At 65.9% G+C, this 54,551-nt stretch carries 56 protein-coding genes and 1 pseudogene (2 of these 57 cut by a window edge); 16 read left to right on the top strand and 41 right to left on the bottom strand.

Annotation, left to right across the window (positions count from 1 at the left end):
- From atpA to ACT6QU_RS09660, 5 genes are all read left to right on the top strand, one after another.
- Nucleotides 1-570: the final stretch of a F0F1 ATP synthase subunit alpha gene (atpA, locus tag ACT6QU_RS09680; RefSeq protein WP_444563592.1), read on the top strand. The gene continues 960 nt to the left of window position 1, outside the view; 570 of the gene's 1,530 nt are visible here — the last part of the coding sequence; the start codon falls outside the window, past its left edge; it ends in the stop codon at nucleotides 568-570.
- 30 nt (nucleotides 571-600) lie between these two features.
- Complete coding sequence (locus ACT6QU_RS09675) at nucleotides 601-1,488, top strand: F0F1 ATP synthase subunit gamma (protein WP_444563593.1); 888 nt, start codon at nucleotides 601-603, stop codon at nucleotides 1,486-1,488.
- A gap of 47 nt (nucleotides 1,489-1,535) precedes the next feature.
- Nucleotides 1,536-2,999: a F0F1 ATP synthase subunit beta gene (atpD, locus tag ACT6QU_RS09670; protein WP_444563594.1), complete on the top strand. Its 1,464-nt coding sequence runs from the start codon at nucleotides 1,536-1,538 to the stop codon at nucleotides 2,997-2,999.
- A 116-nt stretch (nucleotides 3,000-3,115) separates the two neighbouring features.
- Nucleotides 3,116-3,514 (top strand): F0F1 ATP synthase subunit epsilon, encoded by a 399-nt coding sequence (locus tag ACT6QU_RS09665; RefSeq protein WP_444563595.1) that lies wholly within the window; start codon nucleotides 3,116-3,118, stop codon nucleotides 3,512-3,514.
- A 209-nt stretch (nucleotides 3,515-3,723) separates the two neighbouring features.
- On the top strand, nucleotides 3,724-5,025 hold the full coding sequence (locus ACT6QU_RS09660) for a spinster family MFS transporter (protein ID WP_444563596.1): 1,302 nt from the start codon (nucleotides 3,724-3,726) through the stop codon (nucleotides 5,023-5,025).
- Nucleotides 5,026-5,031: 6 nt separating this feature from the next.
- Here ACT6QU_RS09660 and ACT6QU_RS09655 read toward each other — a convergent pair whose 3' ends face one another.
- From ACT6QU_RS09655 to ACT6QU_RS09640, 4 genes are all read right to left on the bottom strand, one after another.
- A complete protein-coding gene (locus ACT6QU_RS09655) occupies nucleotides 5,032-6,219 on the bottom strand; it encodes an AI-2E family transporter (RefSeq protein ID WP_024587186.1) in 1,188 nt (395 codons plus the stop codon).
- Nucleotides 6,220-6,298: 79 nt separating this feature from the next.
- Complete coding sequence (locus ACT6QU_RS09650; protein WP_444563597.1) at nucleotides 6,299-6,685, bottom strand: DUF1850 domain-containing protein; 387 nt, start codon at nucleotides 6,683-6,685, stop codon at nucleotides 6,299-6,301.
- The gene (locus ACT6QU_RS09645) at nucleotides 6,682-8,784 is read right to left on the bottom strand and encodes a TRAP transporter permease (RefSeq protein ID WP_444563688.1); all 2,103 of its coding nucleotides are present in this window, start codon (nucleotides 8,782-8,784) and stop codon (nucleotides 6,682-6,684) included. Before ACT6QU_RS09645 ends, ACT6QU_RS09650 begins: the two co-directional genes overlap by 4 nt.
- 177 nt (nucleotides 8,785-8,961) lie before the next feature.
- The gene (locus tag ACT6QU_RS09640) at nucleotides 8,962-9,924 is read right to left on the bottom strand and encodes a TAXI family TRAP transporter solute-binding subunit (RefSeq protein ID WP_024587183.1); all 963 of its coding nucleotides are present in this window, start codon (nucleotides 9,922-9,924) and stop codon (nucleotides 8,962-8,964) included.
- Nucleotides 9,925-10,127: 203 nt separating this feature from the next.
- On the opposite strand from ACT6QU_RS09640, the gene ACT6QU_RS09635 reads away from it, so the two are divergent.
- Together ACT6QU_RS09635 and ACT6QU_RS09630 are read left to right on the top strand one after the other, a co-directional pair.
- Nucleotides 10,128-11,084, top strand: coding sequence for an alpha/beta fold hydrolase (locus ACT6QU_RS09635; RefSeq protein ID WP_444563598.1), 957 nt, complete (start codon nucleotides 10,128-10,130; stop codon nucleotides 11,082-11,084).
- A 74-nt stretch (nucleotides 11,085-11,158) separates the two neighbouring features.
- Nucleotides 11,159-12,781 carry an ABC-F family ATP-binding cassette domain-containing protein gene (locus tag ACT6QU_RS09630; RefSeq protein WP_444563599.1) on the top strand — a complete coding sequence of 541 codons (1,623 nt, stop codon included), beginning with the start codon at nucleotides 11,159-11,161 and terminating at the stop codon, nucleotides 12,779-12,781.
- Here the strand turns inward: ACT6QU_RS09630 and ACT6QU_RS09625 are convergent.
- The 15 genes from ACT6QU_RS09625 to ACT6QU_RS09555 form a co-directional block, all read right to left on the bottom strand.
- Nucleotides 12,778-13,992 (bottom strand): LysR family transcriptional regulator, encoded by a 1,215-nt coding sequence (locus ACT6QU_RS09625; RefSeq protein WP_444563600.1) that lies wholly within the window; start codon nucleotides 13,990-13,992, stop codon nucleotides 12,778-12,780. The two genes, ACT6QU_RS09630 and ACT6QU_RS09625, sit on opposite strands and share 4 nt — an antisense overlap.
- A gap of 41 nt (nucleotides 13,993-14,033) precedes the next feature.
- Nucleotides 14,034-15,092 carry a 4-oxalomesaconate tautomerase gene (locus ACT6QU_RS09620; RefSeq protein ID WP_444563601.1) on the bottom strand — a complete coding sequence of 353 codons (1,059 nt, stop codon included), beginning with the start codon at nucleotides 15,090-15,092 and terminating at the stop codon, nucleotides 14,034-14,036.
- Nucleotides 15,089-15,814, bottom strand: coding sequence for a PIG-L deacetylase family protein (locus tag ACT6QU_RS09615; RefSeq protein ID WP_444563602.1), 726 nt, complete (start codon nucleotides 15,812-15,814; stop codon nucleotides 15,089-15,091). The genes ACT6QU_RS09620 and ACT6QU_RS09615 overlap by 4 nt, the downstream gene beginning before the upstream one ends.
- On the bottom strand, nucleotides 15,811-16,779 hold the full coding sequence (locus ACT6QU_RS09610; protein WP_444563689.1) for a catechol 2,3-dioxygenase: 969 nt from the start codon (nucleotides 16,777-16,779) through the stop codon (nucleotides 15,811-15,813). The genes ACT6QU_RS09615 and ACT6QU_RS09610 overlap by 4 nt, the downstream gene beginning before the upstream one ends.
- A 2-nt stretch (nucleotides 16,780-16,781) precedes the next feature.
- Nucleotides 16,782-17,519, bottom strand: a complete 738-nt coding sequence (locus tag ACT6QU_RS09605) for an ABC transporter ATP-binding protein (protein ID WP_444563603.1) — start codon at nucleotides 17,517-17,519, stop codon at nucleotides 16,782-16,784.
- Nucleotides 17,512-18,276: an ABC transporter ATP-binding protein gene (locus ACT6QU_RS09600; protein ID WP_444563604.1), complete on the bottom strand. Its 765-nt coding sequence runs from the start codon at nucleotides 18,274-18,276 to the stop codon at nucleotides 17,512-17,514. The genes ACT6QU_RS09605 and ACT6QU_RS09600 overlap by 8 nt, the downstream gene beginning before the upstream one ends.
- On the bottom strand, nucleotides 18,276-19,262 hold the full coding sequence (locus ACT6QU_RS09595; RefSeq protein ID WP_444836672.1) for a branched-chain amino acid ABC transporter permease: 987 nt from the start codon (nucleotides 19,260-19,262) through the stop codon (nucleotides 18,276-18,278). Before ACT6QU_RS09595 ends, ACT6QU_RS09600 begins: the two co-directional genes overlap by 1 nt.
- Before the next feature lie 5 nt (nucleotides 19,263-19,267).
- A complete protein-coding gene (locus tag ACT6QU_RS09590) occupies nucleotides 19,268-20,128 on the bottom strand; it encodes a branched-chain amino acid ABC transporter permease (RefSeq protein WP_444563606.1) in 861 nt (286 codons plus the stop codon).
- Between the two features lie 28 nt (nucleotides 20,129-20,156).
- Entirely contained in the window at nucleotides 20,157-21,332 is a 1,176-nt protein-coding gene (locus tag ACT6QU_RS09585) for an ABC transporter substrate-binding protein (RefSeq protein ID WP_444563607.1), read from the bottom strand.
- Nucleotides 21,333-21,471: 139 nt separating this feature from the next.
- Nucleotides 21,472-22,872 carry a vanillate/3-O-methylgallate O-demethylase gene (ligM, locus tag ACT6QU_RS09580; protein ID WP_444563608.1) on the bottom strand — a complete coding sequence of 467 codons (1,401 nt, stop codon included), beginning with the start codon at nucleotides 22,870-22,872 and terminating at the stop codon, nucleotides 21,472-21,474.
- A 91-nt stretch (nucleotides 22,873-22,963) separates the two neighbouring features.
- On the bottom strand, nucleotides 22,964-24,235 hold the full coding sequence (locus tag ACT6QU_RS09575) for an FAD-dependent oxidoreductase (protein ID WP_444563609.1): 1,272 nt from the start codon (nucleotides 24,233-24,235) through the stop codon (nucleotides 22,964-22,966).
- 10 nt (nucleotides 24,236-24,245) lie between these two features.
- A complete protein-coding gene (locus ACT6QU_RS09570; protein ID WP_444563690.1) occupies nucleotides 24,246-25,085 on the bottom strand; it encodes an ABC transporter permease in 840 nt (279 codons plus the stop codon).
- A 4-nt stretch (nucleotides 25,086-25,089) separates the two neighbouring features.
- On the bottom strand, nucleotides 25,090-25,860 hold the full coding sequence (locus ACT6QU_RS09565) for an ABC transporter ATP-binding protein (protein WP_444563610.1): 771 nt from the start codon (nucleotides 25,858-25,860) through the stop codon (nucleotides 25,090-25,092).
- A gap of 84 nt (nucleotides 25,861-25,944) precedes the next feature.
- The gene (locus ACT6QU_RS09560; protein ID WP_444563611.1) at nucleotides 25,945-26,958 is read right to left on the bottom strand and encodes an ABC transporter substrate-binding protein; all 1,014 of its coding nucleotides are present in this window, start codon (nucleotides 26,956-26,958) and stop codon (nucleotides 25,945-25,947) included.
- Between the two features lie 53 nt (nucleotides 26,959-27,011).
- Complete coding sequence (locus ACT6QU_RS09555) at nucleotides 27,012-27,671, bottom strand: FCD domain-containing protein (protein WP_444563612.1); 660 nt, start codon at nucleotides 27,669-27,671, stop codon at nucleotides 27,012-27,014.
- Nucleotides 27,672-27,763: 92 nt separating this feature from the next.
- On the opposite strand from ACT6QU_RS09555, the gene ACT6QU_RS09550 reads away from it, so the two are divergent.
- Nucleotides 27,764-28,573: a shikimate dehydrogenase family protein gene (locus tag ACT6QU_RS09550; RefSeq protein ID WP_444563613.1), complete on the top strand. Its 810-nt coding sequence runs from the start codon at nucleotides 27,764-27,766 to the stop codon at nucleotides 28,571-28,573.
- Between the two features lies 1 nt (nucleotide 28,574).
- On the opposite strand, the gene phnN is transcribed toward ACT6QU_RS09550, so the two are convergent.
- The 13 genes from phnN to phnG all read right to left on the bottom strand — a co-directional run bounded on the left by phnN (nucleotide 28,575) and on the right by phnG (nucleotide 39,536).
- Nucleotides 28,575-29,144, bottom strand: a complete 570-nt coding sequence (phnN, locus tag ACT6QU_RS09545; protein WP_444563614.1) for a phosphonate metabolism protein/1,5-bisphosphokinase (PRPP-forming) PhnN — start codon at nucleotides 29,142-29,144, stop codon at nucleotides 28,575-28,577.
- Complete coding sequence (locus ACT6QU_RS09540; RefSeq protein ID WP_444563615.1) at nucleotides 29,141-30,280, bottom strand: alpha-D-ribose 1-methylphosphonate 5-triphosphate diphosphatase; 1,140 nt, start codon at nucleotides 30,278-30,280, stop codon at nucleotides 29,141-29,143. The genes phnN and ACT6QU_RS09540 overlap by 4 nt, the downstream gene beginning before the upstream one ends.
- 1 nt (nucleotide 30,281) lies before the next feature.
- Entirely contained in the window at nucleotides 30,282-30,971 is a 690-nt protein-coding gene (locus ACT6QU_RS09535; protein ID WP_444563616.1) for a DUF1045 domain-containing protein, read from the bottom strand.
- 67 nt (nucleotides 30,972-31,038) lie between these two features.
- On the bottom strand, nucleotides 31,039-31,896 hold the full coding sequence (phnE, locus tag ACT6QU_RS09530; RefSeq protein WP_444563617.1) for a phosphonate ABC transporter, permease protein PhnE: 858 nt from the start codon (nucleotides 31,894-31,896) through the stop codon (nucleotides 31,039-31,041).
- On the bottom strand, nucleotides 31,893-32,786 hold the full coding sequence (gene phnE / locus ACT6QU_RS09525; RefSeq protein ID WP_444563618.1) for a phosphonate ABC transporter, permease protein PhnE: 894 nt from the start codon (nucleotides 32,784-32,786) through the stop codon (nucleotides 31,893-31,895). The genes phnE (ACT6QU_RS09530) and phnE (ACT6QU_RS09525) overlap by 4 nt, the downstream gene beginning before the upstream one ends.
- Nucleotides 32,787-32,984: 198 nt before the next feature.
- Nucleotides 32,985-33,839, bottom strand: a complete 855-nt coding sequence (phnC, locus tag ACT6QU_RS09520) for a phosphonate ABC transporter ATP-binding protein (RefSeq protein ID WP_444563619.1) — start codon at nucleotides 33,837-33,839, stop codon at nucleotides 32,985-32,987.
- An 84-nt stretch (nucleotides 33,840-33,923) separates the two neighbouring features.
- The gene (gene phnD / locus ACT6QU_RS09515) at nucleotides 33,924-34,853 is read right to left on the bottom strand and encodes a phosphonate ABC transporter substrate-binding protein (RefSeq protein ID WP_444563620.1); all 930 of its coding nucleotides are present in this window, start codon (nucleotides 34,851-34,853) and stop codon (nucleotides 33,924-33,926) included.
- 146 nt (nucleotides 34,854-34,999) lie between these two features.
- Complete coding sequence (phnL, locus tag ACT6QU_RS09510; protein ID WP_444563621.1) at nucleotides 35,000-35,701, bottom strand: phosphonate C-P lyase system protein PhnL; 702 nt, start codon at nucleotides 35,699-35,701, stop codon at nucleotides 35,000-35,002.
- A gap of 65 nt (nucleotides 35,702-35,766) precedes the next feature.
- Nucleotides 35,767-36,540 (bottom strand): phosphonate C-P lyase system protein PhnK, encoded by a 774-nt coding sequence (phnK, locus tag ACT6QU_RS09505; protein ID WP_444563622.1) that lies wholly within the window; start codon nucleotides 36,538-36,540, stop codon nucleotides 35,767-35,769.
- Complete coding sequence (locus ACT6QU_RS09500; protein WP_444563623.1) at nucleotides 36,533-37,420, bottom strand: alpha-D-ribose 1-methylphosphonate 5-phosphate C-P-lyase PhnJ; 888 nt, start codon at nucleotides 37,418-37,420, stop codon at nucleotides 36,533-36,535. The genes phnK and ACT6QU_RS09500 overlap by 8 nt, the downstream gene beginning before the upstream one ends.
- Complete coding sequence (locus ACT6QU_RS09495) at nucleotides 37,417-38,505, bottom strand: carbon-phosphorus lyase complex subunit PhnI (protein WP_444563624.1); 1,089 nt, start codon at nucleotides 38,503-38,505, stop codon at nucleotides 37,417-37,419. Before ACT6QU_RS09495 ends, ACT6QU_RS09500 begins: the two co-directional genes overlap by 4 nt.
- 3 nt (nucleotides 38,506-38,508) lie before the next feature.
- The gene (gene phnH / locus ACT6QU_RS09490; protein ID WP_444563625.1) at nucleotides 38,509-39,120 is read right to left on the bottom strand and encodes a phosphonate C-P lyase system protein PhnH; all 612 of its coding nucleotides are present in this window, start codon (nucleotides 39,118-39,120) and stop codon (nucleotides 38,509-38,511) included.
- Nucleotides 39,120-39,536, bottom strand: a complete 417-nt coding sequence (gene phnG, locus ACT6QU_RS09485) for a phosphonate C-P lyase system protein PhnG (RefSeq protein ID WP_444563691.1) — start codon at nucleotides 39,534-39,536, stop codon at nucleotides 39,120-39,122. The genes phnH and phnG overlap by 1 nt, the downstream gene beginning before the upstream one ends.
- A 136-nt stretch (nucleotides 39,537-39,672) precedes the next feature.
- On the opposite strand from phnG, the gene phnF reads away from it, so the two are divergent.
- The 8 genes and pseudogenes from phnF to ACT6QU_RS09445 all read left to right on the top strand — a co-directional run bounded on the left by phnF (nucleotide 39,673) and on the right by ACT6QU_RS09445 (nucleotide 46,689).
- Nucleotides 39,673-40,401, top strand: coding sequence for a phosphonate metabolism transcriptional regulator PhnF (phnF, locus tag ACT6QU_RS09480; RefSeq protein WP_444563626.1), 729 nt, complete (start codon nucleotides 39,673-39,675; stop codon nucleotides 40,399-40,401).
- Between the two features lie 89 nt (nucleotides 40,402-40,490).
- Nucleotides 40,491-41,161, top strand: a pseudogene (locus ACT6QU_RS09475) (4-carboxy-4-hydroxy-2-oxoadipate aldolase/oxaloacetate decarboxylase).
- Nucleotides 41,162-41,295: 134 nt separating this feature from the next.
- Nucleotides 41,296-42,285, top strand: coding sequence for a TRAP transporter substrate-binding protein (locus tag ACT6QU_RS09470; RefSeq protein WP_444563627.1), 990 nt, complete (start codon nucleotides 41,296-41,298; stop codon nucleotides 42,283-42,285).
- Complete coding sequence (locus ACT6QU_RS09465; RefSeq protein WP_444563628.1) at nucleotides 42,282-42,692, top strand: cupin domain-containing protein; 411 nt, start codon at nucleotides 42,282-42,284, stop codon at nucleotides 42,690-42,692. Before ACT6QU_RS09470 ends, ACT6QU_RS09465 begins: the two co-directional genes overlap by 4 nt.
- The gene (locus tag ACT6QU_RS09460) at nucleotides 42,676-43,164 is read left to right on the top strand and encodes a TRAP transporter small permease (RefSeq protein WP_444563629.1); all 489 of its coding nucleotides are present in this window, start codon (nucleotides 42,676-42,678) and stop codon (nucleotides 43,162-43,164) included. The genes ACT6QU_RS09465 and ACT6QU_RS09460 overlap by 17 nt, the downstream gene beginning before the upstream one ends.
- 4 nt (nucleotides 43,165-43,168) lie before the next feature.
- Nucleotides 43,169-44,452 carry a TRAP transporter large permease gene (locus tag ACT6QU_RS09455; RefSeq protein WP_444563630.1) on the top strand — a complete coding sequence of 428 codons (1,284 nt, stop codon included), beginning with the start codon at nucleotides 43,169-43,171 and terminating at the stop codon, nucleotides 44,450-44,452.
- Nucleotides 44,453-44,495: 43 nt separating this feature from the next.
- On the top strand, nucleotides 44,496-45,743 hold the full coding sequence (locus ACT6QU_RS09450; RefSeq protein WP_444563631.1) for a Zn-dependent hydrolase: 1,248 nt from the start codon (nucleotides 44,496-44,498) through the stop codon (nucleotides 45,741-45,743).
- Between the two features lie 10 nt (nucleotides 45,744-45,753).
- Nucleotides 45,754-46,689 (top strand): ornithine cyclodeaminase family protein, encoded by a 936-nt coding sequence (locus ACT6QU_RS09445; protein WP_444563632.1) that lies wholly within the window; start codon nucleotides 45,754-45,756, stop codon nucleotides 46,687-46,689.
- Here ACT6QU_RS09445 and ACT6QU_RS09440 read toward each other — a convergent pair.
- From ACT6QU_RS09440 to nirB, 9 genes are all read right to left on the bottom strand, one after another.
- A complete protein-coding gene (locus tag ACT6QU_RS09440) occupies nucleotides 46,680-47,612 on the bottom strand; it encodes a LysR family transcriptional regulator (protein ID WP_444563633.1) in 933 nt (310 codons plus the stop codon). The two genes, ACT6QU_RS09445 and ACT6QU_RS09440, sit on opposite strands and share 10 nt — an antisense overlap.
- 129 nt (nucleotides 47,613-47,741) lie before the next feature.
- A complete protein-coding gene (locus ACT6QU_RS09435) occupies nucleotides 47,742-47,948 on the bottom strand; it encodes a hypothetical protein (protein ID WP_444563634.1) in 207 nt (68 codons plus the stop codon).
- A 46-nt stretch (nucleotides 47,949-47,994) separates the two neighbouring features.
- The gene (minE, locus tag ACT6QU_RS09430) at nucleotides 47,995-48,267 is read right to left on the bottom strand and encodes a cell division topological specificity factor MinE (protein WP_024587139.1); all 273 of its coding nucleotides are present in this window, start codon (nucleotides 48,265-48,267) and stop codon (nucleotides 47,995-47,997) included.
- Nucleotides 48,264-49,079: a septum site-determining protein MinD gene (minD, locus tag ACT6QU_RS09425; RefSeq protein ID WP_024587138.1), complete on the bottom strand. Its 816-nt coding sequence runs from the start codon at nucleotides 49,077-49,079 to the stop codon at nucleotides 48,264-48,266. The genes minE and minD overlap by 4 nt, the downstream gene beginning before the upstream one ends.
- Before the next feature lie 22 nt (nucleotides 49,080-49,101).
- A complete protein-coding gene (minC, locus tag ACT6QU_RS09420) occupies nucleotides 49,102-49,845 on the bottom strand; it encodes a septum site-determining protein MinC (protein ID WP_444563635.1) in 744 nt (247 codons plus the stop codon).
- Between the two features lie 204 nt (nucleotides 49,846-50,049).
- Nucleotides 50,050-51,510 carry a siroheme synthase CysG gene (gene cysG, locus ACT6QU_RS09415; RefSeq protein WP_444563636.1) on the bottom strand — a complete coding sequence of 487 codons (1,461 nt, stop codon included), beginning with the start codon at nucleotides 51,508-51,510 and terminating at the stop codon, nucleotides 50,050-50,052.
- Nucleotides 51,482-54,136 (bottom strand): nitrate reductase, encoded by a 2,655-nt coding sequence (locus tag ACT6QU_RS09410; RefSeq protein ID WP_444563637.1) that lies wholly within the window; start codon nucleotides 54,134-54,136, stop codon nucleotides 51,482-51,484. Before ACT6QU_RS09410 ends, cysG begins: the two co-directional genes overlap by 29 nt.
- Nucleotides 54,133-54,462, bottom strand: coding sequence for a nitrite reductase small subunit NirD (gene nirD, locus ACT6QU_RS09405; protein WP_444563638.1), 330 nt, complete (start codon nucleotides 54,460-54,462; stop codon nucleotides 54,133-54,135). The genes ACT6QU_RS09410 and nirD overlap by 4 nt, the downstream gene beginning before the upstream one ends.
- Before the next feature lie 4 nt (nucleotides 54,463-54,466).
- On the bottom strand, nucleotides 54,467-54,551 hold the 3' portion of the coding sequence (gene nirB, locus ACT6QU_RS09400) for a nitrite reductase large subunit NirB (protein WP_444563639.1). Its footprint extends 2,366 nt past the window's final position; the window shows 85 of its 2,451 coding nt (coding positions 2,367-2,451); the start codon falls outside the window, past its right edge; it ends in the stop codon at nucleotides 54,467-54,469.

Below are 54,551 nucleotides of genomic sequence, written 5' to 3'. Positions count from 1 at the left end.
TTGACCGCGCTGCCGGTCATCGAGACGCAGGCCAACGACGTCTCGGCCTACATCCCGACCAACGTGATCTCGATCACCGATGGCCAGATCTTTCTCGAGACCAACCTCTTCTTTCAGGGCATCCGCCCGGCCGTGAACGTCGGTCTGTCGGTGTCGCGCGTCGGTTCGGCCGCGCAGATCAAGGCGATGAAGCAGGTTGCCGGCTCGATCAAGGGCGAGCTCGCGCAGTATCGCGAGATGGCCGCCTTCGCGCAGTTCGGCTCCGACCTCGACGCCTCGACGCAGCGCCTGCTCAACCGCGGTGCGCGCCTGACCGAACTCCTGAAGCAGCCGCAGTTCTCGCCGCTGAAGACGGAAGAGCAGGTCGCGGTGATCTTCGCCGGCGTGCAGGGGTATCTCGACAAGATCGAGCTCGGCGATGTCGGCAAGTTCGAGCAGGGTCTGCTGTCGCACATGCGCTCGGAAGGCAAGGACGTGCTCGACCAGATCCGCAAGGAGAAGGCGCTGTCCGACGACCTGCGCGGCAAGCTCAAGGCGGAAATCGACAAGTTCGCCAAGTCGTTCGCCTGAGGCCTTTGACGAGAAAGCAGAGATTGCCGCATGGCTTCACTGAAAGACCTTCGTAACCGCATCGCCTCGGTCAAGGCGACGCAGAAGATCACCAAGGCGATGCAGATGGTCGCCGCGGCGAAGCTGCGTCGTGCGCAGGAAGCCGCCGAAGCCGCGCGCCCCTATTCTGAGCGCATGGCGACGGTTCTGGCGAACATCTCGGCTGCGGTCGACGGTGCGGATGCCCCGCCGCTGATGACCGGAACCGGCAAGGACGACGTGCACCTGCTCGTCGTCGCCACGGCCGAGCGCGGACTTTGCGGCGGCTTCAACTCGCAGATTGCGCGCCTCGCACGCGAACACACCCGCCGGCTTCTGGCCGAGGGCAAGACGGTGAAGATCATCACCGTCGGCAAGAAGGGCTACGACATCCTTCGCCGCGACTATGCCAACCTGATCATCGAGCGCATCGAACTGCGCGACGTGAAGCAGGTCGGGTTCGCCAACGCCGACCAGATCGCCCGCAAGGTGATCTCGCTGTTCAATCAGGGCGAGTTCGACGTCGCGACGCTGTTCTATTCGCAGTTCAAGTCGGTGATCAGCCAGATTCCGACCGCGCAGCAGATCATCCCCGCCTCGGCGCCGACCGCGCCCGACGCGTCGGCCGAACTTGCAGGCGGCAATGCCGTCTACGAATACGAGCCGGACGCGAGCGAGATCCTCGGCGACCTCATTCCGCGCAACATTTCGGTGCAGATATTCCGGGCGCTGCTCGAGAACGCTGCCGGCGAAATGGGCGCCAAGATGACGGCGATGGACAACGCCACGCGCAATGCCGGCGACATGATCAACAAGCTTTCGATCACCTACAACCGTCAGCGCCAGGCGCAGATCACCAAGGAACTGATCGAAATCATTTCCGGCGCGGAAGCGCTGTAATCGACCGGGCGTCTTTTCAGGCGCCGTGAAGAAAGAGGCTCACAACGATGGCTAAAGCAGCTACCAACACCCCGGCGGCCACGCCTGCCGCATCCGGCTCGACCGGCACGGTCCGCCAGGTCATCGGCGCCGTCGTCGACGTTGCCTTCGAGGGCGCCCTGCCGGCGATCCTGAACGCTCTGGAGACCGACAATAACGGTCAGCGCCTGGTTCTCGAAGTCGCCCAGCATCTCGGCGAGAACACCGTCCGCACCATCGCGATGGACTCGACCGAAGGTCTCGTCCGCGGCCAGCCGGTCAAGGACACCGGCGCGCCCATCTCGGTGCCGGTCGGCCCCGAAATGCTCGGACGCATCATCAACGTCATCGGCGAGGCGATCGACGAGGAAGGCCCGCTCGGCGCGACCACGACCCGGCCGATCCACGCCGCTGCACCGGCCTATATCGAGCAGTCCACCGAATCCGAAATCCTCGTCACCGGCATCAAGGTCATCGACCTTCTGGCGCCCTACGCCAAGGGCGGCAAGATCGGGCTGTTCGGCGGCGCCGGCGTCGGCAAGACCGTTCTGATCCAGGAACTGATCAACAACGTCGCCAAGGCGCATGGTGGCTACTCGGTGTTCGCCGGCGTCGGCGAGCGCACCCGCGAAGGCAACGATCTCTATCACGAGTTCATCGAATCGGGCGTCAACAAGAAGGGTGGCGGCGAAGGCTCCAAGGCCGCGCTTGTCTATGGCCAGATGAACGAGCCGCCCGGTGCCCGCGCCCGCGTTGGCCTGACCGGCCTGACGGTCGCCGAATATTTCCGCGACCAGGGCCAGGACGTGCTGTTCTTCGTCGATAATATCTTCCGCTTCACGCAGGCGGGTTCGGAAGTGTCGGCGCTGCTCGGCCGCATTCCCTCGGCCGTGGGCTACCAGCCGACGCTCGCGACCGACATGGGCGCGCTGCAGGAGCGCATCACCACGACGACCAAGGGCTCGATCACCTCGGTGCAGGCGATTTACGTCCCTGCCGACGATTTGACCGATCCGGCTCCGGCAACGTCGTTCGCCCACTTGGACGCCACGACGACGCTGAACCGCTCGATCGCCGAAAAGGGCATCTACCCGGCCGTCGATCCGCTCGATTCGACCTCGCGTATGCTCGATCCGCAGATCGTCGGCGAGGAGCACTATTCAGTGGCCCGATCGGTTCAGCAGACGCTGCAGCGCTATAAGTCGCTGCAGGACATCATCGCGATCCTGGGCATGGACGAGCTTTCCGAAGAGGACAAGCTAACCGTCGCCCGCGCCCGCAAGATCGAGCGCTTCCTGTCGCAGCCCTTCTTCGTCGCCGAAGTCTTCACCGGCGCGCCGGGCAAGCTGGTCGACCTCGCCGACACCATCAAGAGCTTCAAGGGCCTGGTCGCCGGCGAATACGACTACCTGCCGGAAGCCGCCTTCTACATGGTCGGCTCCATTGAGGAAGCCGTCGAGAAGGGCAAGAAGCTCGCCGCCGAAGCTGCCTGATCGCAGTGAATGGTGAATGGTGAATAGTGAATGGAGCGTAGGGGATAGTGAGTGTCGGAATAGTCGAATGGCGATGACCATTCACCATTCACCATTCACTATTCACTCGGTTTGACATGGCACAAACTTTCAAGTTCGAACTCGTCTCGCCGGAGCGCCTGCTCGTCTCCGAAGAGGTCGAGGCTGTCGTCATCCCCGGCACCGAGGGTGAACTGACCGTCATGGGCAACCACGCGCCGTTGATGACTACGATCAAGCCGGGTGTGGTGCGCGTCCAGTTCGGCGGCGGTCGCGAGGATCGCTATGTCGTGTTCGGCGGCTTCGCCGACGTGGTGCCCGAAGGCTGCACGCTGCTCGCCGAATCCGCGATCGCGGTGGCGGATGTCGACAAGGACGACATCTCCCGACGCATCCAGGAGGCGCGCGAGGATCTCGACGACGCCAAGGACGACGACCAGCGCTCCAAAGCCGAGCAGCTCATCGCGCAGCTTGCGACCCTGCAGGACGCCGTCTAGAGCGTCACGGCTTCAGGCCTGACCGGGCTGATCCGTACTTTCCTTAACGCAAAATTGACCACGGCGGGCGAAAGCCCGCCGTTTTCGCATCCGCCATCGGTAATTCAGCGTTCCTTAAAGCATCGCTGGCTTGCTCTGCTCGATGCCCGCTCGCGAAGAAGCGGCACGACAGCTTCATTCCGGCCGGGGCGCCGGACCGGAGAAACGACATGGCACTGGCTACCGTCGACCTCGACCACGGGTCCGGCACGGCACGACCGCGGCGGCTGAACGCCGCCTATGCGATGCTTGCGGTGCTGGCACTCGTCAACCTCATGAACTTCATGGACCGGGTCCTGTTCTCGGTCATGCTGGAGGCGATCAAGGTCGATCTGGCCCTGTCTGACACCCAGATGGGGATCGTCAGCGGCGTCGCCTTCGCGGTGCTCTATGGCGTGTTCGGGCTGGTGATGGGGCGGCTTGCCGACACGCGCAACCGGGTGCGACTGCTCTCGGGCGCACTTGCGTTCTGGAGTACGGCGTCGGCGCTTTGCGGTGCGGCGGCAGGGTTCGGGCAAATGTTCGCGGCCCGCGCGATGGTCGGCGTCGGTGTCTCGGGATGCGCGCCCTGCGGCCAATCGATCATCGCCGACTACTTTCCGCCGGAGCGGCGCGCACTCGCCCTGTCGATCTTCGCCGGGGTCGGGACGCTCGGGACCTTCATCGGCCTGGTTGCCGGCGGCCATCTCGCGCAGGCCTATGGCTGGCGCGTGACGTTCCTTCTGTTCGCCATTCCCGGCCTTATCGTCGCGCCGCTGGTTTTTCTGCTCGGGCGCGAGCCGAAGCGAGGCGCCTTCGACAAGGTCGTCTCCAGCCCGGTTTCGTGGTCGTGCGCGATCCAGCATCTTCTCGGCATGCGCACCGCGCGCAACCTTCTCATAGGCACACCGCTGGTACTCGTGACGGTCGGCGTCGCCAACTGGATTCCTGCCTTTCTCCAGCGTGCACACGGCGCGACCGCAGCGGAAGTGGGGACCTATGGCGGCGCCAGCCTCGGCGTCGGGCTGGTGATCGGCACGCTCGCCGGTGGGCTGATCGTCAACGCCTTGCGCAAGCGCAACCGGCTCTGGGAGTTCTGGTGGCCGGCGCTCGCGACGGCCCTTTCGGTGCCGCTGCTCGCCGCCTTCTACCTCGCCGGCAGCGCGTCGGCTGCCTACACGATCCTGTTCTTCGCCTTCCTGATCGCCGGCACCAGCCTTGGACCGTCGCTTGCCTGCATCATGGTAGTCGCCGACGCCTCGCTTCGCGGAACGATGGTTGCGCTGGCGGTGCTGGCATCGTCACTCGTCGCCTACGGCCTGGCGCCGGCGCTTGTGGGGATCATCAGCGATGTGCTGATCGGGCAGGGCTTCGGAGAAGCAGACGGCGAGTCGCTGCGCTACGCGCTGATGACGGCGCTCGTCTTCCCGCTGTTCGGCGCGTATTTCTTCCATCGCGCGGCATCGAGCGTCGCCGCCGACGCGGTCGACTGACCGGCGTCAGCCAAGGCTCGATGCGGGCGGCGTGGTGTGGGGCGAATCGGGCGGCACCTGCGTCGCCACCGGTTCGGTAAATTCCAGTTCACGCACCCATTCGCGCCAGATGGCGACCAGCAGGGCCATCAGGACGGGGCCGATGAAGAGGCCGACAAATCCCATCGTCTTCACGCCGCCGATAAGGCCGAAGAAGGTCGGCAGGAAGGGCAGCTTGATCGGACCGCCGACGAGCTTGGGACGCAGCGTCTTGTCGACGATGAAGAGCTCGACCGAGCCCCACACCCACAGCGCGACGCCGGCAAAGGGCGAGCCGCTCGCGATCAGGTAGATCGAGACCAGGCTGAAGGATAGCGGTGCGCCGCCGGGGATGAGCGCCATCACGCCGGTGATGACGCCGAGCGTGACGGGCGAGGGGGCGCCGGCGATCCAGTAGGCGATGCCGAGAACGATGCCCTCGCCGATGGCGATCAGCGTCATGCCGGTGACGGTCGAGGAGATGGTGGCCGGGACGACGCGGGAGATGCGGCTCCAGCGCGTCGGCAGGATGCGCTCGCCGATGCGGTCGACCTGTCCGACGAAACGCTCGCCGTCCTTGTAGATGAAGAATAGCGCGATCAGCATGAAGAGCAGGTTCAGGAACAGCTCGAACAGACCGCCGCCGGCGGCGAGCACCGCGCGGTAGATGTTGCCGATATTCGCGCCCGAGACGAGCTGCACGAGTTCGCCGATCGCGCCGGGATGGCCGATATAGCGAACCCATTGCTCGTCGATCCAGGAACCGACGGCCGGCAATGCGGCCATCCAGTCCGGCGTCGGGCTGCCGGTCCGGTTTGTCTCGACGGCCCAGAAGAACCATTCGCGCATCTCGTTGGCCGCATAGCTGACGGCCATGATGATGGGGACGACGAGGAAGGTGACGATCAGGACGATGGCGAGCGTGGCCGACAGGATGTTGGAGCCGCCCATGCGGTCGCGCAGGCGGCTGTAGAGCGGCCAGCTCGCAAAGCCGATGACAAGCGCCGCCAGGACGGGAACGAGGAAGCCGTGGAAGAAGTAGATGCCGGCGGCAACGACAAGGACCAGCAGCCAACGCGCGGCCGACAGCGGCGGCACGAGCGCGATCCTGCCCGAACTGGTCGGGCCGAGCCAGCGTGGTTCGTTGGAGGGTCGCTGCGGTTGGTGTTCGTTCACTGGGTTTCCGTCGATCTGCCTGCAATCGAACAGTCGCTGCCATTGTCGGCGCCAGCAAGGCACTGTTTTGGCGAGGCGGTCAAGGCTGGCTTGCGGCCTTGTCGCAGGGCGAGAGCCTGACGACATTGCCGGCGGTCGCCACGATCTGCGAAAGCTGCCGGCAGCGGCCCTCGCCGTCGCAAAGGGTCCAGTCGGCGCCCCGGCCGGCATCCGACAGGACGAGTTCGGGCAGGGGCGGCAGGTCCGGGCGATAATGCCAGGCTCCATCCTTCAGGACGGCGCCTTGCGGGATCTCCATGCCGGCCCCGGTTCCCCTGACGACGGCTTCCTCCAGGACCAGGCCCTGCGGGCTCAGGCGCCAGCGTTCGGACCATTCGATCTTCTCGACCGAATGATCCCAGGACAGCGTGAAGGTCTGGATCGCCAGGGCGATGAGCGTTCCCGCCGCCTCGACGCACAGGTTCATTCGGCCGGGGCCGCATTGCGGGCGGCGCGCGTGCGCCACCAGTGGAACGCGATCAGGGCGAAGCCGAGCGCGAAACCGACTTCGTCGGTGATTGGCAGGGCGAGCACCATGGTGAAGGCGGCGACCATCGCCCATATCCGCTCGAACCAGTTGAGCGGCGCGAGCAGGAAGCCGATCGCGGCCGCGCCCCACAAGGTGATGGAGAAGACGGTCTTCAAGGTGATGTAGGCGACCGCCGGCCAGAAGCCGATGGTTGCTTCCAGCGGGCCGCCGGACTGCATCATCAGCGCCGGCGAATAGACCGCCATGAACGGGATGACGAAGCCGGCCAGCGCGATCTTCACCGCCTGCATGCCGATCTTCATGCCCGATTCCTTGGCGATCGGCGCCGCCGCGAAGGCGGCGAGCGCCACCGGCGGCGTCAGGTCGGCGAGGATGCCGAAATAGAACACGAACATGTGGCTGACGAGCAGCGGCACGCCGAGTTCGAGGAGGGCCGGGCCGGCGATCGAGGAGGTGATGATGTAGTTCGGGATCGTCGGGATGCCCATGCCGAGGACGAGGCAGGTCAGCATCGTCAGGACGAGCGAGGCGAAGAGGCTCTGTTCGCCGATGCGCACGATGAAGGACGCGAAGGTGGAGGCCGAGCCGGTCAGGCTGAGGACGCCGATGATGACGCCAACCATGGCGCAGGCGATGGCGACCGGAAGCGCGTTCTTGGCGCCGTCGGCAAGGGCGTTGCGCGAGACGATAAGCGTCTCGCGCCCACCCTTGACGAAGAAGTTGACCAGGACGAGCGCCGCGATCGTCCAGATGATGACGTTGACGCCATAGCGGAAGAAGGACGCGCAGACGAGGCCGAGCAGCACCCAGTAGAGATAGCGGATCGTCTGGTTCGGAAGGCCGCGGGCGATGGCACCGCCGAGGATCAGCACGGCGGTCAGTGCAAGGCCCATCGTGCCGGCAAAGAGCGGGGTGAAGCCGGTGAAGAGCAGGTAGACGAGGACGCCGAGCGGGATGAGCAGATACCAGCCGGCCTTGAGCGCGCCCAGGGCGCTCGGGGTCTGGTCCTTGCGCATTCCCAGAAGGTTGCGCTTGCCCGCTTCCAGATGGACCATCCAGAAGGCGGAGAAGAAGTAGAGGCAGGCGGGGATGATCGCCGCGATAACGACCTGCGAATAGGGAATGTTCAGCGTCTCGGCCATGATGAAGGCGACAGCGCCCATGACCGGCGGCATGATCTGTCCGCCCATGGAGGAGACGGCTTCGACGCCGCCGGCAAAGGCGGGCTTGTAGCCGAAGCGCTTCATCAGCGGAATGGTGAACTGGCCGGTCGTCACGACGTTCGCGACGCCGGAGCCGGAGATCGTGCCCATGAAGGCGGAAGAGACGACCGCGACCTTTGCCGGGCCGCCCTTGGTGTGACCCACCATGCCGAGCGAAACGTCGGTGAAGAGCTTGATCATGCCCGCACGTTCCAGGAACGAGCCGAACAGGATGAACAGGAAGATGTAGCTCGACGACACGTAGACGGGCGTTCCGTAGATGCCCTCGGTGCCGAAGCCGAGCTGTCCGATCACCTGATCCCAGTCATAGCCGCGATGGGCGAGGACGCCCGGCGCGTATTCGCCGAACAGGCCGTAGAGCAGGAAGATGCCGGCGATGATCGGCAGTGCCGGTCCCATCAGGCGACGCGTGGCCTCGAAGACGAGGACGATCAAGAGGCCGCCGACGATCAGGTCCTGCGTCAGGAGGAAGCCGCCCTCGCGCAGGATGAGGTCGTTGTAGAACACCCAGTAATAGGCGCCGATGCCGAAGCCGAGGATGCCCATCGCCCACAGGACCGTCTTCTTGACGATGCCGCCGCCGGTGAGATTGGCGATCAGCGTGAAGCCGAGAAGCAGGACGAAGCCGACATGCATCGAGCGGACGACCTGGCTGGGAATGGCATGGAAGGCCGCGACCCAGAGCTGGAAGACGGAAAAGGCGATCGCGATGCCGAAGACGATCGTGCCGGCAAGACCGATGCCGAAGCCTGCGGGCAGGCCGTGCTCGGGATCGACGGGAGCGGCGGCCGTCGTCTCTGCGGCGGCTGCCATCGGCGCGTCGCCCAGCCTCTTTTCGGCTTCGCTGCCTGCCAGTTCGGTGTTCTTCGTCATCTTGGGTGACCTCTCCCCATTGCAGGCGACGTGCCCGCTTTATCGAAAAATCCGCCGGCGGGCCGGTGCCCGCCAACGGATGTATCAAGTCCGGTTGTTATCGCGAGAGCGCGATCCTTACTGGATCAGGCCCTGCTCGCGGTAGTAACGCTCGGCGCCCGGGTGCAGCGGCACCGGATTCTCGTCGACTGCGTTTTCCAGCGCGATGGCCGATGCGGCCGAGTGCGAGGAGACCATGCGGTCGAGGTTCTCGTAGAGAAGCTTTGTCATCTGGTAGGCGGTCTCTTCGGAGACGTCCTCGTGGGTGACGAGGTAGTTGATGACGGTCGCCGTCTGCACGTCTTCTTCCTGGCCGTTATAGGTGCCGGCCGGGATGATGCCGGGCGCATAGGGAGCGCCGATCGACTCGACGAGCTCGGCCGGGATTTCCACCACCGTCGTCGGGTTGGTCGTCGCAAGATCCTGGATCGAGGCGACGCCGAGGCCGGCGGACTGCAGCGTGGCGTTGAGCTGGCGGTTCTTCATCAGCTCGACCGATTCGGCGAAGGGCAGGTACTGGACCTGGCCGAGATCCTCGTAGGTCATGTCCGCGGCTTCGAGAATGGCGCGGGTGTTGAGCTCGGTGCCGGAGGCTGGTGCGCCGACCGACAGGGTCTTGCCGCGCAGATCCTCGAGCGTCGTGATGCCGCTATCGGCGGTCGCGACGAGCTGGATGTAGTTGGGATAGATCGCGGCGATGCGGCGCAGCTTGGTCAGCGGCTCGCGGAAGCCGGCTTCCTCGTCGCCTTCCCAGCCCATGACGAGCGAGTCGCCCAGCGAGAAGCCGATCTCGCCGCGGCCCTGCTGCAGGAGGTTCAGGTTCTCGACGGACGCCTTGGTCGCCTGGACCTGCGTGCGCGAGCCTTCGATGCCCTCGCCATAGATCTCGGACAGCGCGACGCCGAGCGGATAATAGACGCCGGACGTGCCGCCGGTGAGGACGTTGATGAATTCCTGCGCCTTGGCGCCGGTCATGGCAACGCCGATGACGAGCGAAGCACCGACGAGGCGCGCGAGGGTCTTAGACGGACGATTGAGCATGGGCATTCCTCCCTGGAAAGTGTCTGTTCTTGTCGAAGTGTTGTCTCAAGTGACGAGACCTGTTCGATAACCCCCCGGTGCGACAAGTCAAGCCGCAAGGGCGCCGATCTCGCCTATCGGCTGCCAGAGCAGGGCATTTTACAACCCGCGCGCGCAAGTCTCGCCCTTGCCAAAACCGGCTTCGGCTGGAAGGAAAGACAGCGATGACTGATGCCGCCCCGACCACCCGTCGCCCCCGCGCCCCGCTGCTTGCTTCGTTCTGCGGCGAGGCACCGCCCGCGCCGGAATGGTTCGCCGACGCGCTGGCGCAGGCACCGGAACGCCGCGTCGTCACGGTCGACGGTGCGGCGATCGAGAATCTCGTCTGGGGCGTGCGCGGCCGGCGCGGGCTCATCTTCCTGCATGGCAATGGCGCGCATGCGGACTGGTGGGATTTTGTCGCGCCGTTCTTCGCCGCCCGCTTCCGCGTCGCCGCACCCTCCTGGTCCGGAATGGGCCGGTCGGACTGGCGCGAGGACTATTCGATCGACCAACATGTCGACGAGGCGATGGCCGCGGCCGAGGACGCAGGCGTGTTCGAGCCTGCCGAGAGGCCGTTCATTGTCGCGCATTCCTTCGGCTCCCTGCCGGCGCTGCGCCTGGCTGACCGGATGCCCGGGCGATTTGCAGGCATGATCATCGTCGACCCGCCGCTTTTTTCCGAGGCGACGCGGGCGGCGCGCAAGCCCGCCGATCCCGAGGCCTATCGCATCCACCGCGTCTATCCCACCCTTGCCGAAGCGCTTGCGCGCTTTCGTTTCGCGCCCGAACAGGCTTGCGAAAATCTCTTCATCGCCGATCACATCGCCCGGCACGGGCTGAAGGAGGTCGAGGGCGGCTGGACGTGGCGGTTCGATCCGCGTCACTGGCGTCGCGGCAACCGCAAGCATGATTTCGATGCGATGTTTGCCCAGTCTAAAGTGCCGCTGGCATTGGTGCTCGGCGCCAATTCGGTTCTCTACAATTCGGACGATCTGGCGCATCTCGATGCTCTGTGCGCGTCGGCATCCGCGCCGAAGACCGTGATCGCGGATGCCGCGCATCACGTCATGGTCGACCAGCCGCTGGCCTTCATCGATGTGGTGCGGGAGCAACTCGAAGCATTCGCCGCTGCGCCATAGTGCCGCCCGCCCTTTCGCAAGGGCCGCGCATCGCGTATCAGCCGCGCTTGCACGCGCGCGAGGTTGCCCCCGGAATGATACGTCTCGAAAATATCAGCAAGCAGAACGGCAAGCAGATCGTCTTCATCGAGGCGTCGGCCGCGCTGCAGAAGGGCGAGAAGATCGGCCTCGTCGGGCCGAACGGGGCCGGCAAAACGACGCTCTTTCGCATGATCACCGGCGAGGAGCAGCCCGATGAAGGCCAGTGCGCGATCGATCGCGGTGTGACGATCGGCTATTTCAGCCAGGATGTCGGCGACATGGCCGGCAAGAGCGCGGTGGCGGAAGTCATAGACGGAGTCGGGCCGGTGAGCGAACTGGCGGCGGAGATGGCCGAACTCGAAGCCGCCATGGGCGACCCGGATCGCGCCGACGAGATGGACGAGATCATCACGCGCTATGGCGAGGTGCAGGGACGGTTCGACGAACTCGACGGCTATGCGCTCGACGGGCGCGCGCGCGAAGTGCTGGGCGGGCTCGGCTTTTCGCCGGAGATGATGGACGGCGACGTCGGCAAGCTTTCGGGCGGCTGGAAGATGCGCGTCGCGCTCGCGAAAATTCTTCTCATGCGGCCCGACGTAATGCTGCTCGACGAACCGAGCAACCATCTCGACCTCGAAAGCCTGATCTGGCTCGAAGCCTTCTTGCAGGGCTTCGACGGCGCGCTGTTGATGACGTCGCACGACCGCGAATTCATGAACCGAATCGTCAACAAGATCGTCGAGATCGATGCCGGCTCGCTGACCTCCTATTCGGGCGACTACGCGTTCTACCAGGAGCAGCGCGCGCTGACAGACTTGCAGCAGCAGGCGCAGTTCGAGCGGCAGCAGGCGATGCTGGCGAAGGAGATCGCGTTCATCGAGCGCTTCAAGGCGCGCGCGTCGCATGCCGCTCAGGTGCAAAGCCGGGTGAAGAAGCTCGACAAGATCGACAAGGTGGAGCCGCCGAAGCGGCGCCAGACGGTGCGTTTCGAGTTTCAGCCGGCGCCGCGCTCTGGCGAGGACGTCGCGACGCTGAAGAACGTCTCCAAGAGCTATGGCAGCCGAACCATCTATGACGGGCTCGACTTTCAGGTGCGCCGGCGCGAGCGTTGGTGCGTTATGGGCATTAACGGTGCCGGCAAGTCGACGCTCCTGAAGCTCGTCACCGGCACGGCCGATCCGGACAATGGTTCGGTGGCGCGAGGACCCAGCGTCAAGATGGGCTATTTCGCGCAGCACGCGATGGAAGTGCTCGACGGCGAGCGGACCGTGCTGCAATCGCTGGAGGATTCGTTCCCGCAGGCGGGGCAGGCGCCGCTGCGTGCGCTTGCCGGCTGCTTCGGCTTTTCGGGCGACGAGATCGAGAAGAAGTGCCGCGTGCTTTCGGGCGGCGAGAAGGCGCGGCTGGTGATGGCGAAGATGCTGTTCGATCCGCCGAACTTCCTCGTCCTCGACGAGCCGACCAACCATCTCGACATCGCGACCAAGGAAATGCTGATCGCCGCGCTCCAGCAGTACGAAGGCACGATGCTGTTCGTCAGCCACGATCGGCATTTCCTCGCGGCGTTGTCGAACCGGGTTCTGGAACTGACCGAGGACGGCATCCGCACCTATGGCGGCGGCTATACCGAATATGTCGCCAGCACCGGTCAGGAAGCACCCGGCTTGCGCAGCTAAAGCGACTTTGCGGCGACGCGCAGCGCGTCGAGGAGTTCTGCCTGCAAGGTAGTCGGCATCCAGCCTTGCCGGGTGGCGATGCCGATCGGACGAGCGGTCGCGGGCAGCGTAAGCTGCAACGGAACCAGAAGGCCGGAATTTTCCTCATAGGCAATCTGGCGGCGCGACATCAGCGTCAGCCGGTCGGAATTGACGAGAAGGCCGCGCAGCGCGACCAGAGAGCCTGTCTCGACGAGGCCACTGCCGCATTGCGCGAGGCCGTGTCGCGCCGACATTTCGTCGAAGATCGCGCGGGTGGGCGTGCCCTTGCGCGGCAATATCCATGGATAGGCGCGAAGGTCTTCGAATTTGAGTTCGGGCCGCGTGGCGAGCGGGTGACCGGCGCGGACCACGACCGACAGCGGATCGTCGAAGAGCGCCTCCTGCGCGATGCCCTTTGCTTCGGAAGCCGAGCGCAGGGCGCCGACCAGCATGTCGATTTCGCCGATGGCGAGCGCATGGGCGAGCGTGTCGTAGGAGCCGTCGACGATCTCGACGGACGCAGACGGGCGGTGGCCGGTCCATGCGACGATCGCCTCCGGCACGATGCGCGTGCGGGCGAAGGGCAGGGTGCCGATGACGACGCGGCCGGTGAATCGGCCGTCGAGTTCGCGGGCGTCCTCGAGCGCATTTTCGAGTTCGCGCAGGACGAGGCTGGCGGCGCGGGCGAGCATGGTGCCGGTCGCGGTCAGGCGGATCGAGTTCTGCCGACCTTCGAAGAGCGGGACCGTGCCGATGCGCTCCAGCTCGCGCGCGGCGCGCTGCACCGAGGGCTCGGCTTGTTCGAGGCGGCGCGCGGCGGCGGTGAAGCTGCTGGTCGACGCGAAGGCTGCGACGGCGCGCAGATGTGCGATGGTGGCATGGGTTTCCAGGAGGTCGATCGCCAAGGCGCGGCCAATGGAGGCGTGGCGGGCAAGGCGCTCGTTGGCTTCGCGCAACAGCGACAGGGCGCGCGCGGCGCGCTCGGTCAGAAGCCGGCCGCGCTCGGTGACGAACACGCCGGAGCCGCGCCGCTCGAACAGTGGGCCGCCGAACTGGCCTTCGAGCTTGGCGATGGCCTGCGAGGCAGCGGGTTGCGACACGCGCACGGCCTCGGCCGCGCGGGTCAGCGAATTGGTTTCGGCGGCGAACTGGAAGAGCCGGACATGGCGCAGATTGGGGTAGGACGACATGGCGCGGATTTAGGCAGGTGCCGTGCCGTTTGGGAAGTGGCTCAGTCGTAGACCAGCCCGTCGAAGAGCTTGCGCGCGGTTCGAAGCACGCCAGCTTCGGTCAGATTGCCGTCGTCGTCGAGGCCTGCGGTCACGGTGAATTCGCCGGTCGGGTGTTCTATTGAGATCAGCATGTTGGGGGTGCGTCGGAGCTCGGCGACCCTTGCTGCCGGGCCGTTTTCGAGCAGGCAGGCGGTGGCGACGCTGACCGCGCCGAGGACACCGATCGCCTGATGGCATACATGCGGGATGAAGGTGCGGGTGGAGATCGCGCCGCCCGCCTGCGCGGCGCTGACGAGCGTCATCTTGGGTACGGATTTTTCCGCGACGTCGCCGAGGTTCATCAATGGCCCGGCCTTCAGGCGGATGGATTCGATGCGCGCCTTCAGTTCCGCATTGGCGTTGAGATGGGCCGGGGTTTCCGTGCCGGTGAGGTCGAAATCGGCGGCCGCCATGACGACGCAGGGCATGCCGTTGTCGATCAAGGTGACGTCGATGCCATCGATCGTGTCGACATCGTTGCCGGTCGGCAGGAGCGCGCCGCAGGAGGAGCCGGCGGTGTCCTTGAAGACGAGGGGAATGGGCGCCGCCGTGCCGGGGACGCCGTCTATCCGGGCATCGCCGGCATAGGTAACGTGGCCATCCGGCGTCCTGACGGTCGCGACGGCGATCTGGCCGGTGTTTTCCATGAAGATGCGCACCCGCGTCTCGCCGTCACTTGCTGCGACGAGGCCGCGCTCGATCGCGAAGGGGCCGATGCCGGCGAGGATGTTGCCGCAGTTCTGCGCGTCGGTGACGATGGGTCTGTCGACAAAAACCTGCAGGAAGAGATAGTCGACATCGACATCCGGCCGATCGGATTTCGACACGACCGCGACCTTGGAAGTGAGCGGATCGGCGCCGCCAAGGCCGTCGATCTGGCGCGGGTCGGGCGAGCCCATGACGCGCAGGAGAAACGCATCGCGTGCGGCTGCGTCAGGAGGCAGGTCGTCCTTGAGGAAATAGCCGCCCTTCGACGTACCGCCGCGCATCCACATGGCGCGAATACCGTTCGTCATCACAGCGCGTCCACGGTACGCGGGAAGATCGACTGGAAGCCCTCGGCATATTTCGCCTCGCGCCCGCCGGCCTGGCCGCCGGAATTGCGCCGGAACTGATTGGCGCGGTTTTCGGCTACGTTGGTGTAGTAGTCCCAAAGGTGCTGCTGGCCTTCCATGCACTCGATGGCGACCTTCTTCTTTTCCCAGACCGGCGTGATGTCGAGGATCGTGTCGGGCTTCCAGGCGCATTGCTCGGTCTGGTGCGGCTCGAACAGATAAAGCTGCGGCGCGCCGAGTACCTTCTCGCCGGGATTGTGGCCCCAGGCCTGCGCGATCATCCGGCATTCGAGCGCGACGCGCGTCGCGTAGGGGTGGTCGGTGTTATAGGGATCTTCCATGGAGTGCGAGAGCATGAAATCCGGCTGGACCTTGCGGATGACGTCGACGAGACGGAATTTGGCGTCGCGGTCGAGTTCGAGCGGATAGTCGCCGCAGTCGAAGAACTGGATGTCGGCTGCGCCAAGGGCAGAAGCGGCGGCTTCCGCCTCTTTACGGCGGGCGGCTTTGACGCCTTCGAGCGTCGCGCCCGCATTCTTCCACAGTTTGGCGCTTTCGCCCCGCTCGCCATAGGAGAGGCAGACGATTGTGACGTCGATGCCCTTTTCGGCGTGGAGCGCGATCGCGCCGCCGCAGCGCCAGACGAAATCGGCCGAGTGGGCGCTGATGACGAGGGCGGTGCTCATGGTTTGGTGCCTCCTTGGGGAACGGGCGGCGTGCCGTGGGTGTGGAAGGATTCGATCGTCTTCAGGCCCCAGGCCTGGCCCTTCTTCCGCTCGGCCTCGGTCCAGACGATCGTCTGCCAGTCGGGATCGAGAACGAGCCGCGCGCCGGCATTGGCGATCTCGATGCGGTTGCCGGCCGGTTCGTAGACATAGAGGAAGTAGGTGCCCTGGATGGCGTGACGATGCGGGCCGGTCTCGATGAAGACGCCGTTCTCCAGGAAGACGTCGGCGGCGCGCAGGATGTCGTCGCGGTGGTCCGCGGCATAGGTCAGGTGGTGGAAGCGGCCGCGCGTGCCCGAATGGTCCTCGGTGCAGGCCATGTCGTAGCCCTTGTTGTTGACCGTGAACCAGCAGCCGCCGATGCGGCCATTGTCGAGCTGGATCATTTCGGTCACGCGGCTGCCGAGCGCCTCGACCATGAAATCGCGGATCTTGGAGACGTCGGTTGCCAGAAGGTTGAAATGGTCGATGCGGCGCGGCGCCGCGCCGCGGCCGTGGAAACGCTGGGCGATGTTTTTCAGCGCGGGCCTTTCGGCCGCGGGCGGCTGGTATTTGTGCGTGTCCCAGTAGAGCTCGAAGACGTGCCCATCGGGGCTGTTGAAGCGGTAGGAGCGGCCGTGGCCGAGGTCGCCGTCGGTCCAGCCGATGCCGAGGCCCATTTTCTCGATGACGGCCACGCGTCGGTCGAGCGCGGCCTGCGACGAGGCGCGATAGGCGCAGTGGGCCATACCGGTGGTGTTCGACGCCGTCAGCTTGAGGGAATGGAATTCGTAGTCGTCCCAGGCGCGCAGATAGACAGAGTCGCCCTCGCGGCCGGCTTCCGTCAGCCCGTAAACATTGACGAAGAAATCGAGGCTTTCCTCGAACTTGTCGGTCAGGAGTTCGACATGGCCGAGATGGGCGACGTCGAAGCAGGGTTCACTCATGTTCATGCCTTTCGGGATGCCGCGTCGTCGACATCGAGGTTCATGCCGACATAGCGGTCGAGCGTCGCGCGGTCGGCGAGGAGCGCCTCTGACTTCGCGCGATGCGCAATCGTCCCGCGCTCGATGACGAGGGCGTCTTCGGTGAGCGCGAGGGCGACGTCGGCGTGCTGCTCGACGAGGACGAGCGCCATGCCTTCGTTCTGTGCCATGGCGCGGATGGCGGCGGTCAGTTCCTCGACGATGATCGGCGCGAGGCCTTCGAGCGGTTCGTCGAGGAGGAGGACGGCGGGGTTTGTCATCAGCGTACGGCCGATGGTGAGCATCTGCTGCTCGCCGCCTGAGAGCTGGTTGCCCATGTTGGCGCGCCGTTCCTTCAGGCGTGGGAAGAGGCCCCAGATGGCGTCGAGCGTCCAGCGGCCGGAGCGGGCGGCGACGGTCAGGTTCTCCTCGACCGAGAGCGAGGGGAAGATGTCGCGCTCCTGCGGCACCCAGCCAAGACCGAGACGTGCGCGCTTATGGGACGGCAGGCGCGAGACGTCCTGTCCGCGGAAATGGATGCTGCCGCCGGCAAGCGGCAGGAAGCCCATTGCGGTCAGGATCATCGTCGTCTTGCCGACGCCGTTGCGACCGAGAAGGGCGAGGCTGCCGCCCTCCGGCACCGCGAAGGAGACATGGTCGAGCACGATGCCGGACCCATAGCCGGCGCTGACGTCCCGGAATTCGAGGATCGGCTCAGCCATGGGCGCCGTGCCCCAGATAGACGTCGCGCACGCGCGCATCGGTGCGGATGTTCGCCGTCGTGTCCTCGACGAGCACGCCGCCGCCGACAAGGACGATGATGCGCGTGGCGAAGCGGAAGACGATGTTCATGTCGTGCTCGATGAAGAGCACCGAGATGTCCTCCGGCAGGCCGGCGATGACCGAGAAGAGCATCGCGCTTTCGTCCTTCGGCACGCCGGCGGCGGGTTCGTCGAGGAGCAGGACCTTTGGCCGCGTGGCCAGCGCCAGCGCAATTTCGAGAAGGCGCTGCTGGCCATAGGCGAGGGTGCGTGTCGGCTGGCTCGCGACGTCGGCGAGGCGAAGGCGCGTCAGGATTTCGAACGCCTCGTCGACCGCCTCGGTCTGCGTCGACAGGCGGCGCCAGAACTGGCCGGCGACCGCCTCGCGCTCGCTGACCGCCAGCGTCACCGCCTCGATCGGCGTCAGCTCGGGAAAGAGCGTGTTGATCTGGAATGTGCGCGCGAGTCCCTTGCGGACACGGGCGGCGGCGGGCGTGCCGGTGACATCCTCGCCGGCAAGCTCGATGGTTCCCGCATCCGGCTTGAGCCGGCCAGTGATGAGGTTGATCAGCGTCGTCTTGCCGGCGCCGTTGGGGCCGATCAGGGCATAGCGGCAGCCGCGCGGCAGCGTCAGCGAGACGTCGCGCGCGACCTGCAACGCGCCGAAATTCTTCCGCAGCGCATTTGTCCGCAGCATGATCGGCTGTTGGTCCGCCATCAGTCGCGCCTTCCTGTCAGCTTCGCCAGGAAGCCGAGAATGCCCTTCGGCATGAAGAGCACGACGATCATCAGGAGGAGGCCGATCCAGAAGTACCAGTATTGCGGGTTGACGCCTGCGAGCTGGTCGCGAGCGACGAGGAAGATGATCGCACCGAGAATGGCGCCGTAGAGCCGGCCGGTGCCGCCGAGAATGAGCATGACCACCACGTCGGCCGAGCGCTGGAAGCTGAGGACATCGAGGCCGACCGTGTTGGTCGTCTGCGTCAGCAGCCCACCCGCGATGCCGGCGAGCGCGGCGGAGATCGTGTAGATCTTGCGCAGGTGCCAGGAATGGTCCGAGCCGATCGCCGGCATGCGGGTGACGTTCTCGCGGATGCCGCGCAGCGCGAGGCCGAAGGAGGAGTTGACGATGGTGCGGCTGACGAGGAAGCCGACGAAGAGCACGATCAGCGAGTAGGTATAGGCGGTGTAGCCCCAAAGATCGAAGCGGAAAGTGCCGAAGATCTGCCACATGCTGACACCGCGCAGGCCGTCCGTCCCGCCGGTCAGCCATGTCATCGCGTTTGCCAGTTCGTAGGCGAGGAAGCCGAGGCCGAGCGTGACCATGATCAAGGCGAGGTGCTGGACACGCACGATCAGGTAACTCGCCACGAAGCCGACGAAGCCCGCGACCGCGCCGGCCAACAGGAGGCCGGAGATTGGCTCACCCCAGCCGAGCCGGGCGCTGAGAAGCCCGACCGTATAGGCACCGAGACCGAAGAACAGCGCATGGCCGAGCGTCACGATGCCGGCATAGCCGAGGATCAGGTCGACGGAGATCGCGAAAAGGGCGGCGATGGCGACCTGGCTCGCCAGGGTCATGTATGTGGGGAACAGGAAGAAGGGCAGGAGCGTCGCCAGCCAGAAGACGATTTCGAACCAGGACCAGCGGCTCTGGCGGGCGAGCCAGGCATGGGGGGTGGTGGAGCGGTCGAGGGTGGTCATCCTGCTCATCGCCTCCCGAACAGGCCGAGCGGCCGCCACAAGAGGACGGCGACGAGGATCAGGTAGATCAGGAAGGAGCCGATTTCGGGAACGAAATACTTCCCGGCAACGTCGCCGATGCCGAGCAGTGCGGCGCCGACGAAGGAGCCGGTGATGGAGCCGAGACCGCCGACCGAGACTACGATCAGGACGTAGACGAGGTAGTGGAAGGCGAAGGACGGATCGAGGCCGACGATCTCGATCGCGAGCGCGCCGCCGAGGCCGGCGAGGCCGCTGCCGAGCGCGAAGGTGATGCCGAAGATCTGCTCGACATTGAGGCCGAGGCCCTGCGCCACGCGCTGGTTGTCGACGGCAGCGCGGATCTGTGCGCCAAGGCGCGTGCGCTCGATGCCGAAGACGAGGAGCGCGGTGATGGCGAGCGCGATGGCGATGAGGAAGAGACGATAGGTGCCGAAGCGGATGCCGCCGATCTCGACCGTGCCGCGCAGCCATGTGGGCAGGCGGATCGGCTGCTGCACCGTGCCGAAGAAATAGGTCGCGACCGCCGTCGCGACGAAGACGATGCCGATCGTGAACAGGACCTGGTTGAGTTCGCCGGCCCGGTAGAGCCGGCGAAAGAGCGTGCGTTCGATGACGATGCTCAACGCCGCGGCTGCCAGAAAGGCTGCGGGGAGAGCGACGATGAAGGGAAGGCCGAGTTGGCGCATGACGAGCACGGTGACGTAGCCGCCGAGCATGCCAAACGCGCCGTGCGCCAGGTTGATGAAATTCATCATGCCGAGCGTCACCGACAGGCCCACCGACAGGACGAACAGAAGCATCCCGAAGGCGAACCCGTCGAAGAGGACGATGACGAGGTTGCTCATCTACGCGCCGGCCCGGTCCGTGATCGCTTTACTGCGTTCCGTGCAGCGGGTCCTTCACATCCGGGATTTCGTGGATGATCACGTTCTGCAGTTCACCGTCGACCTCCTGCACCTCGCGGATATAGACGGTCTGGACGACGTCGCGCGTCTCGGGATCGATCGACATCGGCCCGCGCGGGCTGTCCCACGCCATGCCCTTGGCCGCCTCGATCAGCGCATCGCCGGAGGTGTCGCCTTCGGTCTTCTTCAGCGCCTCGTAGATCAGGTGCATGCCGTCATAGCCACCGATCGAGAACAGGTCGGGCGAGCGGCCGCCATTGGCTTCGCGATAGGCTTCGCGGAACTCGTTGTTCAGCGGGTCGTCGCGCTCGAGCGAATAGTGGTAGGTCGTGATGATGCCGTTGGCGGTGTCGCCCATGCTTTCGAGCGCCTCGGGGTGGGTGAGTTCGCCCTGCGCGAAAATCTTGGTGTCCGGCGGGGCAAGACCACGGTCCGCAAGCGCCTTGCCGATTGCGGCCGGCTGCGCGCCGCCCGGAACGAAGATGTAGACGGCTTCGGGGTTGGCGTCGCGCACGCGCTGGACGAAGGCCGAAAAGTCAGGGTTCGCGACCGGGGTGCGGTCGGCGCCGACGATCGTGCCGCCCGCTTCGGTGAAGCCTGCGGCGAAGGCCTTTTCCGCGTCATGGCCGGGGCCGTAGTCGGCGACGAGCGTATAGGCTTCCTTGACGCCGGATTCGAACGCCCACTGGCCGAACGCGGTGTTCAACTGCGGGATCGTCACGCCGGTGCGCACGATGTAGTCCGACTGTTCGACGACGATCGAGGTGGCCGCGTTCATGACGACCATCAGCTTCTGCGCTTCGGTCGCGATCGGAGCGGCGCCGAGGGCTTCGGGCGTCAGCGCGAAGCCGGCGATGATGTCGACGCCGTCGCGCACGACGAGTTCCTGTGCCAGGCGCTGGGCGACATCCGGGGCCGGGCCGCCGGTGTCCTTCTTGACCAGTTCGATCGTCTTGCCGGCGACCTCGTTGCCGTGCTTGGCGATGTAGAGATCGATGCCGGCCTGCAATTGGTTGGCGGCGTCCGCGAACGGACCGGAATAGGGCAGGATGACGCCAATCTTGACGGTTTCCTGCGCACTTCCCTGCACCGACCACGACAGGCCGGCGGCCAGAATCGTGGCGAACATCATCTTCGTCTTCATTCTTTTTTCCTCCCTTGGGCCGGCCGCGAGGCGCGTCCACCGGACCCCAGTTTCGGCGTATCGGGGAAGGTCTGCAACCGCCAATCGAAAGGCAGGCCGGCGGCATAAGCTTTGCCTACAGGACGTTTCGCACCCGCGATCAGCTCGCGCGCGTGCGCCAGCTGTCAACGTAGTTTTCGCGGGCTTCGCGTGCATAAGGGACGGGCGAGACGCGGACGCGGATTTCGGCCTGTTTATGACGTTCGGTCGAGGTCTTGCCGGTGCCGCCGTCGGGTTCGCCCCAGACGAGCGTCAGCACGTCGCCGACATTCACATTCTGATCGACCATGCCGAGCGAGAGCATGGCGCGCTCATTGAAGGAATAGCCGTTGAACATGGACAGGCCGACGAGCTTGCCGTCCTTTTCCACACTGTCGAAGGAGGAGGATGCGTAGTTGGGCTGCGGCAGATCGATCCATTTGTAGTTTTCCTCGCCGTTGCGGAAGCTCGAATGGATGATTTTCATCACATCCTCGTCGTTCCACTCGAAGGTGACCTTCTTGCGCTGCGCCTTCGGGTCCATCTTCTCCAGCGCCGCGCGGCCGACGAAGTCGTGGTCGAACTTCACGTAGAAGCCGTAACCGAGCTCGTAGGGCGTGGTGTAGTAGTCTTCGATATCGTCGGAGACGTAGGAGCCGCCGATGGAGCCGGTCGCCTCGTAGCCGTTGGCCGGCAGCCATTCGCGATAGGCGCGCATCTGGTCGCCGGAATAAATCGCGGGGAGGGGCGAGGGAATCCAGCCGGATTCGAGCGTGTTGGTCGAATAGGCGCGGCTGCCGACCTGGTAGAGATCATGGCCCTTGCCCGCCTCAATGATGGCGGCCTGGATCTCGTCTTTCTCTTCGTAGGGCCCCCAGATTTCCAGTCCCGGCGCTCCGGCCATGCCATGGCGCAGCGCACGCACCTTGCGGCCGGCGATGTTGATGCGGTCCATGTTGAAGAACTTGATCTCGGGGATCGGCCCTCCATTCAGCTTTTCGAGGATCGCGGTGGCGTTCGGGCCCTGGATCTGGAAACGGTAGTGGCGTCGGTCGACCTTCTTGCCGTCGGGGCGCGAGGGTGAGCGGTCGTCGCGGGTGACCTTGACGTCGTGCCTGCCGAGGGACGCGTTGTACTCGACCCAGTTGACGGTCGGCGCGCGGCCGACGAGCAGATACTGGTTCTCGTCGAGGTGGAAGAGGATGACGTCGCCGATGACATGGCCGGACGGGCCGACCGGAACGTAGTGCTTCGCCTTGTCGACGGAGAAGCCCTTGAACGAGTTGATCGACAGGCTTTCGAGGAAGGCGGCGGCATCCGGGCCTTCCACCATCAGCTCGGCCATGTGGTGCGACTGGTCGAAGAGCACCGCGCTGTCGCGCCAGGCGCGCTGTTCGTCGCGCCAGTTGGTGAACTCGGCGGCGACGACCGGATAGACATACATGCCGATCTTCGAATTGCGCAGAAGGCCGACCGTGTCGCCGCTCTGCCGCAGCACGTCCTCGAGATTGCGCGCGCCCATGGTCTTTCCTCCCTAACCAAAACGTCGGAGAGGTATCCCTTGCGAAGGGTGCGGCTGTCACATTCGAAACGGGCCGCTCTGCATAACGCGGCTAGACGAGGGCACCCTGTTCGGCGAGACGCGCCTGGACGCTGCCCGCGTCGTTGCGGTGGTCGCCGTCGACATGGTCGGCCGCCGCGACGCCGGCCGCCTGGCCGGTGGCGAAGGCCGTGCCCATAACGCGGATCGAGCCATAGGCATGCGGGTCGGCGCCGATGACGCGACCGCCGTACCAGAGATTGTCGAGACCCTTGGCGCGGATCGAATCGTAGGGGACGTGGCAATAGCCCTTGCCGCCGATCGACGTGTAGCTCGGCTTGCCGGCCTCGCCGTGAAGTTCGATCGGCCAGGCGGCGCGGGCGATGCCGTCCTCGCGCAGGCGGCCGGAAACGACGTCTTCGCCGGTCATCTCGTAGCGCGCGGCGGGATGGCGCGTTTCGCGCACGCCGATCTGCGGGCCGGTGGCAACGAGATAGGCGCGCTCGAAGCCCGGCATGTCGCGCTTGAGCATCGCGACATAGTCATTGGCACGGGCGCGCGCTTCCATCTCGGCCGCGGTGAAGCTTTCGGAGGAGAGGTCCGGCAGGGCGACGTCGACGGTCATCCACCACATGTCGTGCGACAGCGGCAGGCGGATGATGATGCCGCCGTCGGTGCGCTGGATCGGGTGCGCGCCATCCTGGTTGTAGCGCGCGATCGTCGCTTGCAGCGCCCTGCGGTCGATGTCGAGATCGGGCGCGATGCCGCCGACGCGGATCGGCATGGTGAGCGCCTGCAGCTTGCCTTCGGCGTCGCCGGTGCGGAACGGAATGCCGGCGAGCATGGCGAGATTGGCGTCGCCCGAAGCGTCGACGAAGGCCTCGGCGACGACGCGACTGCGCCCGCCCATGCCGGCGAGCGTGACGGCCTCGAGCCGGTCCGCCGTGCGGGCGACCGAGGCGACGCGCGTGTGGAGCCTGACGTCGATGCCGTATCGGCGGACGAGATTGTCGAGCGTGAATTTGAGGACTTCGCCGTCGAGGAGAACGATCCAGTTTCCGGTCGTCTCCGAGCGGAAGGCTTCGCCGTCGAGCCCGTGCCTGCGCAACTCGCCGACGACTTCCTCGCCAACGCCGCCGACGGCCTTCACCGGCTCGCGGCCCTGCTGGAAGAGGCCACAATAGGCGTAGACCTGCGAGGTCGTCGCCGCGCCGCCCAGAAAGCCGTATTTCTCGACGAGGCACACCTTCGCGCCCGCCTTCGCCGCGCCGATGGCGGCGGCAACGCCCGCCGCCCCGCCGCCGCACACGACGACGTCGTAATCGGCTTCCACTCGCTTGGTCATGTCAGGTCCGTCAGGTGCGCCAGTTGAGGAAATACTGCTCGGCCTTGCCGATCAGCCAGCCGATGGTGAGGCCGAGGATGGAGAGCATTGCGACCCCGGCGATGAGCTGGTCGGTCGCGAAGATCGCGCCAGCCATCAGGATGTAGGCGCCGATGCCGTATTGCGCGCCGATCATCTCGGCCGCGACGAGCAACACGATCGCGATCGAGGCGGAGATGCGGAAGCCCGACAGGATCGCCGGCAGCGCGCCGGGGATGATGATCTTGCGCACGATCGACAGCCACGACAGGCCGAAGGACTGGCCCATGCGGATCAAATTGCGGTCGACATTGTCGACGCCGCCATAGGTGGCGATGACGGTCGGGAAGAAGGTGCCGAAGAGGATCGTCGCGACCTTGGAGCCTTCGCCGATGCCGAACCAGACGATGAAGAGCGGCAGCAGCGCGATCTTCGGAATCGGGAAAAGCGCCGAGACGATGGGCGAGAGGCCGGCGCGGGCGACGGAGAAGAGGCCGATCGCAAGCCCAACCGTTACGCCCAGCATCGAGCCGAAGAACCAGCCGACCGACAGGCGGTAGAGGCTCGCCTGGAGATGGGTCCAGATCTGGCCGGTGCGGAACAGGTCCTGGATGGCGCCGAAGGCTTCCGAGGGGGCGGGCAGCGCGATCGGGCTGATGATGCCGGACTGCGAGCCGAACTCCCAGATCGCGATGATGACGATGAAGACGAGCGGCCCGACATAGCCGAACTTGCGGGTCTTGAAGCCGCCGCCGCGGAACGGGACCGGCTTGGCGCCTTCCGGCGCGATGACCTTCTTCTGCGGGACTTCGGCAGGGTGGATCGGGTTCATGGTGTCAAGCGACATCGGCCAACTCCATGTCGGCGGCGCGCGCTTCGTCGCGCATCAGGTTCCACAGGTGACGCTGGGTCTCTTCCAGCTCGGCGAGGCGCCCAGCACGTTCTGCGAGCGGAATGTCGATCTCGACGACCTGCCGGATGCGACCGGGACGGCGCGACAGGACGATGATCTTGTGGCCGAGCCGGACGGCCTCGGCGAGATTGTGCGTCACGTAGCAGGCGGAGAATTTCTCGCGCGACCACAGCTCGACGAGGTCGTCGAGGAGGAGTTCGCGGGTCTGGCTGTCGAGCGCGGAAAGCGGCTCGTCCATCAGCATGACGGCGGGGTTGACCGAGAGTGCGCGGGCGATGGCCACGCGCTGCTTCATGCCGCCCGAAAGCTGGCGCGGCAACGCCTTGCGGAAATCCGACAGCTTGGTACGGCGAAGCACGTCTTCGATGATGGCTTCGGCCTTGCCGCCGCGAATGCCGTGATCTTCCAGCACGAGGCTGACATTGCCTTCGACCGTGCGCCAGGGAAGCAGCGCGAAATCCTGGAAGATGTAGGTCAGCGGATTGAGTGAGCCGGCCGGCGGCTCGCCGGCGATCAGGACACGGCCGGAGGTCGGCCGCTCCAGCCCGCCGATGAAGCGCAGGAGCGTGGACTTGCCGCAGCCCGACGGGCCGATGATGCAGACGATCTCACCGCTCTTGAGCTCGAAATTGATGTTTTCGAGCACGTCGGTCTGGCCGTAGCGATGCGTGATGTTGTCGATCACAAGATCCATGATCGGCTCCTCGGGTTGGGCGGAACGCCTCCTCGGGTCGAGCCGGCCCCGGGCACGGACGCCGGAGCCGGCAGCCTTGGGAGGTCAGAAGGTCTCGACGAAGCTCGTGTCGACCAGGTTTTCGATCGAGGCATCCTGCGGAATGAGGTTCTCGGACTTGAACCATTCGAGCTGGTCCTCGATGCTCGCCACGTTCAGCTTCGCGTTTTCGTTGATGCGCATGGCGCCGGCGCGGATCGCGGGGTCGGCATCGGCCAGCGGACGGTCGGTGTAGACCCACTCGTGGATCATCGCGACGATCTCGGCGCTTTCCTCTTCCGACATCGTCTTGTCGACGAAGGCGGCGTTGTAGTCGTCGGCGCCCTTAGAGAAGGCGGCGAGGAATTTTTCTGCGAGTTCGCCATTGTTCTCGGCGATCTCCGTCGAGGTGAAGACCGTCGTCACCTGATAGCCGTCGACATAGTCGGCGATGGTGCCGATCTCGAAGACGTCGCCGCTTGCGACGAGGCCCTCGGCGATGTTCGGAACGATCGACCATGCGTCGATCTGCCCCGAACGAAGCGACGCGATGACGGCCGGCACGCCGTTGAGCGGCACGAGTTCCATCGTCGAGCGCTCGAAGCCTTCCCCGTCGGCGATCTTGTGCGCCATGTAGTGAAAGGAAGAGCCGGCCGTCGTGATGCCGAAGCGCTTGCCTTCGAGATCGGCTGGCGTGGTGACGCCGGCCTCATGGGCGGCCTTGGACACGAGCACTTTCTGACCCTCGATCTCGGTGGTCTCCTGGAGGGCACCGCCGATGATCTTGACGGCGCCGCGCTCGGCGAGGCTGACGAGGCCGGCGGTCATGGCGGTGAGGCCGAAATCGACGTCACCCGACGCAATCGCCACGGCCATCGGCTGGGCGGCCTGGAACGGCACGAACTCGACCTCCAGGCCTGCTTCCTCGTAATAGCCCTTGCCCTCGGCGATGATCGACGGCGAATGCGAAGTCAAGGACAAGATTCCGATCTTGACCGGCTCGGCACTGGCGGCGCTGGCGCCCATCAGCATGGTGGCGGCGGCAAGTGCGCCGAAGGTCCTGCGGGTTATCGAAAGCATGTTATTCCTCCCTGAGACAGTTGCTTTCTTCGAATGGCCGAGACGGCCGGATTTCAGCGCCCGAGGACGCCGAGAATGTGTTGCGAGAGTGCCTCGCGGGCATCGTCTGCATTGCGGGCGATGGCCGCTTCGACCACATTGCGCAGGGCTTGCGTTTCGGCCGAAAGGTCGATCCGGCCCTCGATGAGCGCGGCGTAGCGGAAGCGGCGGCTTTGTGTGTGGAGGCGGTCCTGGAACTCGATCAGCCGCGGCGAGCGGCAGGCGGAAACGAGCGACGCATGAAACTGGCGGCCGGCCTCGTCCCATTCAATGGCGAGCGCGGAACGGTCGGTATCGGCCTGAGCGCAGAGGCGGGCATAGGTATGGAAGGCGGCGAGCACCTCGCCTTCCCAGCGCAGGTCGCCATGCCGGATCGACCAGCCGAGCCCGAGCGTCTCGATCTCGGCGCGCAGGCGGGTGATGTCCTCGAGATCGGTCTGGGTGGCGGAGGCGACGCGAAAGCCGCGCTGTGCGCTGGCCTCGACGAGGCCTTCGCTGGTGAGCTGGGTCAGCGCCTCGCGGAAGGAATGGGCCGAGCCGCCATAGCGCTGGCGCAGCTCGTCGATCTTGAGCTTGGCGTCGGGAGCGAGCAGGCCGATCGAGATGTCGCGGCGCACCTGCGCGGCGAGCAGTCGAACGACCGTATCGGAATCCGAGTTTTTCCTCCCGAACACGCAAACTCCTCCAACGCGTCGAAAAATCTTCAATATTTTGCCTGTTATGGATTATGGCTGGCGCCGTCAAGTCGGGAGAGGAGAATTCATTCATGAGCCAACGCATCGTCACGGCTGCCACGCGTGTCGTCTTCATGATCGGAACGCCGATCGCGCAGGTGCGCTCGCCGTTGCTGTTCAACACCTATTTCGCCGAGCATGGCATCGACCGCGTGATGGTGCCGCTGGAGGTGAGCGTCGCCGCGCTCGACGGTTTCGTGGCGATGGTGCGGGATGCGGAGAACTGTGACGGCTTCGTCGCCACGCTGCCGCACAAGCGCGCCCTGCTGAAGCTGGTCGACGAAGCCGGGCCGACCGCACGTGCGCTCGAAAGCGTCAACGCGGTGCGCCGCAACCCGGATGGGCGCCTTTTCGGCGATATGGCGGACGGCGCGGGTTTCTGGAATGGCGCGCGAGGTGCGGGATTCGAGCCGTTCGGCAAGGCGGCGGTGCTGGCGGGTGCGGGCGCGGCAGGGACGGCAATCGCGTTCGAATTCGCACAACGCGGTGGGCGCAGGCTGGCGATCTGGTCGCGATCGAGCGATGAGGTCGACGCGCTGGCAAGCCGGTTGGCGGGAACCGGGATCGAGGTGAACAGCGGCATGCCCGACGATCTCGGCGGCTACGACATCGCGATCAACGCGACGCCGCTCGGCATGGACTATGCGCCAGGCACGGCATTTTCGTCTGAACAGGTCGCTTCGCTGCCCGCCGGCGCGATCGCGGCCGACGCCATTACCGAGCCGGCGGAGACGATATTCCTGGGCGCTGCCCGTGCGCGCGGCCTGCGGACCATCGACGGGCGGGCGATGGCGCGGGGCCAGTTCGAGCTGCTGCGGGCGTTCGTGGCGCCTGACGAATAGGTCAGGCCAGTTGGCGGCGAATGAGGTCGGCGAAGGCGCGTCCCGCCTCTTCGAGACGGCCGCCATTGTCGATGACGATCGTGCCAGGGAAGGGGGCGGCCTCGACCTTGCGGGCAAGGCGGTTCGCGATTTCCGCCTCGCTCTCGCGTCCGCGCGCGGCGATGCGGCGGGCGAGGATTTCCGGTGCGGCGGTGATCTCGACGACGAGCGGGCGCCGATAGCGGCGAGGAAGTTCGGCGAGCACCGTGCGGGAGAGGTTGGCGATCACGACATGGCCTTGCGCCACCATCGCGTCGGCCTCCAAGGGGATGCCATAGCTGTTGCCGTGCGCCCGCCAGTGAAGGGCAAAGCGTCCATCGTCGCGCATCGCGTCGAAGGTTGCGTCGTCGGCGGGCTGATGGTCCTCGCCGATCTCGTCATGCGGGCGCGTGATGACGCGGCGGATGAAATAGATGCGCGGATCGGCCGCCAGCGCCTCGCGGGCGAAGCGCATGACGGAATCCTTGCCGGCGCCGCTGGGGCCGACGACGGCGATGAAAGAGCCGTTGTCGATCGGGTCTGCGGGCGTCATGCGACGCGCCTGCCCTCGCGCCAGACGGAACGTACGACCGGAAGGCCGGCCATGTTGTCGACGCGGATGAGATCGGCGCGGCGGCCGGTCTCGATCTGGCCGCGATCGTCCATGCCGACCGTGCGGGCGGGCGTGGCGGAGACGAGCGCGACGGCCTGCGGCAGCGAAATCGCCTCGACCTCCTCGGCCAGACGGAACGCGGCCTGCAGGAGGCTCGACGGTACGTAGTCCGAGGACAGGACGTCGAGGATACCGGCCTCGGCGAGATCGCGCGCGGCGATATTGCCGGAATGCGAGCCGCCGCGCACTACGTTGGGCGCGCCCATCAGCACGCTCATGCCGGCCTCGTGCGAGGCGCAGGCCGCTTCGACGGAAGTCGGGAACTCGGCCAGCCGCACGCCGTCCTCGACCGCTTCGTCGACATGGGAAAGCGTGGCGTCGTCATGGCTGGCGAGCGTGACGCCGGCGGCGCGGCAGTGCTCGCCGATGGCGCGGCGGTGCGGCGCCGAATAGCGTGCGGACTGCTCCTGCCTTTGCGCCACGAAACGCTCGAACTGGTCGTCCGTGAGGCCGCGCTTGGTCTTGTAGTAGAGCGTGTACTGACCCATCGTCTGGAACTGGCGCTGGCCCGGTGCGTGGTCCATCAGCGAGGCGAGGCGGACGCGCGGATCGGCACGGAAACCCTCGAACGCGGCCAGCACGTCGGGCGAGGAAACCTCGCAGCGCAGATGCAGGAAGTGATCGGCACGCAGGCGACCGTCGGCCTGTGCGGTTTCGATCGCGTCTGCCAAAAGCCGCATCTCGCCGGGCGCGAAGCCACCATCCTCGTCGGAGCCCATGCGCAGGCAATCGAAGACGGTGGTGATGCCCGAAGTCGCGATCTGCGCGTCATGCGCCTGCACCGCGGCGACGGCGTTCCAGCGCACGCCCGGGCGCGGCGCGAAATGGCCTTCGAGATGATCGGTGTGGAGTTCGACCAGGCCCGGCAGGAGATAGTCGCCGCCAAAATCCTCGCCGCTTCGGCCGGGGCCTGCATCGATGTCGGCGATGCGGCCGTCGATGATGCGCACCGAACCTTCGACGATGCGGTCGGCAAGGACGATGCGGGCATTGGAGAAAATGGTTTCGGTCGGCATGTCATGCGGTCTTTCGTGCAAGATTTCGGCCGAGCGGACGGAAGGCCCGGACCGTGAAGGGAGCGCCCGGTTCGGGCTCGACGAAGAGCGCGAGCGAGGCGAAGGCGACGGGCGCATCGAGAAGTGCGCCGAAATGGGCTTCGAGACGGCGACGAAACTGCGCGGCGTCCTCACCGCCGACGCGGCCGGTCAGCGTCATGTGGAAGCGGAAATCCCCCATCACGTAAGGGTAGCCCCATTCGTGTAGATGGCGGACCTGTCGGGTCGTCAGGCTTTCGGGATTGCGGCGCGCGATCTCGGCCTCACCGGCGGGCGCGCGGAAGGCGTCGAAATCGACGGTCAAATCGCGGGCGAGCGCGTCGAGATCGGCACTGGGGCCTTCCGGCACGAGGGCGAAGAAACCGTCGATCTGGCCGATGACGAGGCGCGGACCGACAAAGGGCGCGCGGGCCGCCGTCCAGCGGTCGAAGGCATCGACGAGTTCGGCTTCGCTGCGGTTCTCAGTGAGGCGGAAGGGCGCCTTCATCGTCGCGTGGAAACCGTAGCGGCGTGCCGAGGCGGTGTGAAAGGCGAGGTCGGCGTCGACCGGCGCGGGCACCGCATCGGAAAATGCGCTGCGGCCAAGCCATTGCTCGGCCGCGCGCGTCAGCGGGTCGGCCTCACCGGGTGTGAAGTAAATGGCGTAGCGCATCCATAAGCTCCGAAAGTGCATCGCCTAGACGATTCGCATGACAAGAATGCGAAGCGCCGCGGCATTCTCAGTGCGCTGCTTCGCCGATGAAGCGCTCGCGGATTTTCCGCGACACCCAGTCGATGACGAAGATGCACACGAGCACGTTGAGCACGACGAATGCAACCTGGTCGAAGAGGTTCGCACGAAACCGCTCGATGATGATCATGCCGATGCCGCCCGCGCCAACGATGCCGAGCACGGTCGCGCTGCGGGTCGAGGATTCGAAGAAATAGAGCGATTGCGAGATGAAGACCGGGAGCACCTGCGGCAGGTAGCCGTAGCGCACGACCTTGAGCGGCGAGGCGCCGGTAGCGCGCACGCCCTCCACCTGCTTGCGGTCGATGTTCTCGATCGCCTCGGAATAGAGTTTCGACAAGGTGCCCATGTCGGAAACGAAGATGGCGAGGACGCCGGCGAGCGGACCAAGGCCGACGGCGCGCACGAAAACGAGACCCCAGACGAGTTGGTCGACGCCGCGCAAGACATCGAGGAAGCGGCGCACGAACTGCCGGAAGAAGGTCACCCGCATCGTGTTTCGGGCGGCGAGGAAGCCGATGCCGAGGGCGGCGACCGAACCGAGCAGCGTGCCGAGGAACGCCATGGCCAGCGTTTGCGCGATGCCGGTGTAGATGTTGGCGAACTGCCAGGTGGAAAAATCCTTCCAGACGAATAGCGCCGTGATCAGCCGCAGAGCGCGATCGGAGGCGTAGGCGAGCTTCCATACCTCGAAATACCACAACGAGCCGGTGACATAGGCAAGGATCACGAGCGTGATGGCCCAGCCGATGGCGCGACGGGCGGGCGAACCGAAGGCGCCGGGATGAGCCGCGCGGGCCTCGGCGACGAGACGCGCGTCGAAGGCGGACAGCGTGTGCGCGCTCATGCGAGATTCTCCCTGCCGATGAAGTGTGTGCGAAGGCGTTCCGAGAAGAGATCGATCAGCGTCACGGTCATCACGACGAGCAGCAGCACGGCGACGACCCGGTCGTCGGAATAAAGGCTGATGACGCGGTTGAGTTCGGAGCCAATGCCGCCGGCGCCGACGAAGCCGACAATGGAGGAGGCGCGTACGTTGATCTCGAAGCGCAGCAATGCGTAGGAAATGAAATTCGGCAGAACTTGCGGCAGGACACCGTAGCGCATCTCCTCGAACCAGTTGCCACCGACGCCGCGAATACCCTCGACGGGGCGCATCGAGGCGTTTTCGTTGACCTCGGAAAAGAGCTTGCCGAGCGCGCCTGCCGTGTGGATCGCGATGGCGATGACACCGGCGAGCGGGCCGACGCCAACGGCGAAGACCAGGATCAGCGCGATCAGGATTTCGGGAATGCCGCGGCAGATTTCGAGGAAGCGGCGGGCGACCCAGAAGACCGTGCGTGTCGGGGCGAGATTGCGGGCCGCGGGAAAGCTGAGGACCAGGGCCGCGGTCGCGCCGATGATCGTCGCGGTCAGCGCCATGAGGATCGTCTCGCCGATCAGGCGGACGTAAAGCCAGAAATCCGAATACCAGTAGGTGATGGAGCCGGGCACTGCGCGCCCGTCGTCGCCGCGCGGGAGGAAGAGCTTGTCGAGTTCGAGGTTCGGCATGATCGTGCCGAAATAGTCGAAGATGCGCGGCAGGCCCGAAGCGAGGCGTTCGGGGTAGAAGCGCGAGATGTAGATGGAGGCTGCGAGCACGGCGAGGAAGCCGGCAATGAAGACGAGGTTCATCGTGCGGCGCTGGCGGATGAGGTCGGCGCGATGGCGCTCGAAGGTGACGACGGCGGAGGTCATTGGGTGGGCTCCGGACTGCGGAGGCGTTTACGCTTTGTCGCGCCCCCCTCTGGCCTGCCGGCCATCTCCCCCGCATGGGGGGAGATTAGTCTCGTCGTCGACACCGCATGATCTCCCCCCTCGCGGGGGAGATGCCCGGCAGGGCAGAGGGGGGCGCGTTGCACGATCTTTTCCGGAGCAGGCCAGATCATCATCGCCTCACCCCGCCATCGCGCGGGCATTTGTCTGCGATTTCTTCAAGTCCGCTTCGGACAACCTCGCCTTGGCCGGCTCGCCGCCGAGCGTGGTGGAGGTCATGCCTTCGTGGAAGGCTTCCTCGGCTTCGGCGCCGTAGATTTCGCGGGCCATGCGCTGGGTGAGCTGGCCGGGATTGCCGTCGAAGACGACCCTGCCTTCGGCCAGACCGATGATGCGGTCGCAGTAGTTGCGGGCCGTGTCGAGGGTGTGGAGGTTGCAGATGACGGTGATGCCATCCTCGCGGTTGATGGTGCGCAGCGCGTCCATCACGACCTTGGCGTTGAGCGGGTCGAGCGAGGCGATCGGCTCGTCGGCCAGCACGATCTTCGGTTCCTGCACGAGCGCGCGGGCGATCGCCACGCGCTGCATCTGGCCGCCGGACAGCGTGTCGGCCTGCTGGAGCGCGGTATGCGCCATGCCGAGGCGGTCGAGCGCGCGGATGGCAAAGGCGCGCTCGGCGGCCGTGAAGTGCTGGAGGAGGCTCGCCACGAGGCCATGGTGATAGAGACGCCCCGTCAGGACGTTGGTGATGACGTCGAGGCGGCCGACGAGGTTGAACTGCTGGAACACCATGGCGCAGGTCGCGCGCCATTGGAGAAGTTCGCGGCCCTTCAGCGCCGTGATCTCGCGGCCGTCAAACTCGATCCGGCCCTCGCTCGGCTCGGCGAGGCGGTTGACCATGCGCAGGAGCGTCGACTTGCCGGCGCCCGAGCGGCCGATGATACCGACCATTTGCCCGTCGGGAATGGCGAGCGAGATGCCGTCGACCGCCTTGCGATCCTTGAAGGCTTTGGTGAGGCTGTCGATCTTCAGCATGGGTTGCTCCGGTCGGCGCGCGTTCGTTTCAAGCGAAAGAGGCCCGCACCTTGTGATGCGGACCTTTTGCGATCCTCGGGAGGATTAGCGGGAGCCTTCGAGCTCGCGCTGGCGCATGGCGACGACGCCTTCGAAGAAGGAATGGTCGACGCGCTTGAAGCCCTGGCCTTCGCCCTGGGAAACGTTGACGTAGCACTCGTAGTCGGTCTCGTGCAGCGTCTCCATCCAGTCGATGGCGATCTGCTTCGGCTCGTTGGCCAGCGATTTGCGCACGACCCACGGGCCGTTCGGGATGAGGTTCGATTTCCAGATGATCTTGAGGTCCGCCATGTCGAGGAGGTCCTTGTCGACCATGGAGCGCAGCGCGCCGCGCGAGAAGCCGTCGGCTTCCTCGCCGACACCCGACGTCCAGGTGACGCCGGCGTCGTACTGGCCGTTGAGGACGGCGACGACCGCCTGCTCGTGGCCGCCGCCGAAGCCGGTCGAGGAGAAGTAGCTGTCGATGTCGATCTCGGCGGCTTCCATCTCGGCCTTCGGCACGAGGTAGCCCGAAGTCGAGTTGGGGTCGGCGAAGGCGAGGGAACGGCCTTCCATCTGCTCGATGTTCTCGATGCCGGAATCCGACTTCGTGTACATCATGGCGTAGTAGCCATCCGAGCCGTCGTTCTCGAGCGCGACGAAGACCGGCTCGACGGCTTCGGGGTCCTGCAGGTAGATGCCGGCATAGCCCGACGCGCCGAGCGAGGCGGCGTCGAGCTGGCCCGAGACGAGGCCCTGCATGACGCCGGCATAGTCGGAAGCGGGGTAGAGTTCGACCGGCACGCCGAGCTTTTCGCCGAGCTGCTCGACCATGCACTCGTTCTTGCGCAGGCGGTCGGCTTCGTTCTCGCCGCCGAGGAGGCCGATGCGGAAGGCCGGCAGGTCGGATTTCCAGTCCTGAGCGAGAGCGGGGGTCGACAGGGCGGCAACGGCGATCGCCGCAGCGCAGGTGGTACGGGTCAAAAGAGCGAACATGCCAAAGCTCCAGGCTTGAGGTTCGAAGTGAATTCTGGACCGCGCGGACGGGACGTCACGATCGGTCGAGGGGAGCTTTAGGCAGGCAAAGCAACAGCGCGATTACGCTTTTCTGACGGTTCGATGACGTTGCACAGGTGCGGTCGCTAGGCGACCTGCCGTGGCGCGAATGCCGTCACGTCGATCAGCCGGTCGGCGACGGCGTCGCGCACGTCCGTATCGTGGAAGATGCCGAGCATCGCGACGCCCTGCCGCTTCTTCTGCGCGATCATGTCGATGACCACGGCACGGTTGGCGGCGTCGAGAGAGGCGGTCGGCTCGTCGAGGAGGAGCACCGGATGGTCGGTGATGAAGCCGCGCGCGATGTTGACGCGCTGCTGCTCGCCACCGGAAAAGGTCGCCGGCGGCAGGTGCCAGAGGCGCTCGGGCAAGTTGAGCCGGGCGAGGAGCGCGGCAGCCCTGTCGCGCGCTTCGTCGTTCGGCGTGCCGCGTGCGGTCAGCGGCTCGGCGACGACGTCGAGCGCCGCGACGCGCGGCACGACCCGCAGGAACTGGCTGACATAGCCGAGCGTGTCGCGCCGGACGGCGAGAATTTCGCGCGGGCTCGCACCGGCGAGGTCGACCGTGGCGCCCTGATGGGCGATGCGGATGGAGCCGGCGTCGATGGCGTAGTTGCCGTAGAGCATTTTCAGGATCGAGCTCTTGCCGACGCCCGAGGGCCCGGCGAGGACTGCACATTCGCCGGCCGCGAGGGTGAAGGAGACGTTCTCGACAACGGGCAGGCAGATGCCGCCGCGCAGGTGCATGGTGAAGGATTTGGCGAGGTTGGCGACGGCGAGGGGGATCATTTTCTGAGTCCTCCTATCCGAGGGGCGCGCGACGGGTCGCTGCCGTTCGAGATCGATATTCATCATCACACCTGCAAAATCGAGGAGACGAGGAGCTGCGTGTAGGGCGCGCGGGGGTCGTCGAGGACGCGGTCGGTGAGGCCATGTTCGATGACGCGGCCGTCCTTCATCACCATCATGCGGTGCGACAGGAGGCGCGCGACGGCGAGGTCGTGGGTGACGACGATGGCGGCAAGCCCCATGTCCGAAACGAGGCCGCGCAACAGATCGAGGAGGCGCGCCTGGACCGAGACGTCGAGGCCGCCGGTCGGCTCGTCCATGAAGATCAGCCGCGGGCGCGTGACGAGGTTGCGCGCGATCTGGAGGCGCTGGCGCATGCCGCCGGAAAACGCGCGGGGCTGGTCGTCGATGCGGTCCTCGGCGATCTCGACGCGGCCGAGCCAGTCGATGGCGGAGGCGCGGATGTTGCCGTAGTGGCGGTCGCCGACGGCCATCAGGCGCTCGCCCACATTGGCGCCGGCGGAGACCGACATGCGCAGCCCGTTGGCCGGGTTCTGGTGGACGAAGCCCCAGTCGGTACGCATCAGGAAGCGCCGTTCGGCCTCGCTCATGGCGAACACGTCGCGCCACGCGCCGTCGCGCATGCGGTAGGAGACGGTGCCGGCGGTCGGCTCGAGCCGGGTCGAGACGGTGTTGAGCATCGTCGTCTTGCCGGAGCCGGACTCGCCGACGACCGCGAGAACCTCGCCGGGCCACAGGTCGAAGGAAACGTCTGCGCAGCCGATGCGGGGGCCGTAGGATTTGGAGAGATGGGTGACGCGGAGGAGAGGTTCATCCATGGGTCGGGTCTCCCGCGAGTTCGCCGCGATGGCCTTCGCCCTGCCGGCTCTCGCAATGATCGGTATCCGAGCAGACGAACATGTGCCCGCCGCGGTCGTCGAGGATGACCTCGTCGAGATAGGCGCCTTCCGCTCCGCAAAGCGCGCAGGGCTTGTCGAAGGTTTGGACCGCGAAGGGGTGGTCGTCGAAGTCGAGGCTTGCGACCCGCGTGAATGGCGGCAGGGCGTAGATGCGCTTTTCGCGGCCGGCGCCGAAGAGCTGAAGCGCGGGCGACATGTGCATCTTGGGATTGTCGAATTTCGGCGTCGGCGAAGGGTCCATCACGTAGCGGCCCTCGACCTTGACGGGATAGGCGTAGGTCGTGGCGATGCGGCCGTGGGTGGCGATGTCCTCGTAGAGCTTGACGTGCATCAAGCCGTACTCCTCCAGCGCGTGCATCAGCCTCGTCTCGGTCTCGCGCGGTTCGAGAAAGCGCAGGGGCTCGGGGATCGGCACCTGGTAGACGAGGGTCTGGCCGGCCTTGAGCGGCTGTTCAGGGATGCGGTGGCGGGTCTGGATGATCGTCGCCTCGTCCGTGCGCGTCGTCACCGCCACATTGGCGACCTTCCGGAAAAAGGCGCGGATGGAGACGGCGTTGGTGGTGTCGTCGGCGCCCTGGTCGATGACCTTGAGCACGTCGTGCGGCCCGATGATCGCCGCCGTCAACTGCACGCCGCCGGTGCCCCAGCCATACGGCATCGGCATCTCGCGGCTGGCGAACGGCACCTGATAGCCGGGGATGGCGATCGCCTTCAGGATCGCGCGGCGGATCATGCGCTTGGTCTGCTCGTCCAGATAGGCGAAGTTGTAGCTCGGAAAAGAGCCCGTCGGCGCGTTCATTCGGCCGCCTCCTTGATGTCGGTCGCGTCCTTTTGTTCCGCGCGCATGCGGCGCACGAGGTCGAGTTCGGCCTGGAAGTCGACATAATGCGGCAGCTTCAGATGCTCGACGAAGCCGGTCGCCTGCACGTTGTCGGAATGTGAGATGACGAACTCCTCGTCTTGCGCAGGGGCGACGACGTCTTCGCCGAATTCAGCCGCGCGCAAGGCGCGGTCGCACAGCGCCATTGCCATGGCCTTGCGCTCCGACTGGCCGAAGACGAGGCCGTAGCCGCGGGTGAACTGGGGCGGCGCCTTGGCAGAGCCCTTGAACTGGTTGACCATCTGGCACTCGGTCAGCCGGACCCGGCCGAGCGGGGCGGGGAAGGGGAGTTCGGGCACGTCGAGTTCGATCTCCACCTCGCCGATGCGGATCTCGCCGACGAAGGGGTGGGAGCGCGCGTAGCCGCGCTGGGTCGAATAGGCGAGGGCGAGGAGGAAGCCTTCGTCGCCGCGCGAGAGCGCCTGAAGCCGGCCGTCGCGCGGCAGCGGAAACTCCATCGGCGTGCGGGTGATGTCGGTGACCTCGCCGTCGGCGGTTCCGTCCGGCTCGATCAGGCCGCCATGGCCGAGGAGATCGGTGACGCGCGGCGAAGCTTCGGGCACGGATTCGCGCCGCTCGGGCTCCGGCGGCTGGATGCCGTCGGCGAGCTCGGGTTCGAGCAGGCGGTGTGTGTAGTCGAAGGTCGGGCCCAGCACCTGCCCGCCGGGAAGGTCCTTGAAGGTGGCCGAGACGCGGCGCTCGATCTGCATGGCCCCGGTGTCGACGGGACGCGAATAGCCGAAGCGCGGCAGGGTCGTGCGGTAGGCGCGCACGAGGAAGATTGCCTCGATCATGTCGCCGCGCGCCTGCATCAACGCAAGGCCGGCAAGGTCGCGGTCGTAGAGCGCGCCCTCGGCCATGACGCGGTCGACGCCGAGCGCAAGTTGCTCGACGATCTGCGACACATGCAGCGCGGGTACGGCAGGATCGCCGCGGCGCCGGTCGGCGAGCAGGCGATGGGCGTTGCGGATGGCGGCCTCACCGCCCTTGACGGCAACATACATGGCTCACGCCTCCGCGGGTTCGAGGATGCGCGTCGTGCGCGGCAGGCAGGCAAGTTCGTGGCGTGCGGCGAAGACGAGGTCGACGCCGCGCGGGAAACGGGCACCGTTGTCGCGCCACTGCGACCGGAAGTCGGCGGGCAAGGCGGTCGGCGCGAGGCTCGAACGCCGTTCGATACCGGGGCCTTCGAGGGCGAGCGGTTCGCCGCCGTCCAGCGCGTCGACGATCAGGATCAGGGTGGTCGAACGGTCCGGATAGTCCTGGCTGCCCTGTGCGAAGGCATCGAGGTTCGGCACGGACAATGTGTCGGCGACGAATGCGAACTGGGCCTGCGCAGGGTCGTCGACGATGGTCGCGCCGGTCTGGTAGCGCAGCCAGGCGATGACGGCTTCGGTGGCGAGCGACGCGTCGAGCCAGATGGACGTGTCCTGGTCGCACAGTGTCAGCGCGAGCGCGCCGGCGGTCGGGGAGAGGGGCGCGGGCGGTGTCGCCGTTGCGTGGACGGGCTGGCGGGTTCCGGGCTCGGCCATCGCGTTCATCACGGCTCGGAACGTCGCCTGTGCGTCGAAGACCGGATCGGGAAAGCCGCCTTCGAGGGCGGCCATCTGAATATTCATCAGTCTTCCCCCCGGACCATGGTGAAAAAGTCGACCTTGGTGGCAGCGGTCTCTTCTGTCTTGCGCCGTTCGCCATCCGCCTCGGCGCGCGCGAGCGGTTCGAAGATTTTGGCGATGACGCAGTCGTGGAGCGACGGGTTCTGGAAGGCCGCGTCGATCAAGGCGGAGAGCCTTGCCTTGGAGGCGTCGCGGCCGAGCGCATAGGCGTGACCGACTTCGCCTGTCTCGAGCCGGATCGATGCGCGGGTGACCGTCGCCTCGCCCATGTTGAAGGCGTCGCCGCCACCGCCGATCCTGCCGCGCAGGGTGACGAGGCCGGTTTCGGGCTTGCGCATCTCCCGGTGTGGGGGGAGCGGACCGAATGCCGTGAGCGCATGTTCGATCTGCGCGCGGGGTGTGCGGGCCAGAACGCCCATCAGGCGCTGCCGTTCGCTCTGGTCGGGGGCGGTGGGTGGCAAGACGATATCTCCACTTGTCCGGTTTTCTATACAACCGTATGATGAGGTCAATTACGGGCGTTTCGTGACGGCCCGATGACAGGAGGCGCATTCGATGGACGGCACGATCCGGCGGGCGGGCGGCGTGGCCCTGTGGCGGCAGGCGGCCGACCGGCTGCGCGACATGATCGACGGCGGGGAGTTTGCGCAGACGCAGCGGCTGCCGTCCGAGGCCGAACTCGCGCTCCGCTTCGGGATCAACCGCCACACGTTGCGGGCGGCGATTGCCGGCCTGGTGCGCGAGGGGCTGTTGCGCAGCGAGCAGGGTCGGGGAACTTTCGTCGCCGCGCAGGACCGGCTGTCCTATCCGATCGGGCAGCGTACGCGCTTTTCCGAAGGGCTGGACGGGCAGGCGAGCGACCTGAAGACGCTCGTTCTCGACGAGACGCGCGAAGCGGCCGGCCAGAAGCTGGCTGTTTCGCTTGGCGTCGCGCTAGGGGTCGAACTCGTGCGGCTCGACACGATCGGCTTTGCCGATCAGGTTCCGGTCTCGGTCGCCACGCACTGGTTCGAGGCTGCGCGCGTTCCCGACATCGGCGCGCTGCTGCGTGCGACGGGGTCGATCTCGAAATCGCTGGCGGCGGTCGGGATGGGCGACTATGTCCGCGCGTCGACACGGATCACCGCGCGGCGAGCATCGGCGCGCGATGGGGAGGCGCTGCGGCTGGCCGAAGGGGCGCCGGTGCTGATGGTCGAGGCGGTGAACGCGCATGGCGGGCGCCCGATCCAGGTTTCGCGCAGCCGTTTCGCCGCCGACCGGATCGAATTGACCGTTGGAAGGTAGCCGTCGCTTATGCGGATCGGCCGATTATTTCATTGAGCGCGGGTGCCCTGCGGCGCATCTCTAGGCCCGAATCGAACAGGACGGGTGTGATGGTTGTCGTCGTACAGAACATCGAGCGGGCGCAGGCCGGCGTCATCGAGCGGCTGGCCGCGTGCGGCGTCGCCACAGTGCATGAGGCGCAGGGGCGGACGGGGCTTCTCGCCAGCCACAGCGGCCGATCTATCGCGGCGCGCGGATCGCGGGGAGCGCGGTGACGATTTCGGCGCCGCCTGGCGACAACTGGATGATCCACGTGGCTATCGAGCAGTTGCAGGCCGGCGACATTTTGCTTCTTGCCCCGACGAGCCCCTGCGAGGACGGCTATTTCGGCGATCTTCTCGCCACCTCGGCGATGGCGCGGGGCTGCAAGGGGCTCGTGATCGATGCCGGCGTGCGCGACGTGGCGGACCTGACGCAGATGCAGTTCCCGGTCTGGTCGAAGGCGATCTTCGCGCAAGGAACGGTCAAGGAAACGCTCGGCTCGGTCAACGTGCCTGTCGTCTGCGCCGGTGCGCTGGTCCATCCGGGCGACGTGATTGTTGCGGATGATGACGGGGTCTGCGTCGTCAGGCGCGAGATTGCCGCCGAGATCGCCGACAAGGCTGAGGCGCGGGTTGCAGCGGAGGACGAGAAGCGCACGCGCATGGCCGCCGGCGAACTCGGCCTCGACATCTACAAGATGCGCGAGCGGCTGGCCGCCAAGGGTCTCAAATACATCTGACATCCCGCGCGCGCCGCTGGCGCATGTCTTCGATGACGCGGCGGCAAATATTTTGCATAGGGCCGGCCTATTTGTGGTGATCAACGATCGGGCGTACTCATTCGCTGCCTAATTGATGAGCGAGGAACCCCATCATGAACATGCCCTTCAAGGCCAACAAGATTCTCGGCAGCGCAATTGCAGCCGCACTCCTTTCCACCGCAACCGTCCACGCCGCAGACGTCGAGATCCGCCTCGGCCACGTGCTTGCCGAAAGCCATAGCTGGCACCAGGCCGCGCTCGGCTTTGCCGAACAGGTCGCCGCCGAGACCGACGGACGCGTCGAAGTGCGCGTCTTCCCGTCCGGCCAGCTCGGCACCGAAACCGAAGTGATCGAAGGCCTGCAGTTCGGCTCGGTCCAGGCCGCCATCATCGGCAGCGGATCGTTCCAGTCGATCGAGCCCAAGCTCGGTATCATCGAGATGCCCTATGCCTGGTCGTCGCGCGAAGTTGCGTTCGAAGCGCTCGACGGCGCGTTCGGCGACCAGCTTGCCGCGCTTCTCGCCGACAAGGGCATCGTCAACCTCGCCTGGTGGGAAAACGGCTATCGCAACATCACTAACAATCGCGGCCCAGTCGAAACGCCGGAAGACCTCGCCGGTCTCAAGATCCGGGTGACGCCCGATCCGATCCGCCTCGCGACGTTCCAGAGTTTCGGTGCCGAGCCCGCGCCACTCGCCTTCGGCGAGCTTTACTCCGCGCTCCAGCAGGGCGTGTTCGATGCCCAGGAGAACCCGGTCTCGATCATTCTCGGCTCGTCCTTCTATGAAGTGCAGGACTATCTGTCCCTGTCCGAGCATGTGTGGGGCGCAGCTTCGCTCGTCATCTCGCAGTCGGTCTGGGACAAGATTTCAGCGGAAGACCAGCCGATCGTGAAGGCGGCTGCCGAAGCCTGGCGCGACAAGCAGCGCGAGATGGTCGGCTCGGCCAACGCCGAAGTCATCGCCGAGCTCGAGGAAAAGGGCATGGAAGTCAACGAGGTCGACAAGGCCGCCTTCATCGAAGCCGCGCAGCCGATCTGGGACGCGCAGGCCGAGACGTTCGGTCCCGAGCTGATGTCGGCCATCGAGGCCTACCGCCAGTGAGCGAGCTCGTCTGCGAGGTCATCGAACTGGACGGGATCGAACCCGTCCAGCTCTTCGATTTCCAGCAAAAGGTGCTGTTCTCGCCGAAAGAACGCGGCGAAGGCTTCATCAAGTTCGCGGTCACGACAGGAAAGCGCGGCGCAAAAAGCGTTGCGCATTCCCATCCCCGCGACGAGGTCACGCTGACGCTGAAGGGCGAGGCGATCCTCAGGGCGAACGGCAAGGAATATCACCTGCGCGAAGGCTCGGCCGTGCGGCTGCCGCCGGGTCTCGACCACACGGTCGAGGTGGTCTCGGACGAGTGGGTGGTGGTTGCCGCCTATTGCGACGAGTGCTCGCTGTGCCGCGCCGACATCAAGATACCTCCAACCGCCAGGACGGAACGCGAGAATGGTGGAAAAGTCTGAAACCAAATCGGGGGTCTCGCGCGCTGTCGGAATGCTCGACAGCGCGGCGCTGATTGCCGGGTCGGTGGGCGTCGTCGCCTTTACCGTCATCGTCATCTATGTGGTCGGCGCGCGATACGTGCTTGGGCAGACGCCGTTCTGGGCCGAGGAACTGCCCCGGCTGCTGCTGATCTGGGTGACGTTCATCGGCGCGATCGCCGCCTTTGCGCGGGGCACCCATTTCGAGGCCGGCATCCTGCCGCTGATCGTGAAAAGCGAGAGCGTGCAGCGGATCGCACGGCTGGTCGCGGCGCTCGCCTCGGTCGCGTTCCTCGTCATCCTCGCCAAGACCGGCTTCGACATCACCAAGCACACCTGGGGCAACATGACGACGGCGCTGCGTTGGCCGGTGGGGCTGACCTATCTCGCGCTGCCGATCTGCTGCTCCCTTTCCGCGCTCGCCGTTCTCGGCCGCATCCTGGCCAAGGATTGACGACATGACATTCGAACTCGTTCTCCTTCTCGGCGTCTTCGTGGCGCTCGTCCTGATCGACGCGCCCATCGCGGTCGCGCTCGGGCTCGCCTCGGTCGTCTACATCCTCGTCGCAGACCTCGCGCCGATGATCGTCGTTGCGCAGCGCGCCGTGGCGGGCATCGACTCGTTCACGCTGCTTGCGATCCCACTCTTCCTTCTCGCCGGGCTCCTGATGGTCCATGGCGGTCTGGCGCCGCGCATCGTGCGGCTCTGCTCGGCGATCGTCGGGCGCACGACCGGCGGCCTTGCCATCGTCATGGTGGCGGCGTGCATGCTGTTCGGCTCGCTGTCGGGTTCGGGCGTCGCCGATGTTGTCGCCATCGGCACGATGATGCTGCCGGCGATGAAGGCGCGCGGCTATGACGAGGGATTCTCCGCCTCGCTGCTCGGCACCGCGGGCTCGCTGGGAACGGTCATCCCGCCTTCGATCGTTCTGATCGTCTACGGCACGGCCACCAACTCCTCGATCGGGCAGCTCTTCATCGCCTCGATCATACCGGGCATCATGCTGGGCGCCGGGCTGATGGTCGTGGCCTATTTTATTTCGCGCAAGAATGGCTGGAAAGGCGGAGAGGCTTTTTCCTGGCCGGAATTCTGGAGCGCGTTGCGTGGCTCGTTCCTTGCATTGTTGGCGCCGATCATCATCGTCGGCGGCATTCGCGGCGGGTTCTTCACCCCGACCGAGGCGGCGGGCATCGGTGTCCTTTATGCCATCATCGTCGGCGGCCTGATCTATCGCGAGCTGACTTTCCCGCTGATCGGCAGCCTCCTGCGCCAGACGACGGAGATGACGGGGGCGATCCTGATCGTCATCGCCAGTGCCTCGATCTTCGGCTGGATTCTTGCGGCCGAAGAGGTGCCGCAGATCGCCGTCGACGCGATCTCGGGCTTCACGGACAGCGCAACGATCGCGCTTCTCCTGATGATGGCGGTGGTGTTGGTGCTCGGCACCTTCATGGAATCGATCGCGATCATTCTCGTCCTGGCGCCGGTCTTCCTGCCGATCCTGCGGCTCTATGGCATCGACCCCGTCTATTTCGGCATCCTCCTGACGATCAATCTGGCCATCGGCGCCAACACGCCGCCGCTCGGCATCGATCTGATGGCAGCCTGTCGGGTTGGCGGCATCCCGATGTCGCGCGCCTTCGGATATTTGATGCCGTTCCTCGGCGTGATGATCGCCGTGCTGGTCTTCCTGGTGTTCGTGCCATGGATCGTGACGGACCTGCCGCATTTGATCTTCTGACGGCCAAGCCGTTTCCAAACCCAAGCTTTTCAAGAGGATGAAGATGACCTTCACGCCTGATGCCCGGATGTCGCTCGAACGCTTCTGGACCACCATCGAACGTTCCGCCGAAATCGGCGTCGGCCGACCGGGCGGGCTGGCGCGGCTGACATTGTCGGATGCCGACCGCCAGATGCGCGACCAGTTCGTCGCCTGGTGCGACGAGGCGGGGCTCAACGTCACGATCGACGAGGTCGGCTCGATCTTCGCGCGACGCGAGGGGACGGACCCGACGGCGGACCCGATCCTCATCGGCAGCCACCTCGACACGCAGGTCAATGGCGGTCGCTATGACGGCATCGCCGGCGTCCTCGCCGGGCTCGAACTGTGCCGCACGCTCGACGATCTCGGCCATTTGACGCGCCGGCCGATCGAGATCGTCAATTGGACGAATGAGGAAGGCTGCCGCTATTCGCCGCCTATGGTTGCTTCGGGCTGTTTCGTCGGGGCCTATGCGCCCGACTGGGTTCGCGACCGGATCGGCGATGATGGCTCGCGCTTCGGCGACGAACTGGAGAAGATCGGCTATCGCGGCGATGCGACTTGCGGTCCGCGCCCGGTCGACGCCTATTTCGAGCTGCATATCGAGCAGGGGCCGATCCTCGATGCCGAGGGCTATGAGGTCGGCGTCGTCACGAACGGGTTTCCGAGCCATGGAATGCTCGCGCGCTTTTCAGGCGAGACGGCGCATACGGGCCCCTGGCCGATGGAGCTTCGTCGCAACGCGCTCGCAGCGGGCGCGCGCTGGCTGGTCGCGGTCGATGATCTCGGCATGGAGTTCGCCGGGACCGGGGGCAAGGCGACTGCGGCGCGGCTTGCTGCATGGCCGAACAAGCCGGGCATCCTGTCCGACACGGCCGACGCCGTCTGCGACGTGCGCCATGAGAATCCGGCGACGGCGAAGGTGATGGCCGAGCGCATGCGCCGCTCGCTCCACGAGGCTGCGGCGCGCAATGGTTGCGGCGTCGAAATCCTCGACGAGTGGCTATGGGGTGGCGACATCTTCGATGCCGGTCTTGTCGGCTCCGTGCGGGACCATGCCGACCGGCTCGGCTATCGCTGGCGCGACATCGCCAGCCAGGCCGGGCACGACGCCTACTTCATGGCCCGCCACTGCCCGACCGCGATGGTTTTCACGCCCTGCCGGGGCGGCATCACCCACAATAATGGCGAGCATTGCGAACCGTCCGATTTCCGCGCGGGTCTTGACGTGCTTCTCCATGCCGTCGTTGAACGGGCGGACAGGAACTGAGGAGACAGGCATGCAGATGATCGGCGAACACGAGCTTGCGGAACGGCTCGGCTGGCCCGAACTGATCGGCGCGATCGAAACCGAACTCAAGGCGGGACGCGTGACGTCGCCGGAGCGCTCGAACATCGCGATCCCAATGCCCGGTGGCGGGACGTCGAACCTTCTCGTCATGCCGGCTTGGGTCGAAGGCGAATCGCTCGGCGTCAAGCTCGTCACGTTCTTTCCCGAGAACGGGGAGAAGGGCCTGTCGACGATCAATGCCAGCTATGCGCTGTTCTCCGGTGCGGATGGCCGTCTGCAGGCCGTCATCGAGGGTGACGAACTGACGGCGCGGCGCACGGCCGCCGCTTCAGCGCTCGCCGCGCGTTTTCTCGCGAGGCAAGATGCCAAGCGGCTTCTGGTCGTCGGCACCGGGCAGCTTTCCGCCAAGGTCGCTGCTGCTCATGCGAGCGTGCGCTCCTATGAGCGGATCGAAATCTACGGGCGCAGCGCCGCGAAGGCCGAAGCCGTCGTCGCAGCGCTTGCGAGTGAGGGCGTCGCTGTGCACGTCGCACGTGACCTCGATGCGGCCGTGGCCGCCGCCGACGTGATTTCGTCGGTGACGAGTTCGACCGCGCCCCTGATCCGCGGGGCGTATGTGAAGCCGGGAACCCATGTCGACCTGATCGGCGCGTTCAAGGACGACATGCGCGAGAGCGATGACGCGCTGGTGACGAAGGCGAGCCTCTTCGTCGATTTCCGGCCCGGTGCGATGAAGGCCGGCGACCTCGCGCAGCCGCTCGCGGCGGGGCTGATTTCGGAAGCCGACATCAGGGCTGACCTTGGAGAACTTGCGACCGGAAAACATTCCGGCCGGGCGTCGGACGACGAGATCACCTTCTTCAAGTCGGCCGGGTTTTCCCTGCTCGATCTCGCCGCGGCGCGGCTCGCCGTCGGTCAGGGCTGAGCGAGCGCCAGCAATTCGTCGACGATGCCGAGATAGACGCGCTCGACCGGGCGCAGTTCGACATTGGGATTGGTCACCATGTAGACGTCGGCGCCGATCATGCCCTCCAGCGTCGGGAGGGCGTGGATCGTGCCGGCGGCGACGTCCTGCTCGACGGCGGCGACCGGCAGGACGCCGATGCCTAGGCCCGACATGATCATGCGGCGCACTTCCTCAAGGTTCGAGCTGGAGCCGACGACGCGCTGGCCAAGTCCGGAGCCGCTGCGCAGCATCGCCATCGGCTCGAAGCCGCCGCCATCGGTCGCGCAGGTGAAGGCGACGAAAGACTCCTGCTGCAGCGACGCGACCGAGACGTCGCCGGCACCGAAAAGCGGGTGTTCGCGACCGCAGAATATGGCGAATTCCTCACGGCACAGGAGCCGGCAATCGAGGCCGACGACCGGTTTCATCAACAGGCAAACACCGATTGGCAGCACTTCCTGCGCGACCTGACGGACGATGTCGCTGCTGTTGGCGACATCGATGCGCCAAGTCACAGATGGATGCCGTTCATGGGCGAGACGGATGGATTCGTCGACGAGGGCCGACTGGAGGTGGCTGACGATCGAAAGCCTCAGAAGGCCGATGGTGACGTCCTCGTCGGCGGCGATCTGGTCGCTCAGCCGCGTGACGCTCTGGAAGATTTCGGCGCAATGCTTGGCGACGAGTTCCCCATTCGTGGTCAAGAGGAAATTGCGGCTGTTGCGCTCGACAAGCTGGACGCCCAGCGTTTCCTCCAGCCGCTGGAGCGACTGGGAGACGGATGGCTGGCGAAGGGCGAGGCGCTGCGCGGCCCGCGTGATGCTCTTTTCCTCGGCGATGACGTGAAACGTCCGCAGAAGATTCCAGTTCATGCTGGCGACCAGCGTGGGGAGTTCGTTCATGCCTGCCTCCGGAATGGAGGCCCATTAGCATGAATACCGCCGTATGCGACAGCAAGGCGCACGAAACGGGAAAGCCACCAGGCGGTGCTCGACGGCCGGGTGGCTTTCGGATTGCAATGGACCTGGCAGTCAGGCCCTGAGGCTTGCGCCGGCCGATCCCGTCTGCGGCCGACCGCCGGTCATCGGCGGCGCGCCGGCTGCGATTTCGCACAGCTCGACATGCCGCGTGAGGGCTTCGGTGGAGAGCATGGCGCTGACGGTGGTGATGTCGCGCTTCGTATGCGGCGGCATCTGTTGCAGCGTCTTCAGCCGTTCGAGGAGTTGCAGTCGGGTCATGCTCTTCTCTCCTGTCCTTCGAGGCGTGGTATTCGGTCGACGGCCGTCAGGCCGCCTTCTTCTTCTTTTTCACCGCGTCGAACGGGATCTCGACATCGACGGCGAGGGTCGACATCTGCAGACCGCGTTCCATGGTGACGTTCACCTTGTCGCTGTCGATCTGCATGTGCTTGGCGATGACGGCGAGGATTTCGTCGCGGAGCACGGTGACGAGCTCCGAATCGCCCGCCGATGCGCGTTCATGGGCGAGCAGGACCTGCAGCCGCTCGCGGGCGGCCGGTGCGGAAGTGGGCTTGGAAAAGAATCGGAAAATGCTCATGCCGCCTTCCTTCCGAAGAACTTGCCGAAGAAGCCGCGCTTTTCGCCCGGAACGGTGACGGGGATCGTCTCGCCGTTCAGCCGGCGCGCGGCATCGAAATAGGCCAGTGCCGGGGCGCTGCGATCGTCCGAGAGCGTGACCGGCGCGCCGACGTTCGACGCGCGCAGCACGTCCATGCTCTCGGGGATGATGCCGAGCAGCGGGATCGACAGGATTTCGAGCACGTCGTCGACCTTGAGCATGTCGCCGCGCTCGGCGCGTGCCGGGTCGTAGCGGGTCAGGAGCAGGTGCTTTTCCATCTGCTCGCCGCGCTCGGCCTTGACCGTCTTGGAATCGAGCAGGCCGATGATGCGGTCCGAATCGCGCACCGACGACACTTCAGGATTTGTGACGACGATGGCGATGTCGGCATGGCGCATGGCGAGGGTCGCCCCGCGCTCGATACCGGCCGGGCTGTCGCAGATGACCCAATCAAAATTCTTGCGCAACGCGGTGATGACCTTCTCGACGCCCTCGGGCGTCAGATTGTCCTTGTCGCGCGTCTGCGAGGCGGGAAGCAGATAGAGCGTCTGCAGCCGCTTGTCGCGGATCAGCGCCTGCGTCAGCTTCGCGTCGCCCTGGATGACGTTGACCAGATCGTAGACGACGCGCCGTTCGGCACCCATCACCAGATCCAGATTGCGCAGGCCGACGTCGAAATCGACGACCACCACCTTGGCGCCGCCCTGCGCCAGCGCCGCGCCGAGAGCTGCGGTCGACGTGGTCTTGCCGACGCCTCCCTTGCCCGATGTCACCACGATTACCTTGCCCATTGACCTCTCCTGTTCCATCGCCTCAGCCCAGTGTTCCCGCCACGATCTTGTCCCCTTCAAGCCAGATCTGTACGGCACGTCCGCGCAGGCCCGGCTCCATGTCTTCCGCCGTCTTGTAGAAACCGTCGATGGCGATCAGCTCGGCTTCGAGCTTGCGGCAGAAGATGCGCGCCGTCGCGTTGCCCATCGTCCCGGCCATCGCCCGGCCGCGCAGTGTGCCGTAGACGTGGATCGATCCACCGGCGACGATCTCCGCCCCCGATGCGACGGAGCCGACGATCGTCACGTCGCCTTCCGGAAAGATGACCGATTGGCCCGAGCGCACCGGCTGGGTGACCATCAGCGACGGGGCCCCCCTGACCTCATGCGCAGTCTGATCGATTGCCGGCGCGTCTGCTTCGTCCGCGGCCGGCGTCTTGTCGGCCGGTGCCGCCGGCGCCTCGATATCGGCGGCCGCACGTCCATCGGTGAGAGCGGGCGGCAGGGCCGAATCAAGCCAAGACGGTCGGGCGCCCTCGATGCCCATGATCCGCACGTTGCGTGTCGCCAGCATCTCGACCATTTCGCGCAGTTGCGCGCGGTCGATGGCAAGGCCGTTGACGTCGAGGACGATGGGGCGGCGAAGGAAGAAACCCGCCGAGCGCGCGGCCAGATCGTCGAGACGGACCACCCAATCCTCGAAGGGAAGTTCGGGGGTCAGTACCAGCGCAAGAAAGGAGCGACCCTTGAGGCGGATCGGCCGGGCTTGGGTTAACACGTTGGTCATCTTGGTTAATTTTCGGTTGTTTCGGTGTAGGCAAGAATGGTTAACAACTGGTTAATTTCATGGCCGCGCGGGGCGCGGACCTCAGTGTTCCAGACCATTCTTCGCTTCGAAGCTGGTGCGAGGCATGCGTGCCGGAGCGCGGTGCCGCAAGCGCGTCCACGCGCCGAACCGGGGCTCTCCGGTCGAACCAATTGGGCGTGAACGTCAGGAAGCGACGACGGCCAGCTCGCCCGGTGCGTGACCCATGGATCGGCGACGCGCGAAAACGGCGCCGACGCCGATGATGACCGGGCTGGCGAGATCCGTCTGCCGCATCGTCGTCGCCAGGTCTTCGAGGCTCGTCAGGCGCAGGGTTTGTTCCGGCCGGGAGATGCAGGTGGCGATTGCGACGGGGGTCGAGAGCGGCAGTCCCCCGTCCTTCAGGCGCGAGGCGATCTCGCCAGCCGTGCGACCGCCCATGTAGAAGATGGTGGTCGCGGCCGGGTCGGCGACCGCCTTCCAGTCGATGTCCTCGGGAAGCGCACCGCTACGCGAATGGCCGGTGACGAAGCGCACCGAGCGTGCGCAGTCGCGATGCGTGAGCGAGACGCCGAGGGCCGACGCCATGGCGAGCGCAGACGTGATGCCCGGCACGATTTCGACTGCGATGCCTTCCGCATCGAGGCGGGCGATCTCCTCGCCGGCGCGGCCGAAGATCATCGGGTCGCCCGATTTCAGCCGCACCACATGCTTGCCTGCCTTCGCCAGCTTCACCATCAGATCGTTGATGTCCTCCTGGCGGCAGCTTTCGCGCCCGCCGCGCTTGCCGACCAGCATGCGCTTCGCCTCGCGCCGTGCCAGCTCCAGAACGTCGTCGGAGACGAGGTCGTCGAACAGGATCACGTCTGCCGCCTGAAGCGCGCGCACGGACTTGAGGGTCAGGAGTTCGGCATCGCCGGGGCCGGCGCCGACGAGCGTCACGCGGCCGGTCGCAGTCGTGCCTTTCGCGACGCGATCGATGCTGGATGCGAGGTCCTGCGCGTCGCTCGATGTCGGGGCGGGGCCGAAGGCGCGGTCGACGAAGCGCTCCCAGAAACGGCGGCGCTCTGCACCCGGTTCGAGCTTTGCAATGACTGCTTGGCGCAAGCCGCCGGCCAGCGCCGCCCAAGCACCGAGCGAGGCCGGAAGCAGCGTCTCGATGCGGCGACGGACGGCTTGCCCGAGGATCGGCGCTGCGCCGGCGGTGGAAATGCCGACGACGACGGGTGAGCGGTTGACGATGGTGCCGAACTGGAACTGGCAGAATTCGGGTTGGTCGATGACGTTGGCCGGCACGCCGGCTGCCCGCGCGGCACAGACGAATGCCTGCGCTTCGCTTGGATGCGCAGTGTCGAGGACGGCGAGTGCTGCACCCTGAATCACGTCTATCGACCAGTGTCGGTCGTGATGCAGGATCGACCCTTGTGCGATCAGGTCGCGGCAGAGATCGGAGAGCTCTTCCGCCGGTGCATAGAGATGGACGCTTGCACCGGCTGCGGACAGAAGCTCGGCCTTCCATGCGGCGGCTTCCGACCCGCCGGCGACGAGTGTGCGCTTGCCGTGCAGCGAAAGGAAGACCGGCAGGATGGACAGCGCTCCGATCCGTGCGGGCTTGCGTTCACTCGGTCGCCTGGAGACGTCCTGCATCGAGAATTCCCCTGATTTCGGAGCGGCACGAGCCGCAATTCGTTCCGGCCTTGATGGCCTGCCCGATCGCATCGACGCTGGCGCAGCCCGACGCCGCCGCATCGACGATCTGGTTGAAGCCGACATTGAAGCAGGAACAGACGATGCGCCCGACGCTGGGTATCGCGACGGCGGAGCGGCCCGACAGGAGCGCGCGCCGTGCATCGGCAGGCAGTGGCGTGCCGTCGGCAAACAGCCCCAGCAGCCAGTCGCGTTGCGGGGAGGCGCCGACGAACAGCAGGTCGATGAGGATGCCCGCGGCGTCGAGCGCGGCGGCCCGATATTGCGCGCTCTTGCGGTCGCGATAATCGGTGATGGCATTGCGCGGGACGGAATCGAGCAGGCGCTGGCAGAGCAGGATGCCCTGAGCGGCGGGCTCCGGACCTGTCAGTTCGTAGAGCCAGCCACCGGCAACAGCACGCCGGCTCCAGTGGACGAAGCCGGTCGGACGGAGGTCACGGCGCGTGATCAGAAAGCCTGCCCAGCCCATCGCTTCTCGCGTGATGGCGATCGGCACATGCTTGAGTTCAGGCTGGCCTGAAAGGGCGTCCGTCCTGGGGTTCGACACCGGGCCGGCAGCGGCATTGGCGGCGAAATGGCCGCTCCAGTGCATCGGCATGAAGGCCTCGCCGCAACGCTGGTCGGGCGTAATCCGGGCGCGGGCACGCGCGTTGCCGAACGGGCTTTCGATGCACACCATGTCGCCGTCGGCGATGCCGGACGCCTGCGCATCTTGCAGGTGGATATCGACCATCGGCTCCGGCGCATGCGCCATCAGGCGCGGCACCGCGCCGGTGCGGGTCATGGTGTGCCACTGGTCGCGCAGGCGGCCGGTGTTGAGCACCAGCGGATGCGCAGCGGAAACAGGCAGTGCCGGGCTTTCCTGCCGCACGGCGACGAAGCGCGCGCGGCCGTCTTGCGTCGGAAAATGTCCGTCGCCAAGCAGGCGTCCGTCGCTCGGCTTGTCGCCGGCGCGCATCGGCCATGTCACCGGCTGCATGGAATCGTAGTCCTGATCCGACATGTCGGCCATGCCGCCGAGATCGAACAGCCGCGCGCCCTCGTTCTCGAACGCCGACAGCGCGGCATGCTCGCGAAAGATCGCAGCCGGTGTCTCATAGGCGAAGGCGTCGCTGAGGCCCATGCGCCGCGCCACCTGCGAGACGATCCACCAGTCGGGCCGGCTGGCGCCGGGCAACCGCATGAAGCTGCGTTGGCGCGAGATGCGGCGTTCCGAATTGGTGACCGTACCGTCCTTTTCGCCCCATGCCGCGGCTGGCAAAATCACGTCGGCAAACCGTGTCGTGTCGGTGCGCGCAACGTCGGAAACGACGACGAAGTCGCAGGCTTTCAGGCCGGCCCGCACGCGTGCGGCATCGGGCATCGAGACCGCGGGATTGGTGCCCATAATCCAAATCGCCTTGATCTTTCCCGCCGCGACGGCGTCGAACATGTCGACCGCCTTGAGGCCGGGTCTGGTCGCCATCCGCGAGGCGTTCCAGAACCGCGCGACGTGGTCGACCGCGCCCGCATCCTCGAACGCCATATGGGCGGCGAGCTGGTTGGCCAGCCCGCCAACCTCGCGCCCGCCCATTGCATTGGGCTGGCCCGTTACCGAGAACGGTCCGGCACCGGGTTTGCCGGTGCGGCCTGTCGCCAGATGGCAGTTCAGGATCGCATTGACCTTGTCTGTGCCGTGCGCGGACTGGTTGACGCCCTGGCTGTAGACGGTGACCGTGCGTTCGGTCGCCGCGAAAAGGTCGAAGAATGTGCGCAGATCGCCTTCATCCACATCGCAGCCGAGGGCGACCCTGGCGATGCTCGATGCATCCGCTTGGGCGAGCGCCAATGCGGCATCGAAGCCGTTTGTGTGAGCGGCGATATAGGCGCCGTCGAGCGAATTTGCACGCGCGAGATGTGCCAGCAAACCGTTGAAAAGAAGCACGTCCGTGCCGGGCTTCACCGCCAGATGCAGGTCGGCATCGGCGGCCGTCGCGGTGCGGCGTGGATCGATCAGCACGATCTTCGTACCGCGCTCGCGGCGGGCAGCGAGCAGGCGCTGGAACAGGATCGGGTGGCACCATGCCGTGTTGGAGCCGACCAGAACGACGAGGTCGGCCTCCTCGAAATCCGCATAGATCCCCGGAACGATGTCCTCGCCGAAAGCGCGACGGTGGCCGACGACGGATGACGCCATGCAGAGGCGCGAATTGGTGTCGATATTGCCCGAGCCGATGAAGCCCTTCATCAGCTTGTTGGCGACGTAATAGTCCTCGGTGAGTAACTGGCCGGAGACGTAGAACGCGACGGAATCGGGGCCATGCTTGGCGATGGTGTCGGTAAAGCGCTGCGCGACATGGTCGAGTGCCGCGTCCCAGCCGACCGGGCGGCCGTTCATCTCCGGCTCCAGAAGCCGGGCATCGAGGCCGAGCGTTTCGCCGAGCGCGGAGCCCTTGGAACAGAGCCTGCCGAAATTCGCCGGATGCTCGGGATCACCCCTTACGTATGTCGTGCCGTCCGACGCCGTTTCGGCGATCACGCCGCAGCCCACCCCGCAATAGGGACAGGTCGTTTTGACCGTCGTCATTCGGCGGCCTGGAGCTGCGTGTCGAGCGCGATCAGAAGCGCGCCGTTTTCGACCCGAACGGGGATCGTGCGGACCGAGCCTGCATCGGCGCCCAGTGCGTTTCCGGTTTCGAGCGAGATGACCCAATTGTGCAGCGGACAGGTGACCGCCGCGCCATGCACGATGCCCTGGCTCAACGGCCCGCCCTTGTGCGGGCAGTGGTCGTCGATGGCATAGAATTGGTCGTCCGCAGTGCGGAAGACCGCGATCTTGCCCTGCGGCGTCGCCACGCAGCGCGCTCCACGGCGGGGAATGTCGCCGATCGAGCCGATTGTCGTCCAGGTCATCATGTCACTCCGCCGCCTGCGCATAACCGACCGTCGCCATGGGACGAAACTCGTGCTTGTCCTTGCCCGAGACGCGCTCCTCCCACGGA

It is taken from the genome of Aliihoeflea sp. (assembly GCF_052435475.1).
Classification (GTDB): Bacteria; Pseudomonadota; Alphaproteobacteria; order Rhizobiales; family Rhizobiaceae; genus Aliihoeflea.
Note: the sequence above shows the minus strand (reverse complement) of the source record. Positions and strands in the feature narration are given on the sequence as shown.

Excerpts from the sequence above, each read along its gene's own strand:
- phnE (WP_444563618.1), bottom strand. The coding sequence starts at position 32,786 with ATGACCTCCGCCGTCGTCACCTTCGAGCGCCATCGCGCCGACCTCATC.
- ACT6QU_RS09645 (WP_444563688.1), bottom strand. The coding sequence starts at position 8,784 with ATGGCAGCCGCCGCAGAGACGACGGCCGCCGCTCCCGTCGATCCCGAG.
- ACT6QU_RS09440 (WP_444563633.1), bottom strand. The coding sequence starts at position 47,612 with ATGAACGAACTCCCCACGCTGGTCGCCAGCATGAACTGGAATCTTCTG.
- cysG (WP_444563636.1), bottom strand. The coding sequence starts at position 51,510 with ATGCAGGACGTCTCCAGGCGACCGAGTGAACGCAAGCCCGCACGGATC.
- phnH (WP_444563625.1), bottom strand. The coding sequence starts at position 39,120 with ATGAATATTCAGATGGCCGCCCTCGAAGGCGGCTTTCCCGATCCGGTC.
- ACT6QU_RS09495 (WP_444563624.1), bottom strand. The coding sequence starts at position 38,505 with ATGTATGTTGCCGTCAAGGGCGGTGAGGCCGCCATCCGCAACGCCCAT.
- ACT6QU_RS09460 (WP_444563629.1), top strand. The coding sequence starts at position 42,676 with ATGGTGGAAAAGTCTGAAACCAAATCGGGGGTCTCGCGCGCTGTCGGA.
- phnC (WP_444563619.1), bottom strand. The coding sequence starts at position 33,839 with ATGCTGAAGATCGACAGCCTCACCAAAGCCTTCAAGGATCGCAAGGCG.
- ACT6QU_RS09675 (WP_444563593.1), top strand. The coding sequence starts at position 601 with ATGGCTTCACTGAAAGACCTTCGTAACCGCATCGCCTCGGTCAAGGCG.
- ACT6QU_RS09605 (WP_444563603.1), bottom strand. The coding sequence starts at position 17,519 with ATGGCTGAGCCGATCCTCGAATTCCGGGACGTCAGCGCCGGCTATGGG.
- ACT6QU_RS09590 (WP_444563606.1), bottom strand. The coding sequence starts at position 20,128 with ATGAGCAACCTCGTCATCGTCCTCTTCGACGGGTTCGCCTTCGGGATG.
- ACT6QU_RS09615 (WP_444563602.1), bottom strand. The coding sequence starts at position 15,814 with ATGAGCACCGCCCTCGTCATCAGCGCCCACTCGGCCGATTTCGTCTGG.
- atpD (WP_444563594.1), top strand. The coding sequence starts at position 1,536 with ATGGCTAAAGCAGCTACCAACACCCCGGCGGCCACGCCTGCCGCATCC.
- ACT6QU_RS09630 (WP_444563599.1), top strand. The coding sequence starts at position 11,159 with ATGATACGTCTCGAAAATATCAGCAAGCAGAACGGCAAGCAGATCGTC.
- minC (WP_444563635.1), bottom strand. The coding sequence starts at position 49,845 with ATGACCAACGTGTTAACCCAAGCCCGGCCGATCCGCCTCAAGGGTCGC.
- ACT6QU_RS09570 (WP_444563690.1), bottom strand. The coding sequence starts at position 25,085 with ATGAACCCGATCCACCCTGCCGAAGTCCCGCAGAAGAAGGTCATCGCG.
- ACT6QU_RS09575 (WP_444563609.1), bottom strand. The coding sequence starts at position 24,235 with ATGACCAAGCGAGTGGAAGCCGATTACGACGTCGTCGTGTGCGGCGGC.
- minE (WP_024587139.1), bottom strand. The coding sequence starts at position 48,267 with ATGAGCATTTTCCGATTCTTTTCCAAGCCCACTTCCGCACCGGCCGCC.
- phnD (WP_444563620.1), bottom strand. The coding sequence starts at position 34,853 with ATGTTCGCTCTTTTGACCCGTACCACCTGCGCTGCGGCGATCGCCGTT.
- ACT6QU_RS09610 (WP_444563689.1), bottom strand. The coding sequence starts at position 16,779 with ATGAGTGAACCCTGCTTCGACGTCGCCCATCTCGGCCATGTCGAACTC.
- phnK (WP_444563622.1), bottom strand. The coding sequence starts at position 36,540 with ATGGATGAACCTCTCCTCCGCGTCACCCATCTCTCCAAATCCTACGGC.
- ACT6QU_RS09665 (WP_444563595.1), top strand. The coding sequence starts at position 3,116 with ATGGCACAAACTTTCAAGTTCGAACTCGTCTCGCCGGAGCGCCTGCTC.
- ACT6QU_RS09500 (WP_444563623.1), bottom strand. The coding sequence starts at position 37,420 with ATGAACGCGCCGACGGGCTCTTTTCCGAGCTACAACTTCGCCTATCTG.
- ACT6QU_RS09535 (WP_444563616.1), bottom strand. The coding sequence starts at position 30,971 with ATGCGCTACGCCATTTACTTCACACCCGGTGAGGCCGACCCGCTGACG.
- ACT6QU_RS09595 (WP_444836672.1), bottom strand. The coding sequence starts at position 19,262 with ATGACCACCCTCGACCGCTCCACCACCCCCCATGCCTGGCTCGCCCGC.
- phnF (WP_444563626.1), top strand. The coding sequence starts at position 39,673 with ATGGACGGCACGATCCGGCGGGCGGGCGGCGTGGCCCTGTGGCGGCAG.
- phnN (WP_444563614.1), bottom strand. The coding sequence starts at position 29,144 with ATGACGCCCGCAGACCCGATCGACAACGGCTCTTTCATCGCCGTCGTC.
- ACT6QU_RS09640 (WP_024587183.1), bottom strand. The coding sequence starts at position 9,924 with ATGCTCAATCGTCCGTCTAAGACCCTCGCGCGCCTCGTCGGTGCTTCG.
- ACT6QU_RS09445 (WP_444563632.1), top strand. The coding sequence starts at position 45,754 with ATGCAGATGATCGGCGAACACGAGCTTGCGGAACGGCTCGGCTGGCCC.
- ACT6QU_RS09550 (WP_444563613.1), top strand. The coding sequence starts at position 27,764 with ATGAGCCAACGCATCGTCACGGCTGCCACGCGTGTCGTCTTCATGATC.
- ACT6QU_RS09660 (WP_444563596.1), top strand. The coding sequence starts at position 3,724 with ATGGCACTGGCTACCGTCGACCTCGACCACGGGTCCGGCACGGCACGA.
- minD (WP_024587138.1), bottom strand. The coding sequence starts at position 49,079 with ATGGGCAAGGTAATCGTGGTGACATCGGGCAAGGGAGGCGTCGGCAAG.
- ACT6QU_RS09625 (WP_444563600.1), bottom strand. The coding sequence starts at position 13,992 with ATGTCGTCCTACCCCAATCTGCGCCATGTCCGGCTCTTCCAGTTCGCC.
- ACT6QU_RS09565 (WP_444563610.1), bottom strand. The coding sequence starts at position 25,860 with ATGGATCTTGTGATCGACAACATCACGCATCGCTACGGCCAGACCGAC.
- ligM (WP_444563608.1), bottom strand. The coding sequence starts at position 22,872 with ATGGGCGCGCGCAATCTCGAGGACGTGCTGCGGCAGAGCGGCGACACG.
- ACT6QU_RS09560 (WP_444563611.1), bottom strand. The coding sequence starts at position 26,958 with ATGCTTTCGATAACCCGCAGGACCTTCGGCGCACTTGCCGCCGCCACC.
- ACT6QU_RS09410 (WP_444563637.1), bottom strand. The coding sequence starts at position 54,136 with ATGACGACGGTCAAAACGACCTGTCCCTATTGCGGGGTGGGCTGCGGC.
- ACT6QU_RS09635 (WP_444563598.1), top strand. The coding sequence starts at position 10,128 with ATGACTGATGCCGCCCCGACCACCCGTCGCCCCCGCGCCCCGCTGCTT.
- phnG (WP_444563691.1), bottom strand. The coding sequence starts at position 39,536 with ATGGGCGTTCTGGCCCGCACACCCCGCGCGCAGATCGAACATGCGCTC.
- nirD (WP_444563638.1), bottom strand. The coding sequence starts at position 54,462 with ATGACCTGGACGACAATCGGCTCGATCGGCGACATTCCCCGCCGTGGA.
- ACT6QU_RS09435 (WP_444563634.1), bottom strand. The coding sequence starts at position 47,948 with ATGACCCGACTGCAACTCCTCGAACGGCTGAAGACGCTGCAACAGATG.
- ACT6QU_RS09540 (WP_444563615.1), bottom strand. The coding sequence starts at position 30,280 with ATGCCGACCGAAACCATTTTCTCCAATGCCCGCATCGTCCTTGCCGAC.
- phnL (WP_444563621.1), bottom strand. The coding sequence starts at position 35,701 with ATGATCCCCCTCGCCGTCGCCAACCTCGCCAAATCCTTCACCATGCAC.
- phnE (WP_444563617.1), bottom strand. The coding sequence starts at position 31,896 with ATGAGCGCGCACACGCTGTCCGCCTTCGACGCGCGTCTCGTCGCCGAG.
- ACT6QU_RS09600 (WP_444563604.1), bottom strand. The coding sequence starts at position 18,276 with ATGGCGGACCAACAGCCGATCATGCTGCGGACAAATGCGCTGCGGAAG.
- ACT6QU_RS09455 (WP_444563630.1), top strand. The coding sequence starts at position 43,169 with ATGACATTCGAACTCGTTCTCCTTCTCGGCGTCTTCGTGGCGCTCGTC.
- ACT6QU_RS09650 (WP_444563597.1), bottom strand. The coding sequence starts at position 6,685 with ATGAACCTGTGCGTCGAGGCGGCGGGAACGCTCATCGCCCTGGCGATC.
- ACT6QU_RS09470 (WP_444563627.1), top strand. The coding sequence starts at position 41,296 with ATGAACATGCCCTTCAAGGCCAACAAGATTCTCGGCAGCGCAATTGCA.
- ACT6QU_RS09450 (WP_444563631.1), top strand. The coding sequence starts at position 44,496 with ATGACCTTCACGCCTGATGCCCGGATGTCGCTCGAACGCTTCTGGACC.
- ACT6QU_RS09585 (WP_444563607.1), bottom strand. The coding sequence starts at position 21,332 with ATGAAGACGAAGATGATGTTCGCCACGATTCTGGCCGCCGGCCTGTCG.